The sequence below is a fragment of the Bifidobacterium commune genome (assembly GCF_900094885.1).
In the GTDB taxonomy this organism is placed as follows: domain Bacteria; phylum Actinomycetota; class Actinomycetes; order Actinomycetales; family Bifidobacteriaceae; genus Bifidobacterium; species Bifidobacterium commune.
Window position 1 is genome coordinate 325,880 of the sequence record NZ_FMBL01000001.1, and the last position, 57,671, is coordinate 383,550.

General features: G+C 52.8%; 39 protein-coding genes and 2 tRNA genes (2 of these 41 running past the window's edge). 28 read left to right on the plus strand and 13 right to left on the minus strand.

From position 1 onward, the window contains the following. Positions 1–1,068: the 3' portion of an MFS transporter gene (locus GA0061077_RS01265; RefSeq protein ID WP_091847135.1), read on the plus strand. It extends 156 nt beyond the left edge of the window; the window shows 1,068 of its 1,224 coding nt (coding positions 157–1,224); its start codon lies off the left edge, out of view; the stop codon is at positions 1,066–1,068. A 43-nt stretch (positions 1,069–1,111) separates the two neighbouring features. After that, complete coding sequence (locus GA0061077_RS01270) at positions 1,112–6,010, plus strand: DEAD/DEAH box helicase (protein ID WP_091847136.1); 4,899 nt, start codon at positions 1,112–1,114, stop codon at positions 6,008–6,010. A 291-nt stretch (positions 6,011–6,301) separates the two neighbouring features. Here the strand turns inward: GA0061077_RS01270 and GA0061077_RS01275 are convergent, their stop codons facing one another. After that, entirely contained in the window at positions 6,302–9,043 is a 2,742-nt protein-coding gene (locus GA0061077_RS01275) for a DNA gyrase/topoisomerase IV subunit A (RefSeq protein WP_091847574.1), read from the minus strand. A gap of 110 nt (positions 9,044–9,153) precedes the next feature. Between GA0061077_RS01275 and GA0061077_RS01280 the strand changes: the two genes are divergently transcribed. Beyond that, positions 9,154–10,350: an alkaline phosphatase family protein gene (locus GA0061077_RS01280; RefSeq protein WP_091847137.1), complete on the plus strand. Its 1,197-nt coding sequence runs from the start codon at positions 9,154–9,156 to the stop codon at positions 10,348–10,350. A 160-nt stretch (positions 10,351–10,510) separates the two neighbouring features. Here the strand turns inward: GA0061077_RS01280 and sepH are convergent, their stop codons facing one another. Beyond that, positions 10,511–11,719 (minus strand): septation protein SepH, encoded by a 1,209-nt coding sequence (gene sepH / locus GA0061077_RS01285; protein ID WP_091847138.1) that lies wholly within the window; start codon positions 11,717–11,719, stop codon positions 10,511–10,513. Between the two features lie 174 nt (positions 11,720–11,893). Here sepH and GA0061077_RS01290 point away from each other — a divergent pair, with 174 nt between their 5' ends. The 3 genes from GA0061077_RS01290 to GA0061077_RS01300 are packed head-to-tail and all read left to right on the plus strand — an operon-like array spanning position 11,894 to position 15,045. Next, positions 11,894–12,184, plus strand: coding sequence for a DUF4193 domain-containing protein (locus GA0061077_RS01290; RefSeq protein ID WP_091847139.1), 291 nt, complete (start codon positions 11,894–11,896; stop codon positions 12,182–12,184). Continuing rightward, positions 12,184–12,663, plus strand: a complete 480-nt coding sequence (gene dut / locus GA0061077_RS01295) for a dUTP diphosphatase (protein ID WP_091847140.1) — start codon at positions 12,184–12,186, stop codon at positions 12,661–12,663. Before GA0061077_RS01290 ends, dut begins: the two co-directional genes overlap by 1 nt. 57 nt (positions 12,664–12,720) lie before the next feature. Next, complete coding sequence (locus GA0061077_RS01300) at positions 12,721–15,045, plus strand: RelA/SpoT family protein (RefSeq protein WP_091847575.1); 2,325 nt, start codon at positions 12,721–12,723, stop codon at positions 15,043–15,045. 222 nt (positions 15,046–15,267) lie between these two features. Here the strand turns inward: GA0061077_RS01300 and GA0061077_RS01305 are convergent, their stop codons facing one another. Next, positions 15,268–15,807 carry a peptidylprolyl isomerase gene (locus tag GA0061077_RS01305; protein WP_091847141.1) on the minus strand — a complete coding sequence of 180 codons (540 nt, stop codon included), beginning with the start codon at positions 15,805–15,807 and terminating at the stop codon, positions 15,268–15,270. Between the two features lie 145 nt (positions 15,808–15,952). Between GA0061077_RS01305 and GA0061077_RS01310 the strand changes: the two genes are divergently transcribed. The 5 genes from GA0061077_RS01310 to pflA all read left to right on the plus strand — a co-directional run bounded on the left by GA0061077_RS01310 (position 15,953) and on the right by pflA (position 22,528). Beyond that, positions 15,953–17,659: an NAD+ synthase gene (locus tag GA0061077_RS01310; RefSeq protein WP_091847142.1), complete on the plus strand. Its 1,707-nt coding sequence runs from the start codon at positions 15,953–15,955 to the stop codon at positions 17,657–17,659. A 179-nt stretch (positions 17,660–17,838) separates the two neighbouring features. Next, positions 17,839–18,357: a DUF4234 domain-containing protein gene (locus tag GA0061077_RS01315; protein WP_234696457.1), complete on the plus strand. Its 519-nt coding sequence runs from the start codon at positions 17,839–17,841 to the stop codon at positions 18,355–18,357. A gap of 110 nt (positions 18,358–18,467) precedes the next feature. Further along, on the plus strand, positions 18,468–18,710 hold the full coding sequence (locus tag GA0061077_RS01320; RefSeq protein WP_091847143.1) for a hypothetical protein: 243 nt from the start codon (positions 18,468–18,470) through the stop codon (positions 18,708–18,710). 346 nt (positions 18,711–19,056) lie between these two features. Further along, entirely contained in the window at positions 19,057–21,432 is a 2,376-nt protein-coding gene (gene pflB / locus GA0061077_RS01325; RefSeq protein WP_091847577.1) for a formate C-acetyltransferase, read from the plus strand. Between the two features lie 214 nt (positions 21,433–21,646). Next, positions 21,647–22,528: a pyruvate formate-lyase-activating protein gene (pflA, locus tag GA0061077_RS01330; RefSeq protein WP_091847144.1), complete on the plus strand. Its 882-nt coding sequence runs from the start codon at positions 21,647–21,649 to the stop codon at positions 22,526–22,528. Positions 22,529–22,705: 177 nt separating this feature from the next. Here pflA and GA0061077_RS06825 read toward each other — a convergent pair whose 3' ends face one another. Beyond that, positions 22,706–22,861 (minus strand): hypothetical protein, encoded by a 156-nt coding sequence (locus tag GA0061077_RS06825; RefSeq protein ID WP_159426894.1) that lies wholly within the window; start codon positions 22,859–22,861, stop codon positions 22,706–22,708. On the opposite strand from GA0061077_RS06825, the gene ileS reads away from it, so the two are divergent. Further along, on the plus strand, positions 22,845–26,225 hold the full coding sequence (gene ileS / locus GA0061077_RS01335) for an isoleucine--tRNA ligase (RefSeq protein ID WP_091847145.1): 3,381 nt from the start codon (positions 22,845–22,847) through the stop codon (positions 26,223–26,225). The genes GA0061077_RS06825 and ileS overlap by 17 nt on opposite strands. Before the next feature lie 271 nt (positions 26,226–26,496). On the opposite strand, the gene GA0061077_RS01340 is transcribed toward ileS, so the two are convergent. Next, positions 26,497–27,435 carry a DsbA family protein gene (locus GA0061077_RS01340; RefSeq protein WP_159426895.1) on the minus strand — a complete coding sequence of 313 codons (939 nt, stop codon included), beginning with the start codon at positions 27,433–27,435 and terminating at the stop codon, positions 26,497–26,499. Between the two features lie 280 nt (positions 27,436–27,715). Between GA0061077_RS01340 and GA0061077_RS01345 the strand changes: the two genes are divergently transcribed. The 6 genes from GA0061077_RS01345 to GA0061077_RS01370 all read left to right on the plus strand — a co-directional run bounded on the left by GA0061077_RS01345 (position 27,716) and on the right by GA0061077_RS01370 (position 35,474). Next, positions 27,716–28,204, plus strand: a complete 489-nt coding sequence (locus GA0061077_RS01345) for an S-ribosylhomocysteine lyase (protein WP_091847147.1) — start codon at positions 27,716–27,718, stop codon at positions 28,202–28,204. 64 nt (positions 28,205–28,268) lie between these two features. Then, entirely contained in the window at positions 28,269–28,805 is a 537-nt protein-coding gene (locus tag GA0061077_RS01350) for an N-acetyltransferase (RefSeq protein ID WP_091847148.1), read from the plus strand. 89 nt (positions 28,806–28,894) lie between these two features. Continuing rightward, the gene (gene alr, locus GA0061077_RS01355) at positions 28,895–30,253 is read left to right on the plus strand and encodes an alanine racemase (protein WP_091847578.1); all 1,359 of its coding nucleotides are present in this window, start codon (positions 28,895–28,897) and stop codon (positions 30,251–30,253) included. Positions 30,254–30,381: 128 nt separating this feature from the next. Next, entirely contained in the window at positions 30,382–31,665 is a 1,284-nt protein-coding gene (locus GA0061077_RS01360) for a deoxyguanosinetriphosphate triphosphohydrolase (RefSeq protein ID WP_091847149.1), read from the plus strand. 85 nt (positions 31,666–31,750) lie between these two features. After that, positions 31,751–33,883, plus strand: a complete 2,133-nt coding sequence (gene dnaG, locus GA0061077_RS01365) for a DNA primase (protein WP_091847150.1) — start codon at positions 31,751–31,753, stop codon at positions 33,881–33,883. A gap of 397 nt (positions 33,884–34,280) precedes the next feature. Further along, positions 34,281–35,474, plus strand: coding sequence for an SLC13 family permease (locus GA0061077_RS01370; RefSeq protein ID WP_091847151.1), 1,194 nt, complete (start codon positions 34,281–34,283; stop codon positions 35,472–35,474). A gap of 83 nt (positions 35,475–35,557) precedes the next feature. On the opposite strand, the gene GA0061077_RS01375 is transcribed toward GA0061077_RS01370, so the two are convergent. After that, entirely contained in the window at positions 35,558–36,799 is a 1,242-nt protein-coding gene (locus GA0061077_RS01375) for an ATP-binding protein (RefSeq protein WP_091847152.1), read from the minus strand. Positions 36,800–37,214: 415 nt separating this feature from the next. Next, a tRNA-Arg gene (locus GA0061077_RS01380) sits at positions 37,215–37,288 on the minus strand. A gap of 272 nt (positions 37,289–37,560) precedes the next feature. Here GA0061077_RS01380 and GA0061077_RS01385 point away from each other — a divergent pair. Both GA0061077_RS01385 and GA0061077_RS01390 read left to right on the plus strand, forming a co-directional pair. Further along, positions 37,561–37,869, plus strand: a complete 309-nt coding sequence (locus tag GA0061077_RS01385) for a YhbY family RNA-binding protein (RefSeq protein ID WP_091847579.1) — start codon at positions 37,561–37,563, stop codon at positions 37,867–37,869. A 261-nt stretch (positions 37,870–38,130) separates the two neighbouring features. Next, entirely contained in the window at positions 38,131–38,538 is a 408-nt protein-coding gene (locus GA0061077_RS01390) for a Fur family transcriptional regulator (protein ID WP_091847580.1), read from the plus strand. Positions 38,539–38,723: 185 nt separating this feature from the next. Here the strand turns inward: GA0061077_RS01390 and GA0061077_RS01395 are convergent, their stop codons facing one another. Together GA0061077_RS01395 and GA0061077_RS01400 are read right to left on the minus strand one after the other, a co-directional pair. Further along, positions 38,724–41,780, minus strand: a complete 3,057-nt coding sequence (locus GA0061077_RS01395) for a bifunctional lysylphosphatidylglycerol flippase/synthetase MprF (RefSeq protein WP_091847153.1) — start codon at positions 41,778–41,780, stop codon at positions 38,724–38,726. A gap of 86 nt (positions 41,781–41,866) precedes the next feature. Further along, positions 41,867–43,258, minus strand: a complete 1,392-nt coding sequence (locus tag GA0061077_RS01400; RefSeq protein WP_091847154.1) for an alpha/beta hydrolase — start codon at positions 43,256–43,258, stop codon at positions 41,867–41,869. Positions 43,259–43,553: 295 nt separating this feature from the next. On the opposite strand from GA0061077_RS01400, the gene GA0061077_RS01405 reads away from it, so the two are divergent. Continuing rightward, positions 43,554–45,659 carry an LTA synthase family protein gene (locus GA0061077_RS01405; protein WP_091847155.1) on the plus strand — a complete coding sequence of 702 codons (2,106 nt, stop codon included), beginning with the start codon at positions 43,554–43,556 and terminating at the stop codon, positions 45,657–45,659. A 341-nt stretch (positions 45,660–46,000) separates the two neighbouring features. Here the strand turns inward: GA0061077_RS01405 and GA0061077_RS01410 are convergent, their stop codons facing one another. Both GA0061077_RS01410 and GA0061077_RS01415 read right to left on the minus strand, forming a co-directional pair. Further along, the gene (locus GA0061077_RS01410; protein ID WP_091847156.1) at positions 46,001–47,026 is read right to left on the minus strand and encodes a threonine aldolase family protein; all 1,026 of its coding nucleotides are present in this window, start codon (positions 47,024–47,026) and stop codon (positions 46,001–46,003) included. A gap of 156 nt (positions 47,027–47,182) precedes the next feature. Then, positions 47,183–48,073 carry a formate/nitrite transporter family protein gene (locus GA0061077_RS01415; RefSeq protein ID WP_234696458.1) on the minus strand — a complete coding sequence of 297 codons (891 nt, stop codon included), beginning with the start codon at positions 48,071–48,073 and terminating at the stop codon, positions 47,183–47,185. A gap of 394 nt (positions 48,074–48,467) precedes the next feature. Here GA0061077_RS01415 and GA0061077_RS01420 point away from each other — a divergent pair. Further along, a tRNA-His gene (locus tag GA0061077_RS01420) sits at positions 48,468–48,543 on the plus strand. A gap of 176 nt (positions 48,544–48,719) precedes the next feature. Here GA0061077_RS01420 and GA0061077_RS01425 read toward each other — a convergent pair. Further along, the gene (locus GA0061077_RS01425; RefSeq protein ID WP_091847157.1) at positions 48,720–50,525 is read right to left on the minus strand and encodes an adenine deaminase C-terminal domain-containing protein; all 1,806 of its coding nucleotides are present in this window, start codon (positions 50,523–50,525) and stop codon (positions 48,720–48,722) included. A gap of 163 nt (positions 50,526–50,688) precedes the next feature. Then, positions 50,689–51,297 carry an NCS2 family permease gene (locus GA0061077_RS01430; RefSeq protein WP_200754433.1) on the minus strand — a complete coding sequence of 203 codons (609 nt, stop codon included), beginning with the start codon at positions 51,295–51,297 and terminating at the stop codon, positions 50,689–50,691. A gap of 377 nt (positions 51,298–51,674) precedes the next feature. Between GA0061077_RS01430 and GA0061077_RS01435 the strand changes: the two genes are divergently transcribed. The 6 genes from GA0061077_RS01435 to efp all read left to right on the plus strand — a co-directional run. Beyond that, positions 51,675–52,691 (plus strand): adenosine deaminase, encoded by a 1,017-nt coding sequence (locus GA0061077_RS01435; protein ID WP_091847158.1) that lies wholly within the window; start codon positions 51,675–51,677, stop codon positions 52,689–52,691. Between the two features lie 338 nt (positions 52,692–53,029). Next, on the plus strand, positions 53,030–53,401 hold the full coding sequence (gene rpsL, locus GA0061077_RS01440) for a 30S ribosomal protein S12 (RefSeq protein WP_033521141.1): 372 nt from the start codon (positions 53,030–53,032) through the stop codon (positions 53,399–53,401). Positions 53,402–53,406: 5 nt separating this feature from the next. Next, entirely contained in the window at positions 53,407–53,877 is a 471-nt protein-coding gene (gene rpsG / locus GA0061077_RS01445; protein ID WP_091847159.1) for a 30S ribosomal protein S7, read from the plus strand. 33 nt (positions 53,878–53,910) lie between these two features. Continuing rightward, the gene (gene fusA / locus GA0061077_RS01450) at positions 53,911–56,040 is read left to right on the plus strand and encodes an elongation factor G (protein WP_091847160.1); all 2,130 of its coding nucleotides are present in this window, start codon (positions 53,911–53,913) and stop codon (positions 56,038–56,040) included. 168 nt (positions 56,041–56,208) lie between these two features. Continuing rightward, the gene (gene tuf, locus GA0061077_RS01455) at positions 56,209–57,411 is read left to right on the plus strand and encodes an elongation factor Tu (protein ID WP_091847161.1); all 1,203 of its coding nucleotides are present in this window, start codon (positions 56,209–56,211) and stop codon (positions 57,409–57,411) included. 201 nt (positions 57,412–57,612) lie between these two features. Continuing rightward, positions 57,613–57,671: the start of an elongation factor P gene (gene efp / locus GA0061077_RS01460; RefSeq protein ID WP_091847162.1), read on the plus strand. 508 nt of this gene lie beyond the right edge of the window; the window shows 59 of its 567 coding nt (coding positions 1–59); its start codon is at positions 57,613–57,615; its stop codon lies off the right edge, out of view.

Consider the following 57,671-nt stretch of genomic DNA (forward strand, 5'->3'; position numbering starts at 1 on the left):
ATCGTTTCCGCATTGTTGTCCGATCGGATGACGCTGCGTTTCGGCACTGGCAAACTTACTGCCGCTTCGGTCGGTTTGACGGCCGTTGCGCTGTTCGGCTTCTCTGTGGCCCCCAATTACTGGGTGCTTGCTCTGATTGCGATTCCTTATGGCCTTGGAGCCGGTGGAGTCGATGCGGCTTTGAACAACTATGTGGCGATTCACTACGCAAGTCGACATATGAGCTGGCTACATTGCATGTGGGGTATTGGAGCCTCGGTGGGTCCCTATATCATGGGTTTTGCGCTTTCCAATGGACAAGGCTGGTCCTGGGGATACCGCTACATTTCCATCATTCAGATCGTGCTTACTGTGCTCATCGTCTTTTCCCTGCCCTTGTGGAAGGGTCGTCAAAGGGGTTCGGCGGCAGTTGGCACCGCTAAGGACGGGAGCGGGGATGACACAGCGAGCGGCGAAGAGAATGAGACCGCGGCCGTCAAGCCGTTGGGTGTCCGCGGAGTGTTGTCCATTCCAGGAGCCAAAGAGATTCTCGTGATGTTCTTCTGCTACTGTGCCATCGAAACCACATCCGGTTTGTGGGCATCGAGCTATATGGTCGACTATGATGGAATTAGTAAAGTTACCGCTGCCTCGCTGGCAAGTCTTTTCTACCTCGGTATTACTGCGGGTCGTGCGCTTAGTGGCTTCATGACCATAAAGTTCGACGATCCCACGATGATTCGCATCGGACAGGTTGTTCTTGGCTTAGGTGTGCTCATCATGCTTTTGCCGCTGTCCGGTCACATCGCCACTGTTGTGGGTCTGGTGCTCATTGGTCTAGGATGTGCGCCGATTTATCCGTGTGTTATCCACTCCACTCCCATTTACTTCGGTGCGGAACGTTCCCAAGCGATTGTCGGGGTGCAGATGGCTTGTGCATACGCCGGTTCACTGGCGATGCCCCCCTTGTTCGGACTGCTTGCCGAGCATATTTCGATTGCTTTGTATCCATGGTATTTGCTGGTGTTGTTGGCTCTGATGGTGGTGATGCACAAGATGCTTCGACATAAGGTCGGGAACAAGGTCTGATGTCCGATCGTCGACGTCCTTAGAGGGGGCAATAATCGAACATATGTACGAATGCCTGGACCTGTTTTCATTGCCTACAAAGACGTGGTTCAGGCATGCGTTTTCTGCACCGACAAACGCTCAGCAGCAGGCTTGGCCACATATCAAGGCTGCTCAGAACGTCCTCGTTGTCGCACCCACTGGTTCGGGTAAGACCTTGACTGCTTTCCTTGCGGCAATAGATGGGTTGATGGTTAACGATTCTGACAGGCATAATGTCGGTGGAGCTGAACCCTCCGTGGGCAAACGCGGCGTTACCGTTCTATATGTTTCGCCATTGAAGGCGCTTGGATCTGACGTGGAACGCAATCTTCGTGTTCCTCTGGAAGGCATCGCCGCTGAATGCGACTCAATGGGGATTGCTCGTCCTGACATCGATGTGGCCATTCGTTCAGGCGACACTACGCCCAAGGAACGTCGACGCATTGCTGCGCATCCGCCAGACATCCTCATCACCACTCCCGAATCGCTGTATTTGCTGCTGACTTCACAGGCGAGACATATTCTCAAGAAAGTACAGACGGTTATCATCGATGAAGTGCACGCGCTCGCGGACACCAAACGCGGAGCGCATTTGGCTCTGAGTCTGGAACGGATCGATGCATTAACTGAGCGGAAGGTGCAGCGTATAGGACTTTCTGCCACAGTCAACCCAGCGAAAGAAGCCGCGTTCTTTTTGGGTGGTGACCAGCAGGTCAGCATTGTTGATGCTTCCGACTCTGCGCGTATGGACTTGAAAATCGTTGAACCCGTCGCTGATATGGCAGCATTGGCCAATTCCGTGGTTGATGAGGGTGGATTTCGCTCGGGCATTTCTCCTTCTGGTTCTTGCGCTGAGGACTCTGACACCAATAGTGCAGCGGGTGTCTCAACATTTGAACGTGGTGATGATGCTGCGGCTGCCTCACACTCGATCTGGCCGGCGGTTGAGCGCAGCATACTCGACGAAATTCTGAGTCATCATAGTACGCTGGTATTCGTCAACTCCCGTGGCTTGGCCGAACGGTTGACTGCACGTCTCAATGATCTTTATGTCCAAACAGAATGTGGCGCACCGGTCGGTAACCGGTCTTATGGAAAAGGTAGGCATTATGATTCCGTCATCGGCTCCTCCTCATCGCTGGTAGGCTCGCATCCGCGCAGCGAGACCATTGCCATGGCCCACCATGGTTCTGTTTCTAAGGAACGACGCAAGGTTATCGAGAATGATTTGAAGCATGGACGTTTGCGTTGTGTGGTTGCCACGAGCAGTCTGGAACTTGGTATCGATATGGGTGCAGTAGACATGGTCATTCAGATTGCGCCGCCGCTGTCTGTTTCGTCTGGTCTTCAGCGCGTCGGCAGAGCGGATCATCGGGTTGGTGGCACTTCTCACGCATTGTTCTATCCTTTGACCCGTCAGGAACTGATGACCTCCGCTGCCACAGTGGAGTGCATGAGAGACGGTCGTATTGAGCCTTTATCGATACGGCACAATCCTTTGGATATTTTGGCGCAGCAGACGGTTGCGGCTGTAGCCATGGACGATTGGCGTGTCGACGATTGGTATGCTTCGGTTCGTCGCACTGCGCCTTTTGCTGATCTTTCGCGTTCCATGTTCGACAATGTCATCGGCATGTTGACCGGAGGTTACGATTCCGAAGAGTTTTCGGCATTCCGGCCTCCGCTGCAGCTTAATGGCGATCAAGGACTGCTGTCTGCACGTCCCGGAGCTCAACGGCTCGCTGTCACCAGCGGTGGAACGATTCCCGACCGAGGTACCTATAGTGTCGTCTTGCCGGAAGCGGATGTCGGTTCGGGGCGCAAGAAGGTTGGGGAGCTTGACGAGGAGATGGTCTATGAGTCCCGTGTCGGAGATGTCATTACACTAGGTACTTCGACTTGGCAGATCAATGAGATTACCGATGACCGCGTAGTTGTTACCCCTGCCCCAGGTCGTACCGCGCGCTTGCCATTCTGGCATGGGGAGGGATCCGGAAGGGATGCTGGTTTCGGTGCGCTGCTCGGGGCTTTCACGCGGGATATGGGCAATGGCTTGATATCGGCATTGTCCCAGGTCTCCAAGCAATGTACATCTGGTGTCATTGATGTATCTGCAGCCGATGAGTCATTCACCGGTTCTGGCATTGACGAGGACGTAGATTCGTTTGAACATATTGATTCACGCAAGACTATAGGTTCGAAGATTGTTGACGGTGAGGAGTGGGGAAAGGGTGACGTCCCTTGTTTCAATGCCGCTGTGGAACGTCGCCTGAGAAGCAATGGCTTAGACGACAATGGTCTGAGCAATCTTGCTGGTCTACTTGCCGAGCAGATGGGGGCCACGGGGGTACTGCCCACTGATAAAACCATTGTCATCGAGCGTTGTCGGGATGAAGAAGGCGACTGGCGTATCATCATGCACTCGCCGTATGGCAGACGTGTGCATGAGCCTTGGGCGTTGGCCGTTGCCAATCGCCTCAAGCGAAGGTTTGGCTTCGACGGTCAAACCTTCGCCGCTGACGATGGCATCGTGGTTCGCTTGCCTGAGCAGGATAGTCGGCTTTCTGCTGCCGATCTGTTCCTGTTTGATGCAGAAGAACTGTTGCGAGATGTGGAGGAGGGGATCGGCGATTCGGTGCTCTTCGCCACCAGATTCCGAGAATGTGCCGCACGCTCGCTTTATATGCCCAGGATGAATCCCGGCAAACGAGTTCCGCTGTGGCAGCAGCGCCTGCGCGCCTCCGAACTGTTGGCTGCGGCAAAGACGCAACATAATTTCCCGTTGGTTTTGGAAACTGCTCGGGAATGCCTTCAGGATGTTTACGATTTACCCGCATTGAAACGTTTGATGACCGATATCGATGGGCAGAAAATCGAGGTTCGTGATGTAACAACGCAGAGTCCGTCACCTTTCGCGCAAAACCTACTTTTTGGTTTCGTGGGGTCGGTCATGTACGATTACGATGCTCCGCAAGCGGAACGTCGTGCGTCGCTGCTCTCGATGGATCCTGAAGTGCTCGAAGAGCTTCTGGGAAGTGATCATGTTGTTGATGTGCTTGACCCGGAAGCTGTGGCTCAGGTTGAGGAGGAACTGCGTCAGCGGCGGTTCTGGAATGAATTGGATCCGGATGACGTATCTGGTCGAATAATGCGATTCTGTAAAACACATGGTCCTTTCAATGCTGATGAGGTCGTCAAAGAGCTGGGCTTGGACTCAGCCACAGTGGTTCATGAACTGGATGATCTCACGGCCCGTGGCTTACTGATGACTGGTTCGTTCGTTAAGGGACTCGGGGGGCTGCAATATCTGCATCGAGAAGTATTCCGGCGTATGCGTTCGCGCTCAAGGACGTTGACCAATAAATCCCTGAAACCGGTTAGTGCAGAAACATATCAATCTTGGCTTTTGGCACGGCAGGGCATCGGTTTGACAGCCAATGAAGAAGGATTCGAGCAGGTTGGTCTCATTGGAGGGCAATCGACGGGTACCGTGGACTCAATGCAAGGTCAAGCGATCGAAATTGTATCTTCATCTCCTCGGGCCAAAGGTCAACGCCTTGCCGGAGTGAATGGGTTGCTTAGGGTCATCGGACAACTGGAGGGGATGCCCTTGCCGGCGGCGATGTGGGAATCTTCAGTGTTTCCTGCTAGGGTGCCGGACTTTTCGCCACCCATGCTCGATGAGTTGCTTGCTGCCGGCGAAGTGGTCTGGGTGGGATCCAAGGATGAGGGTGCAACGACTGGTACTGAGTCGGCAATGAAACCAGGTAAGATCGCTTTTTATTGTTCAGATTCGCCGTTGCTTGGCGATACCGAGAAAGATGAGAACCGTAACGATAACGGAATAATGGCCGCGTTGTATTCCGGTGGGTCCTATCGTGCGGACCAATTGGAACATCAATGGCGACTTGCGGCTGGCAATCAGCCGCAGGAAGTCGTGAATCCGTTAACAGGTGAGGTAAAGGTGTCGTCTACTGACGATGAGGCTTTTGAGCGTGGCGTATGGTCATCGGTATGGCAGGGGAGTCTTACCAATTCCTCGTTTGCACCAGTCAGAGCCTTAATTCAGGACGGCAATCAAGTTCAGGGAGTCGGCCGTGTGCAGGGTCGCTCAACGACATTACGCCGGCGTTTCTATGCAAGGCCGCGTGTAGAGCGTCGACCTCAACTGCCGCAAACGCTTGCAGGGTTGTGGTCGGCTGTGGTTCCAAGAGACGTGGTAGGTGCGGAGCAAAGGGCTGTTTCACAAGTCGAAACACTTATCGAACGTTACGGTATCATCGCTCCGCCATTGATGGATATGGATTCCACGCCGTTGAGCTTTTCAAATATCTATCCCGTGCTCAAACAGATGGAAGCGTCCGGTGTGTTGGTGCGGGGTATGTTCGTTCGTGGTCTGTCGGCGGCTCAGTTTGCAGAACGTGACACTGTCGACCAATTACGGCAGTGGCGGACACAGGATGCTCCGCTTGCAGTGGCCTTGGACGCTGCAGATCCGGCAAGTCTTGCCGGTGCTGCTGTTGCGTGGCCTGAGGTGCGAATTGAACCGAACAGGGTAAGGGCGAGTGAAGATGTCGCCGGTTCGAATCGCGTGCGGACTCATGGCAAATCGCCGCGTCCAACGCGCAAAGTCGGTTCGATGACTGTATTCATCGAAGGCAAGCCCGGCGTGTATGCCGCTGTTTCCAGCCACCACCTCATTTGTTTTGATGTCACTGATTTCGAACTGCAGCGTGCGTTCACCCATCTGGCTAATACATTGCGTGCACAGTATGAATCGTTGTGGCGCAATGAAAATCGACGTGGAAATGTGACATTTCGGGACGTGAACGGTGAGGCTTTGTCACCTTCTAATCATTATGCACAGCTGTTGCGTGCCGCCGGTTTTACCCCTTCTCCGCAGGGCATGAGACTGTATTGATAGACTCGTCGATGAGATGATCGAAGAAAACGATCGGCAATGGTATCTCAGCATCGCAAATGTCGTATATCCTGCTTCTCCTATGAGAAAATCCAAAGAAACGACGTGAAATATGATCTAGCCAGCGCAAATGATGGTTCATACAGCCAGAAGTCAACAGAAATCACTAAAAGGAATCAGCCATATTTCTGTTGACCTCGGCTGTACGACATGAAGTCGGACAGTGCCATTAAACGCATGAATGAACGGAGTCCAACGTACTTGGTCCGTCCATTCATGCGTTCAGCGCTGTCAAGCCACGTATTCGATTGGTGCGGGTAGGTCGACTCCCGAGGCGTCGCGGCGCATATCGGGTTTCGGCAGTTCAACGGGCTGACCGCTGGAAGTGCTTGCATAGAGCGGGTATGTGCCGATAGCTGCGCAGGTCAGAACATTCTGACCTTTGAGGAATCGCTGTGAACGTACACCACCGGTGCCACGTCCCTTGGTTGGATACATCTCCAACGGAGTCACTTTGGCTGCTCCGGTTTCAGTGCCCGGCAGTGCCGCATCGTCGCCGGCAACTGTAAGAACTACGGCTCCGGAGGCGGAATACAAGCCGTTCTCGCCTTCATCGTAGGTCCAAGCAATCTTCCCCGCCGGTACCACATTGAAGGCGGCGACATGCTGTCCTTCGGACAGTCTGATGCCGTTCATGCCACCAGCGGTGCGACCTTGCGGGCGCACCGCTTTGGCTTCGAAGGTTAGGAGTGAGGAATCCGAGGAAATGAAAACGATACGATCATCGTCGCTAGCTGGCGCCGCAAAGACGACCGTATCGCCGTCTTTCAGATCGATAATGGGCCAGGAGTCCATCGTGCTCGGAGATTCGCGGTTCCAGCGCTTGATGACGCCATTACGGGTACCGATTGCCAATGGGATATCGGATACGGATGTGCTTTGCGTATCGGCATCGCCGGTGCCGTCCGATTCTGTCTTGGCATTGTCGCCCATAGCAATGGCAGCTATGACATGCTCACCAGAAATCGGTTCGGTGCTGGTGGTCATCCCAAGCAGTTCGTCGGCATTAACACCGCCGGAAACATTCAAGTTTGCGTCCGCCGCAAGTGAGGGAAGGTCCGCAACATGGGCCAGAACCAATCGTCCTGCAGAGGTGATGAGTCCGTACGTCGACAAGGTGGTGCTGGCGAAGATGGATGCGATCTGGTCGTCGTGACTGCGCGTTCCATTCGTTTCTCTTGTCTGCCACAGATCCAAAGCATTCGGTGAAGTACGGGCGATAAGACCTGAGGCGCTGAGCATCACGGCACATGGTTCGTCTTCCAGTCGCAGCGCGGCTGCTGCTTCTTCGGTGTTGCCCACTTTTTTGGCTTTGTTGGCGGCTTCGACATCCTGTACTGCCTGTGAAACCGTATTTTCCACACGAATCGCTGCCAACGCAGAGGAGTCCGGGTTGGCAGCGATTTCCTCTACAGGGTTTGGACTCGAGGCAAGCGAACGTACTGGCGTGAGGCTTCCGTCTTCATGTCGCTCCAAAAGCACGGTACGACGGGGATCGCCCCACTTTTCTGCAGCTTCGTCCATCTCTTCGATGATGGTCTTGTCAAGACGTTCGCTGGAAGAGAGGATCGCATTAAGGACATCGATCTGCTTCTTCAAATCATCTTGCTCCGCTTCGAGTTCGAGGCGGCTCATTTTGGTGAGTCTACGCAGGCGCAGGTCAAGAATGTACTGTGCTTGAATTTCATCGAGATCAAAAACGGCCATTAGCCTTGTTTTTGCGGTATCCGCATTGTCCGATGTGCGAATGACCTGAATGACCTCGTCGATATCCACCAGCGCCAGCAGCAGTCCTTCGACCAAATGTAGCCGTTCCTGCGCCTTGTTCAAACGGAATTGTGTGCGTCGATGGACAACCGTTCTCCGGTGGTCCACCCAGACTTCCAGCATTTCCTTCAAGCCCATGGTGTGCGGTCGACCGTTGACAAGCGCGACGTTGTTCATGGTGAAGTTGTCTTCAAGAGGCGTGTTCTTGAACAGCTGGGCGAGGACGGCATTGGGGTCGAAGCCTGTTTTGATTTCGATGACGATGCGAGTGCCGTTGTGTCGGTCGGTCAAATCGATCGCACCCGAAACACCTTCAATCTTATGGTTCTTTACACCCTCCGAAATGCGCTCGAGCACATGTTCCGGTCCTACCATGAACGGCAGCTCGGTTACCACAATGGCTTTCTTGCGGGCAGTTACGTTTTCGATATGCGTGGCTGACCTGGTGGTTAGTGTCCCGCGTCCTGACTGGTAGGCGTTCTTGATACCGTCCCGACCTATGATGATGCCGCCGCTGGGCCAGTCCGGTCCTGGCACGTAGTCCATCAGTGCCTCGAGCGTGGCATCGGGATGCTTCATGAGGTATTTGGCCGCGGCCACCACTTCTCCGAGGTTGTGGGTGGCCATGTTGGTCGCCATGCCCACGGCTATGCCCGAAGCTCCGTTAACCAGAAGGTTCGGTATTGCGGCCGGCAGCACGTCCGGCTCGTGGAGCTTGTTGTCGTAGTTGGGAGAGAAGTCGACGGTGTCTTCGTCGATGTTCGCGTTCATTCCGAGCGCTGCTGGGGCCAGTCGTGCCTCGGTATAGCGGGAAGCGGCTGGTCCGTCGTCAAGGGAGCCGAAATTGCCATGTCCGTCGACCAGCGGTAACCGCATCGCAAAAGGCTGCGCAAGACGAACCATTGCTTCGTAAATCGATGAATCGCCGTGCGGGTGTAGCTTACCCATGACCTCGCCGACGGCACGGGCTGACTTCATGTAGGGCCTGTCGGGAGTCAGATTCATCTGGCCCATCTGATAGATGATGCGTCGCTGCACCGGCTTCATTCCGTCTCTTGCATCCGGCAGTGCTCTTGCGTAAATCACCGAATAGGCATATTCGAGGAACGATTTGCTCATCTCGTCGTCGAGAGGGGTTTCGACGATGTTTTCCTTGACCGTGCGTGGGTCGTAGGAAGGTTTGGCCTGTTTGCGACGTTGAGCCATACTGAACAGCACTCCTGATCTACGAAAAAAACAATCCTTTCCATCATACCGTTGGCCCTCGTCCCTGCCTTTTGATTCATATTTCGGTGTGCGGTGATTGAATAAGAAGCATGAGTGCAGAAGTTGAACCGATAAGTCAGTTGTTGGAATTCCGGCAGATTGATTCGTACGGCAGCGATCGTCATATCAGTGCGGTTCTCCCGGCGTTGAGCGCTGCTATCGGATATCCGATGGCGACCTCTGTTCACCCTGATCCGGAATCGACGAGAATCGCATTAGGTTTTCCTCGGGTCGATTCTGCCGTCGTCGTTTTGGTTGACGGCATGGGCTTCTGGAACTTGGCTATGCGTGCCGGACATGCGCCATACCTGCGCAGTCTGATAAATCAGGAAAGAAATGCCAGTCCGATTGCCACGTGTACCCCCAGCACCACGCCCATAGTCATGGGGGCTTTCGGCACCGGTACCTGTCCGGGCATGACAGGCATGACAGGCTTTACTCAGCGCAATGAGCAGACGGGACAGTTGGGACAGCTCATCAACTTCGCCGGTGCGCCGGAGCCTGAAGATTTGCAGAGACATCCCACCATTTTTGAGCGTTTGGAACGACAGGGCGCGAGGGTTACCAGTGTGGGATTGCCGAAATTCGCCCATTCTGGTTTAACTCGAGCCGCGTTGCGTGGTGGGGAATATGTCGGTTCTCGACACGAGGATCTACGAGTGAGGGCCGCAATCAAGGCCGCGGCAAAACCGGGGCTTACATATTACTACGTTGAGGACGTCGATAAGACGGGACATCATCATGGCCCGTTCGGTGAACGTTGGGCGGCCGCTCTGGAAAACACGGATAGACAGCTGCAGGCGTTGAAACGTGGATTGAAACCAGGAACCTTGATGGTTATCGTTGCCGATCATGGCATGGTGGAGGTTGAACCAAGCCGTCAAATCGACATTGCTAATGAACCTGAGCTTGCCAGTGATGTCGCGTTGGTTGCGGGAGAGCCGCGAATGGTGATGCTTTACGTTGAGCATGACGCCGATGTGCAAGAGGTGGCGGCCCGCTGGCGTGGAAGATTGACCGACAACGCTGAGGTTCTTACTTGTGACGAGGCGATTGATCGTGGTCTTTACGGTGATGTCGAAGCGAGGGTCAGACCGTTTATCGGTGATGTCATCGTCTGTGCCAAAGAAACAGTCACCATCGTGGATTCGCGGAGCCAAAGTGAGGCGTCAATGAGCCTGCAGGGCGTTCATGGCTCATTGACTCGATTGGAATGCGAGATCCCTTGCCTTATTGATGTGGCATAGTTACTTGATTAAATTGCTGCATTGCTGTCATCGGGTGTAGGTCCTGTGCTCAGTGTTCACCACAGGTTTACTGCCTGACAAACACGTAGCGGTATGTGACGGCCGAGTTCGAGCCCTCATGCTTGTGGCATGGCGAGGTGAAGAGGGCTGGTGTGTTCGATCATTCCCCGAACAGGATCTCGTCCCAACTGGGAATTGCGGAACGTCCGGATTTGCGTTTGCTTTGCTTCTGATCGGACTTTTCGTTATTTGAAAAGGAATCGGTCCGTTTTTCCGCATCGATGGATTCCTTCCGTGCATCGTGCGGAATCGATGGTTTTGATACCCCATTTGATTCTGCAGGCTCTCGTTGGGGCAACGGCAGTGGGAATGCATCCGAGGGAGTTGCAGGCTCCGACGTTGTGGTGGTGCCAGAAACCGGTTGTGTAAACTGAGTCTTGGGCACCTCATACGGCAGCGATACAGACTCGTTTGCTTCGGACTTTTCCTGAGACAACACGCTGGTGTTGTTCCGATTTTTCTTACTGTCAGTGGGTTGATTGTCTTGAGGTTGTTCCTGTAGCGAAGCTACCGTGTTGGCGATGCGTGCTGAGCGCAGCGAATCTCCGGGCAATCGGTTGTTGGCCCCGAGCTCAGTGCCGGTTGTATCATTCGAGGATGTGGATTTCGGCTGAGCCGCAGCCTCAATGTTGTCTTCAGGATGTCTCTTGACTTGGTTAGATGAAGCATGTTCGGTTCCGTCCGACAAATCCGAGGTGACGTTTCCTTGGGACGCTTGGACCGTTTTCACTTCACCCAGAAGAATCTGTGCTACTGAGTTCTGGCATTCAACGGTGTTGTCGTGCATGTTCCACGCCCACTCGGCTTGAACTCGATTGCGCTGGGTGCTGAATGTCGCTGTGATTTGCCAAGGTTCGCGCCCTCGGCGTGTCGCGCTCCACGTGACCGACTCCATCCCGATTCGTGCAGCCGCCAGCGTGCGAGCGATAAGTTCCTCAACCGAACGCACCTTGCTTCCCTTGGGGGCGGAAACCGACAAGAATTGCTTGATGGCATATTGCCTTTCGGTTTCAACAGGCGTGGCAAAACGCCTAACGAGAGCCTGGCTCAGTCCGTATTTTTCTGCAACCTTATCGGGTTGTGCTCCTGCCCGAATAAGTGCCTGGATGCTTGAAATCGGAAGGGTCTTGGCTGTCCCCGGATTTTCCGTTTCGCTGGTTTCGCTCAAAATCTGACGCGCTTCAAGTATGGCATGCTCGAGCTCGTCGTTCACGACAACACGGAATTTAAGACCCCGCGCACGGAACACCAATTCGCCGTCCTCGTCGACATGGTCGAACTGCGCTTCCTGAAGTGAACCCACCGGCATACAAGCACCACTTTCCTCAACGATTAATCTTCGAGAACTTCATTTTATTCCATTATGTCCCTCGTGTCGTACTTTACGAATTGAGTAAATCGTGTATCCTTTTGCCCGAGAAACACAAATCGGTGACTTGACCGCCGTTGATAGTGACCGTGACTCAGGAGGAAAGGACGACAGATGGCCCAAGATTATGATTCTCCACGTAACAAAGACGAAGACGAGGAATCGTTGCAGGCGTTGAGCAAAAGTAGCAGGGATACAGCTGAGGACATCGACGACGATGAGAACGCTATCGCTGAGGATTACGAGTTGCCGGGTGCGGATCTGAGCAACGAGGACTCTTCGGTGACCGTTATTCCGATGCAGGGCGATGAGTTCATCTGCTCGGAGTGTTTCCTGGTCAAGCACCGTAGTCAGCTCGATCACATGGGTGCCGACGGCCCAGTGTGCAAGGAGTGCGCCGTCTGATGGCCTACTCCGAAGACTACAACGAGCCCGAAAACGTCGAAGTGCTTTTGAAGGTCGGTGCCGACGGTCAGGCGCCGGTGTTGCGCTACGCTCACGCGGGTGACGCCGGCGCAGACCTGACCTCCGCGGTCGATGTCCAGCTCAAGCCCTTCGAACGTGCACTGGTTCCTACAGGCGTATCCATCGCACTGCCGAACGGCTATGTGGGGTTGGTGCACCCCCGTTCGGGATTGGCGGTCAAGATGGGTCTTACCGTTCTCAACGCGCCGGGCACGATTGATGCGGGATATCGTGGTGAAATTAAGGTTCCGTTAATTAATCTCGATCCCGAACATACTGCGGTCATCCAAGTTGGCGACCGCATCGCACAGCTAGTGATTCAGCGCTATGTAGAAGCTCGATTCGTTCCGGCGCAGGCCTTGCCTGGTAGCGATCGGGCAGAGCGTGGTTTCGGTTCCACGGGAATGGCGAGTCGGTAGAGTCTGGCAGTCTCCCAGTCGGGTAGAATAAACCCAAACACGGTGATGGGAGAGGAAATGGTCGATACGGTTTCGGACAACAATTCGGCGAGCATGCTGGGCTGCGAAGTGAGCTTTGACCCGTTCGATCCGTTGCAGCCCATTGTTGCCGTATGTCGTGCTTACCATCCCGATGCCGATATGGAAATCCTTGAACGTGCCTATCGCCGGGCCGTATGGCAGCATCGTGACCAGCGTCGTCGCTCAGGCGAACCGTATATCATCCACCCTCTTGCCGTGGCTCAGATTCTTGCCGACCTTGGTATGGGGTCGTTGGTGGTCGCCGCAGGGCTGTTGCACGACACCGTCGAAGATACGGATTACACGCTTGACAAGTGCCGTGAAGAATTCGGCGACACCGTTACCGGACTCGTCGATGGGGTTACCAAGCTCACCAATATGGAGGTCGGTGACTCAGCTCAGGCCGAGACCATCCGAAAGATGGTAGTGGCCATGAGCCGCGACGTACGTGTCCTCGTTGTCAAGTTGGCCGACCGACTGCACAATGCGCGAACCTGGCGCTATGTCAAGCCGGCCAATGCCCAGCGCAAGGCGCGCGAGACGCTTGATGTGTATGCTCCTTTGGCCAACCGGCTCGGTATGAACGCCATTAAAACTGAATTGGAAGAGCTGAGCTTCAAAGTTCTTTATCCCAAGATTTATAACGAGATCGTCGTTCTGGTCAACCGCCGTGCCGGTCAGCGCGATGTGTATCTCAAACAGATTCTCAGCGAGATTAACGCCGACCTTGCTGCACAACACACAAAAGCCACCGTCACCGGACGGCCTAAGGACTACTTCTCGATCTACCAGAAGATGATTGTGCGTGGTCATGATTTTTCAAACATCTATGACTTGGTGGGTGTGCGCATCATCGTGGACACCATTCAGGATTGCTATGCCGCTCTGGGAGCGGTCCATGCACGCTGGAGCCCTATCCCCGGACGGTTCAAGGATTATATTGCCGTCCCGAAAATGAATATGTACCAGAGCCTGCACACCACGGTCGTCGGGCCTGGCGGCAAGCCCGTCGAAATTCAGATTCGTACATGGGAAATGCATCGGCGAAGCGAATTTGGTATTGCGGCTCACTGGAAATACAAGGAAAATGGGCAGTCTGGTCGAAAACTGAGCGAACCGGATAAAAATGATATCAAGCGCGAAAACGATGAAAACCAAGATCTGAGCGAAGTCGACAATCTCAATTGGATTCAACAGCTTGCCGATTGGAGTAGCGAAACCCCCGACTCGGATGAGTTCCTGGGGTCGTTGAAAGAAGACTTGGGCAGTTCCGAAGTTTACGTGTTTACCCCAAAGGGCAAGATTATCTCCCTGCCTGCCCATGCCACGTCGGTCGATTTCGCATATGCTGTACACACCGAGGTCGGTCATCGCACGATGGGTGCGCGTGTCAACGGTCGTCTTGTGCCGCTCGATACTGTTCTGGAAAATGGTGACACAGTCGAGATTCTTACTTCGAAATCGGAGACGGCTGGTCCCTCGCGTGATTGGCTGAGCTTTGTCAAGAGCCCCAAGGCGCGTAACAAAATTCGCCAATGGTTCAGCAAGGAACGTCGTAGCGAGGCCATCGAGGAAGGGCATGACGAGCTCACCCGAGCCATGCGCAAGCGCAACTTGCCGATTGCTTCATTGCTTACTCCGCAGGCGCTTGTCGGTGTTGCAGACGAGTTGAACTTCGACAATGCCGATGCCGTGTACGCCGCGATCGGTGATGGTCAGATCTCCACCGAAAACGTCATTTCTCGGCTCATCAAGGATGCCGGCAGGGAAGAGGTCGAGGAGGATTTCGAGCAGGAAGCATTGCCGCTGAGAGGTTCCGAACGTCGTCGTGATTCCAACAAATTGGGGATTTCGGTAAAGGGCGTGCAGGGCGTGTGGGTCAAGCTGGCCCGTTGTTGTACACCGGTTCCAGGGGATAAGATCGTAGGATTCATCACCAAAAACGAGGGAGTTTCGGTTCATCGCGTCGACTGCCAGAACATGCAGAACCTTGAAAAGCAGCAGTCTGAGCGTGTGGTCGAGGTCGCATGGACGAGCGCCAAGGGGCTGTTCATGGTCAAGATCCAGGTTGAGGCACTCGACCGGCCTCATCTCTTGACGGATGTCACCCAGGTGCTTTCCGACCACGGTGTCAATATTATCAATGCCAGTGTGTCCACCGGATCAGATCGTGTGGCGACAAGCCAGTTCTCCTTCGAAATGGCTGATCCGCAGCATATGAACACCCTGTTGAGTGCGGTGCGCAAGATTGATGGAGTGTTTGATGTTTATCGACTGACCGGAGCCAGAGACTCGGCAGTGCCGCATCTTCGCAAAATGTGACGATGCTCCCGAAGGTTCTTCGACTCGTCTGACGTTGCAAGGTGACACGCAGGGGTAATCATGTGCTTGGTTGCTTCGTGCTTATATCTGTGAGATGTCCCTTAGGTAAGACTGTCATAGGGATCTGACGCTTGCGGGAATGCGAACGAGAGTAGAAGAAGGTCCTGCGCCACTTTTCGCAGCGATGCAGGACCTTCTTTTGAAGAGTACTTTGAAAGAAGGCTACTTCACAATTTCAATCGAGACGATGCCGGCCGGTTCAAGAGGCATATCGCTGCGATCGGTGGGAACGGCCTCAAGCTTCTTGACGACTGCCTTGCTTTCCTCATCCGATACTTCGCCGAAAATGGTGTGGTGGCCGTTGAGCCACGGCGTCGGTACTGTGGTGATGAAGAACTGCGATCCGTTGGTACCGTGAATCTTGCCATCGCGTCCACGACGCACACCTGCGTTGGCCATGGCCAGTTTGAAAGGTTCGTCGAATTTCAAATCATCGACGATTTCATCATCGAAGTTGTAACCTGGGCCGCCCCTGCCGTTGCCTAGCGGGCAACCGCCTTGAATCATGAAGTCCTTGATGATGCGGTGGAAAGTGAGTCCATCGTAGAACGGATCATTTGATGATTTGCCGGTCTCCGGGTTGGTCCACTCTTTCTTGCCTGTAACCAGGCCCAAGAAATTCTGTACGGTTTCGGGAGTCTTGTCATCGAAAAGGCTCAGGGCAATGTCGCCCTCGGTTGTATGCATGATTACATTAGTCATACGTCCTATTTTTCCACCTGTCGCCGACCGCGTTCTAATAAAGCCTGTAGGCATCCGTAGTGGCGCCGGTTTTGTCTTGGCTGGAAGACGTAGTTGCCGTCGAGCACGAACAGGATTTAACCCGGTAGCCGAGTATGATGGGAGCATGACTCAACTTCGTTTTGCTTTGGCCCAGATTGATACCTGCGTAGGAGACCTTGAAGGCAATGCCTCCACTGTTTTGCGATATGCTCGCATGGCCGCGCTCAAGGGCGCTCGAGTCGTTGTCTTTCCGGAGATGACCTTGACCGGCTATCCGATTGAGGATCTCGCCCTGCGCGCCACATTCCGTAAAGCTGCGGCGGACAAGGCGAATGAACTGGCTCAGGCGCTTAAAAAAGAAGGTCTGGGCGAGCTCTATGTAGTGGTCGGCACAGTGGGTACTTCCTCGGCAACTGATGTCGATGGCAAGCCAACGAACAGGCTGGTGGTACTTCACTCGGGATCGGTGTCGTCCACATACGACAAGCATTTTCTGCCCAATTACGGCGTTTTTGACGAATTCCGTATTTTCGAGGCGGGGGAGCGTTCCGTTGTTCTTGACATTGACGGAGTGAAGATCGGTGTCGCCATCTGCGAAGATATCTGGCAGGATGGTGGTCCTGTCGCACAATTGGCCGGCCAAGGCATCGACGTATTGCTCACCATCAATGGTTCGCCTTATGAGGAAGGTAAAACGCATACTAGGTTCGACTTGGCAAAACGCCGTGCCCTGGAAGTGAATGCTCCCGTAATTTATCTCAACCAGGTAGGCGGGCAGGATGATTTGGTTTTCGACGGAGGTAGTTTTGTCGTGGACAGCGACGGTACTCTTATCGAGCGTTCGCCTATGTTTGTTGAAGACCTAAGTTATTTCGATTTTGATCCCGATATGGAGCATCAAACAGTCGGTAGTGTTGCCGATCGGCGTGATCCGGACGAGGAAATATACACGGCCTGTGTCTTGGGGCTTAAGGATTACATGACCAAGAACCATTTCGGTGGCGTGGTACTTGGGCTTTCCGGTGGCATCGACTCGGCGCTTGTAGCTGCGATGGCTGCCGACGCGGTAGGTGGCGAGAACGTCCAAGGTGTGTCCATGCCGAGCATGTATTCTTCCGACGGCTCGAAGGATGATGCAGCCGAACTGGCTGAAAACATCGGTGCTCATTATGATATCCAGCCCATCGAACCCTTGTTCCAGGCATTCCAATCCCAGCTGGGTCTGGATGGAATCGCGGCTGAAAATCTGCAGGCCCGCATTCGCGGAGTGATTGTCATGGCCTATTCCAATTCCAAGAAGCTTTTGGCGCTCGCTACCGGCAACAAGTCGGAGTTGGCCTGTGGCTACTCCACCATTTACGGTGATGCGGTGGGTGGATACGCTCCCATCAAAGACCTGCTGAAAACGCGTGTCTGGGAGCTGTCGCGCTGGCGTAATAAGGCCGCGGCTGAAGGCATCGGTGTAGGTGGACTGTGCATTGTTGGCAATGAGGGTGGAAAAGCCGGTACGCCGCTTACAAATGGTGTGATGATTCCTATTTCCAGTATCGAGAAATCGCCGAGTGCCGAATTGCGACCAGGTCAGAAAGACTCTGACTCCCTGCCTGAATATGAGTTGCTTGATAAAGTTTTGGCTGCCTATATCGAAAAAGCCCATGGTCGTGCGAGTCTATTGAGAGACGGATTCGACGAAGAGACCGTAAATACAGTGATACGTTTGGTCGACGGTGCTGAATGGAAGCGTCGTCAATATCCGCTCGGCCCTAAGGTGACTTCGTTGGCTTTTGGACGTGACCGTCGCCTGCCCATTACCAGCGCGTTCACTGACTGATCGCATGCTCTGAAATCGGTCGGCGCTGTATGCTCAGAGTATGAGGAGAACTAACAACTGCATAATTTAAAATTAATAATAATCAGCTATCTGTCTATTTATCTGTAGGGTTAATTACCATTCTGCTTTGGTCGGAAAATCTGTAACTATTCGGCCAGTGAAGAAGAAAGGTATCAATCATGACAGATTCAATCTCTGAGTTCGACATTTCGACTCCTGTTGATTTGCAGACAGCTTCGCAAGGGGCTTTGTCCAATCCAGGGATGCAGCAGTATCAGCAAGAAGTCAGCGCGGCACCAGTTGCCCAGCTGAATACAAATCGCAGCCTGTTGAAATGGATATTCCTGAATATCATTACTTTGGGCTTCTATGGTCTCTTTGTCATGACAAGTTCGACGGATGCGCTTAATGTCATCGCCAGTCGATATGACGGCAAGAAAACTGTGAACTATCCCGCCATGTATTTCGTAATTGGCGGTCTTACGCTCGGTATCGGATGGCTGGTGTGGTATCACAACATGAGCGACCGGATTGGAGGCGAGCTCCAACGTCGTGGTCATGCCCGCAACCTGTCTGCTTCTGATTTCTGGCTTTGGAAAGTTCTTGGACTGCTCATCATCGTTGGCCCCTTTGTGTACAGGTATAAGTATCTCCGCGCGATGAACGAGCTCTGCGCCGACTACAACCAGCGAGGCTGAGCAGGTTCTTGTCTGACGGTTTTGCTTTTTTGGGCGCTCTCGCGCGTAAAATAGTCATTCGATAATGTCCACCCACTTGGGTTGAGATGAATCCAACTGGGTGGAGTCCGATGGATGTGAATGAGGCGAGTGTGCAAGATAAGACCGAAGGCGAATGGTATTTCAACACCGTTACGAAAAGTCCTGAATTGGGCAAAATTTCACCCATGGACCAGCGTCTTGGTCCCTATCGGTCGTATGAAGAGGCCGAACGGGCTTGGGAAAAAGCGGGCCAGCGCAACGTGATTTGGGATGAGGAAAATCGTAAATGGGATGCGTGGGGCGGTGGCGATGACCGCGACCGTGGTGTCTGAGTGCCGGTTTGTCAGAGAGCGGACCAGCCTGTGGCAATAATTGAGAATGCATGGGGGATAGCGACAATCGTCGTCCCCCATGTTGTTTTCGTTGGAAAATGAAAATGTGGTGCGCGTAGCATGGACTTGAAACGCGCACCTGCTTTCGGGTGTGAGGCTTATCGAAGTGGGGTCGCTCCCACAGATGCTTTTGGTGAATCTTGGCGCGCTGCCCAGTTTTCTTGTGCCAATAGTCACAAAAGTGATTCAGCTCACATATATTCGTGCGTATTGTGACGTAGATCTCTCTACAATTGATAAGGAGCGCAACGTGAAGATGCGTTGCTTCACGATCAAGGAGTGTTGCATGACTGCAGTAGGTCAGATTGCCCTTTCCCAAGAGGAACTTCAGACGAAGGCCTGGAACGGCTTCGTTGATGGAAACTGGCAGAAAGAAATCGATGTTCGCGATTTCATTCAGAAGAACTATACCCCGTACGATGGTGACGAGTCTTTCCTTGCAAAGGCCACTGCCAAGACCAAGGAAATGTGGGAGTATCTCGATCGCAACCAGCTCGCAATTGAACGCAAGCAGCGTGTCTATGACGTTGACACCCACGTTCCTGCCGGTATCGCCAACTTCGGCCCCGGTTACATCATGGATAAGGAACATGACAACGTCATCGTCGGTCTTCAGACCGATGAACCCTGCAAGCGCGCAATGATGCCGAACGGTGGTTGGCGCATGGTCGAGCAGGCTCTTATCGAGGCCGGCAAAGAACCCGATCCTGAAATCAAGACCATTTTCACCAAGTATCGCAAGACGCACAACGATGGTGTTTTCGGCGTCTACACCAAGCGCATCAAGCTTGCACGTCACAACAAGATTCTTACCGGCCTGCCTGATTCATACGGCCGCGGCCGTATCATCGGCGATTACCGTCGCGTTGCCCTTTACGGTGTCAATTATCTAATCGCTCGTAAGAAGGAAGACAAGGATTCGATTCCTTATCGCAACGATTTCACCGAAACCGAGATCGAGCACTGGATTCGTTTCCGTGAAGAACATTCGGACCAAATCAAGGCTCTGCAGGAGCTTATCCAGCTGGGCAACGAGTATGGTCTTGATCTTTCCCGCCCGGCACAGAACGCTCAGGAAGCCGTCCAGTGGACCTACATGGGCTACCTCGCCTCCATTAAGAGCCAGGATGGTGCGGCCATGAGCTTCGGCCGCAACTCCGCGTTCTTCGACTGCTACTTCGAGCGTGACCTGAAGAACGGAACGATCACCGAGATCGACGCTCAGGAGCTCATCGATCAGATTGTCATGAAGCTGCGTATTGTTCGTTTCCTGCGTACCAAGGACTACGACAACATCTTCTCCGGTGATCCCTACTGGGCCACTTGGTCTGATGCAGGTTTCGCTGATGATGGTCGACATATGGTCACCAAGACCTCATTCCGCCTTCTGGCGACCCTGACCCTTGACCACCTCGGACCTGGGCCTGAGCCGAACATCACCATTTTCTGGGATGCAAAGCTTCCTGAAGGCTACAAGCGTTTCTGTGCTCGCATCTCTATCGAGACCTCGGCCATCCAGTATGAGTCCGATCGCGACATTCGTAACCACTGGGGCGACGACGCAGCCATCGCGTGCTGCGTTTCCCCGATGCGCGTTGGCAAGCAGATGCAGTTCTTCGGTGCTCGTGTGAACTCCGCGAAGGCCCTCCTCTACGCCATCAACGGCGGCCGTGATGAGATGACCGGCATGCAGGTTATCGACAAGGGCGTTATCAGTCCGATTGCTCCCGAATCCGATGGAACCTTGGATTACCAGAAGGTCAAGGATAATTACGAGAAGGCCCTTCAATGGCTTTCGGAGACCTATGTTGAAGCGCTGAACATCATCCATTACATGCATGATAAGTATGCGTATGAGTCCATCGAAATGGCTCTGCACGACAAGGAAGTATACCGTACGCTCGGCTGCGGTATGTCCGGTCTGTCGATTGCTGCCGATTCGCTTTCGGCGCTTAAGTACGCCAAGGTTTACCCCATCTACAACAAGGATGCGAAGAACCTCGAAGGCCATGAGGCAGAGTACGTTGAGGGTGCCGATGACGATTTGGTGGTCGGCTACCGCACCGTCGGTGAGTTCCCGATGTACGGCAACGATGACGATCGCGCCGATGATCTTGCCAAGTGGACCGTCTCCACGGTGATGGGTCAGATCAAGGTTCTTCCCGTCTACCGTAATGCGGTTCCGACGCAGTCGGTTCTTACTATCACTTCGAACGTCGAGTATGGCAAGAACACCGGTGCCTTCCCGAGTGGACACAAGAAGGGCGAGCCTTACGCTCCCGGCGCCAACCCGGAGAATGGTATGGATGCACACGGCATGCTGCCGTCCATGTTCTCGGTCGGCAAGATCGACTACAACGACGCACTCGACGGCATCTCCTTGACCAACACCATCACCCCTGATGGCCTTGGTCGTGATGAGGACGAGCGTATCAACAACCTCGTCGGTATCCTAGATTCAGGTAACGGCCACGGTCTCTACCACGCGAACATCAACGTGCTGCGTAAGGAGCAGCTTGAGGACGCCGTCGCGCATCCGGAAAAGTACCCGCACCTCACCGTGCGTGTCTCTGGTTACGCCGTCAACTTCGTCAAGCTCACTCGAGAGCAGCAGCTTGACGTTATTTCCCGTACGTTCCACCAAGGATCCGTCACTGAGTGACACCCTGATGAAAATCCGTGAATAAGTAGTCTTGAAGGGACGGGGCGTCAGTTCCGTCCCTTCAAGCGATATTTGGCTTGCATGTTTGCCTGTCAAAGAAGAATTTGGCGCAGAAAAGAACGCTCTTTCACCGAGTATGGTGGAAAGAACCGAATACTAGGGTTCTCTCGATGGAATCCGAAGCCCTGCAATCACAGGCTTGTAAGGAGGTATGATGTCCGACGCCGTTCAATTCAGGACTACGACGCAGCACATGCTCAAGGAATCGAAGGTATATGCGAAACATATCTTGATGGGTGGTCTTTCCGGCTTTGAATCACCCATCGGCCTTGATCGGCATGATCGTATCGACGCCTTGCGAACCGGTGATATAGGATTCGTTCATTCCTGGGATATCAATACGTCTGTGGATGGTCCGGGAACCAGAATGACCGTCTTCCTCAGCGGTTGCCCTCTGCGTTGCCAGTTCTGCCAAAATCCGGACACGTGGAAAATGCGCGATGGGAAGCCTGTTTATCTTCAAGACATGATTAAGCGTGTAACCCGCTACAAGGATGTCTTTCAGAATACGGGCGGCGGCGTCACCTTCTCCGGAGGTGAATCACTGATGCAATCGGCTTTCGTGTCTCGGGTCTTCCATGCGGTGCACGAGAACGGTATCCATACCTGTCTTGACACCTCTGGTTTCCTGAGCAAGAACTTCACCGATGAGATGATCGAAGATGTAGACCTGTGCTTGTTGGACGTCAAATCCGGTGATGAGAAGACATACTATGAGGTGACCGGAAGCCAGTTGGCGCCGACCATTGAATTCGGTCAGCGACTCAACAAGGCAGGCAAAAAAATATGGGTACGATTCGTGCTTGTTCCTGGTCTTACCGACAGTGTGGAGAACGTCGAGAACGTGGCCAACATCTGTGAGACGTTTCGGGGTGCGGTGGAGCATATCGATGTGCTCCCGTTCCATCAGCTCGGCCGCCCGAAATGGCATGAGATGAATATCCCGTACCCGTTGGAGCATACGGAAAGTCCGTCCAAGGGGCTGAAGCAGCGGGTTCGTTCGCAGTTCGAGACACACGGTTTTAAGGTCTACTAATTGACCGGACGTGATCATGTTCATCCATCGGACACAGCGTCCGCGGCAATCGTTGCACGGTGCTATGGTAGTTCCATAAGTGCTGATCCGTTATCGGCGGGGAGCTTTCGGAAGAACGGCGGTTCATTGTTGGACGGCCTATTAGAACCGACGGGTGGGCCCGAGACAGCCCGTACTTCAAGCGGTTGCGTCCTGTGCGCTTAGACGATGGGAAGCGGCAAGCGAGGTGGTACCGCGGTAACGTCGTGCAATCAGTGCACGTTCGTCATCGTCCTCGTGGTAGTTGAACGTGTTCTGCCATAGTGAGGAGAAAGCGGTGAGTGAATCCACCAATTCCCATGTGTATCCCAAGGTTTCGGCGGGGGAAAGCGATACTCGTATCGCGTCGAATCCAAGCTTCCCGGCGATGGAGAGCTCGGTGCTCGACTACTGGGACAAGGACGACACTTTCAATAAATCCGTTGGTCGCAATCCGAGCGGCGACCACAGCGACAACGAATTCGTCTTCTTCGATGGTCCTCCGTTTGCCAATGGCCTGCCGCATTACGGACACCTGCTGACCGGCTATGCCAAAGATGTTATTCCTCGTTACCAGACCATGAAGGGTCGCAGGGTCAACCGTGTCTTTGGCTGGGATACACATGGTCTGCCGGCCGAGCTCGAGGCCCAAAAGGAACTGGGCATTGAATCAGTCGATCAGATCGAGCAGTTGGGCATTGAGAAGTTCAATGACGCATGCCGCAAATCCGTGCTGAAATATACCAACGAGTGGAAAGACTACGTCCACCGTCAGGCGCGTTGGGTGGACTTCGAGCACGGCTACAAGACGCTTGACACCACATACATGGAGTCTGTGATGTGGGCGTTCAAGCAGCTTTATGAAAAGAACCTGGCCTATAAGGGGTATCGGGTGCTGCCCTACTGCCCCAAGGACCGCACGCCGCTTTCTGCGCATGAGTTGCGTATGGATGCCGATGTCTATCAGGATCGTCAGGATATCAGCGTTTCCGTGGCTGTCAAAATGCGTGACGAAGAGGATGCCTACGCCGTTTTCTGGACGACGACGCCATGGACCACACCCACCAACTTCCTCATCGTCGTCGGAGATGACATCGATTACGTCGAAGTCAAGCCGACCGAAGGAGCATTTGCCGGCAAGAAGTTCTATATAGGCAAGGCACTTCTTGGTTCTTACTCCAAGGAACTTGGCGAAAACTATGAGGTTATTCGCGAACTGAAGGGCCGTGAGATGGTTGGTCGCCGCTACTGGCCGGTCTTCCCTTATTTTGCTGGGGACGAGGCTGGGAGCCAAGGCCATGTGCCAGGACCCAACGCATATCAGATTCTTGCAGCCGACTATGTCGACACTACCGAAGGTACCGGTTTGGTTCATCAGGCACCTTACGGCGAAGACGATATGAACACGCTGAACGCCAATGACGTCAATTCCATTGATGTGTTGGACGACGGATGCAAGTTCACAGCTGTCTGTCCTGATTATGAGGGCAAGTACGTCTTCGATGCCAACACACCGATTCTGCGCGATTTGCGTAATGGAACTGGTCCGCTGGCGCGGATTTCCGAGGATCATCGCGCGCTGCTGTTCCAAGAGAAAAGCTATGTGCACTCCTATCCGCACTGCTGGCGTTGCGGTACGCCGTTGATCTACAAGCCGGTCTCATCGTGGTTCGTCTCTGTGACGAAGATCAAGGATCGCCTGCTCGAAAACAATCAGAAGATTAACTGGATTCCCGAAAATGTCAAGGATGGTCAGTTCGGCAAGTGGCTGCAGAATGCCCGCGATTGGTCGATTTCGCGCAACCGTTTCTGGGGCTCCCCGATTCCGGTCTGGGTTTCCGATGATCCGAAGTATCCGCGTGTCGATGTTTATGGTTCGTTGGACGAGTTGAAGTCTGATTTCGGTGATTATCCACGTGACGGTGAAGGCAAGATCAACATGCATCGGCCTTATATCGATGAACTGACACGCGTCAATCCCGATGATCCGACCGGTTCATCACACATGCACCGTATTTCGGACGTGCTCGACTGTTGGTTTGAATCCGGTTCCATGCCGTTCGCGCAGTTCCATTATCCCTTCGAAAACAAGGAATACTTCGAGCAGCATTTCCCCGCGGATTACGTTGTCGAATACATCGGCCAGACCCGTGGATGGTTCTATGTGCTGCACGTGATGGCTACGGCTCTGTTCGACAGGCCCGCATTCAAGAACGTTATCTGCCACGGCATCGTGCTTGGCGACGACGGTCAGAAGATGAGCAAGCATTTGCGCAACTATCCGGACGTCAACGGCGTGTTCGATGACTACGGTTCCGATGCGATGCGTTGGTTCCTCATGTCTTCGCCGATTCTGCGTGGAGGCAACCTCATTGTTACCGCCGACGGCATTCGTGATACGGTGCGCCAGGTGCTGCTGCCGGTGTGGAGTTCGTACTACTTCTTCACGCTGTATGCAAACGCAGCCAATGGAGGCAAGGGCTTCGATGCGCGTGCATTGCGTCCGGAAGAGGTTTCCGGCCTGCCGCAGATGGACCGTTACCTGTTGGCTCGTACACGCCGTCTCGTGGTCGGAGTCGAGCATGCGCTTGATACTTTTGTGATTTCCGATGCATGCTCTCAGGTGCAGGACTTCATTGACATGCTCACCAACTGGTACATCCGCAACAACCGTGAACGGTTTTGGAGCGAGGATGCCAATGCGTTCAACACACTTTACACGGTGCTTGAAGTGTTGATGCGTGTGATGGCACCGCTTGCGCCGATGGAGGCCGAGACGATCTGGCGCGGACTGACTGGTGGGGAATCGGTGCATCTTGCTCAATGGCCGTTTGTCACCGCACAGGACGAGCAGTCGCATGATGTCGGTGCCGGCGCCAAGTCTGCTGAGGAACTCAACCAGGGCAATCAAACCGAGCTTGGACGAGTGCTGGTTGATGATCCAGCTTTGGTGTCCGCAATGGAGCAGGTGCGAGAAGTCGTATCCTGTACGCTTTCATTGCGTAAATCCTGCCAGATTCGTGTTCGCCAGCCGTTGTCCGGTCTCACCGTGTTGGTTGAAAATCCTGATGCCGTGGCTCCCTACGACAGCATTCTTAAGACGGAACTCAACGTCAAGAACGTTGAATTCTCAACTCTTGCTGATGCGAGCAAGTTGGGTCTCAAGATTGTTCATGATCTGAAGGTCAATGCGCGGGCGGCGGGGCCGAGACTAGGCAAACAGGTGCAGTTCGCCATCAAGAGCGCCAAGTCCAGCGATTGGCATATCGACGAATCCGGTGCTCCCGTGGTTGAGATCCCCAACGGCGAAGTAAGGCTCGAAGAGGGCGAATACACGCTCATCAATCAGGTTGAGGAAGTCGGTGCCGAAGGACAGGCAAATCATGTTTCGTCCGCGTTGCCCAGTGGTGGCTTCGTTATTCTTAACACCGGGCTGACCGATGACCTTGTTGCAGAAGGTTACGCCCGCGACGTCATCCGTGCCGTGCAGGATGCTCGCAAGGAAGCCGATCTTGACATCGCCGACCGCATCAGCCTCACCCTCGATGTACCTGCTGGCGATGCTCACAAGGCGGAGCAGTTCCGTGACCTGATTGCTCATGAGACGCTTGCCACGACGCTGAACATTAACGCCGACGCATCTATCACGGAACTTGGTGTCACAGTAGTCAATGCCTGATATGCATCGCCGGTCATTCCACAATGAAAGACCGAGTCGGTGGCTAGCGACTTGGGGGAGGCTTGCGTGACCGATGATGATGAGGGGCGCCGCTCGAATCTTTGGGTGGCGCTCCTCATTGCATCTACGAGTGTCGAAACTGCTGTGCCGTCTGCTTCTTGCCGATGCGAACGATTGTCTTGTGTGTTTGCAGTTCTCAATAAGAAAACGCCCACCAAGATGGTCTCAGTGGGCGGTTTTGGAATGCTTTAGCAGGGGCTGGCAGCTGTGTTTACAGGTACTGCATGGGTATCGGCAGCGCCTTGCTGTGCGAACCTATGGAAGGAATCGCTTTTGGATTGCCGACGTCCTGTGGCTCCAGACCTAGAACGTGAATCAGCGCCGGATCGGTATTCTCCAGCTTTTCCATATCACGGTAAGTCCACATGGCACCGTTGATGACGATGGTCGGTGAAGAGAAACGATGTTCATTGCCAACGTCGACGAAAAGAGCCTTATGCAGAAGCGTATATTTCGTAGCCCTTGTAACGTAGTCGCTATAGGTGCCGTTTGTTGCAGCCTCAGCCGTTGATTTGCTCACACCGACTTGTATGGCTAGGTCCGACAGCTGCTTATCGGTGATGTCCTTACCGTTCTTTGAGCTGGGCATAAAATCGTCGGCAAACATTGCCTTCGTGAAATCGAGAAGTGTATCCGGCTCATGTGAGGAAATATAGGCTGCTACGGTCGCCGAACGGGTGGAGTAATGATTTTTGGTTTTGGCATCCAGGAAATTGACCGGATGCAAATACACGTTGATCTGGCGTGCGTCGGCGAGCTTCTTCAGCGTAGGATAGATGACATGATCCAGATCGGCGCAATCCGGGCAGAAGTAGTCGACATATATATCGACGCTGGGAGCTTCTGGATTGTAATTGCTTGCCTTGAATGCCGGTAAGCCGCCCTGGTCGTTCATACCTACGGGCTTCTGCGAAAGTTTCTGTAGCCGCTGGTAGGCACGTTCCTCACCATGCTGCCTTTCCCAGTAGCCATACCCGGCAACGGTCACGATCGCCACTGCGAGCACCGCTGCAATGATTGCGAGAACCGTCATCGTCCGCCGTTTTTCCGGCTTTCTCAAATTGCCTTCAATGTTGTATTCCGCTGACCTATTTTCATTGACTGCTGTGCTCGCTTCTCCAGTGTTTCCCTGTTGGTTCGCATTTACCATGTTGGCAATCTCCCTGTGTTCGGCGGTGAAATTGTCTATGTAATGTACATAGGGCATGAATATTCGTCCAATCTTATCGAGACTGGAGTATATTCGGCTCTCTTCGGTTATGGGAATATTGCATTTTCGTGTTAATAGTGATCGTTCATAAGTCGTCATGTACGAAAAGTGGTTAGGGCCGTGCCGGTCAGGCCATTTCGTCCACTGGTGTTTTCGGTTGCAATATATCTACCACGAACTAGCATACGAGTAGTGTTCATTCTCGATTGAAAGGAAAAACATGTCTGAGGAAATCAAGCTGGAACCGGAAAGCTTCAAGCTCGATCACACCAAGGTGAAGGCACCGTATGTGCGCTTCATCGACACCGAAAAGGGGCCTAACGGCGACATTATCTCCAACTACGACCTGCGTTTGGTGCAGCCTAACGAGGACGCCATTCCTACCGGTGGTCTGCACACCATCGAGCACACCATCGCGGTGTTGCTGCGCGAGCGTATTCCGGGTTACATTGATTGCTCCCCGTTTGGTTGCCGCACCGGCTTCCATCTGCTGACCTGGGGCGAGCACAGCACCGAGAATGTGGCGAAGGCCCTTAAGGAAGCGCTTGAGTTCATCGCCTATAAGGCAACGTGGGATGACGTGCCGGCCACTGATATCAAGAGTTGTGGCAATTACCGTGATCACAGCCTGTTCAGCGCCAGAGAATGGTGCAAGAAAATCCTTGAAGAAGGCATCAGCTCTGATCCGTACGTCCGTAAAGCGGTCTGATTCGTGGTTTTGGGTATCAATTCTACGAGACGTCGATGTTTTTAGGGTAAGGTAAGGCGATTCCATGGGTGAGCGTGAGCTGAACGAACGTATTCGTAAGGCGGTGCAAGCTGATTTCGGTGCGATGGAACGTAATTTCGAGCGTGCGCGTGCACTGATGGCGGCCAACGGCAACCCCACGCAATGGGGGAGTGCATGGCCGCCGGAACAGCTTATTCGTGAGGATATCGACAAGGGGCGGTCGATGCTCTTGGTGGACAGTATGGGGGACGGCGGTTCCGAACGGATCTTGGCTCAGTTTGCGATGTGCGAAGGTGAGGAACCTACGTACGCCGAAATCGAAGGCGAATGGCTGGATGATGACGAATACGTCACCATGCATCGCCTCGCCGCTTCCGGTCTCGCTCGTCACAGTGCCAAGGCTTGTTTGCAGTGGGCACTCGGGCGATATGGTAATGTTCGCTGTGATACGCATCCGAACAATCTTGCTATGCAGCACATATTCGAAACCGAAGGGTTTAAGCGTTGCGGGCTTATTCATGTCATGAATGTCACCGACGAGCCTGATGTGCGCGTTGCCTATCAGCGGCATGATCGATAAGCTTACATGATCCTTGGAAGACGTGTCATTCTAAGCCTATTTTCTAGATGTGGTTTGCTTTCGTCACCTATGCGCGAGAAAATAGAGGCATGACATTGAACGCATTGGATCCGTGGCCGTTTTCCTCCACGCTTGGCAAAGCAAACTATAGTGCTGCGTTGCGCCGTTATCCCGGACAGGCCATTGTTGACCTCAAGGCAATGCGAGACAACATGCGTCACCTCGTCGATGTTGTCGGAGGTTCCAAATCCGGAACGGAAGTGATGGGGGTGGTCAAGGCCGGCGGTTACGGTCACGGGCTCATTGCTTCGGCACTGGCGGCTCTGGCTGGTGGCGCGACTTGGCTTGGCGCCGCGCAGCCCCGTGAGGCTTTGCTGTTGCGTATGGCCGGTATCAATTCAAGTAGATGCCATATTCTTACGTGGATGTACAACGGCCGTTATGCGCCGCTTTCCGAACTGATCGCCAGTGACATTGACGTTTCCGTGGGGTCGCTTGAAGGTATCGACGATTTAGCCAATGCTGCAAGAAAAATAGGCATTCCTGCAAGAGTGCATGTCAAGGTCGATACTGGTTTTGGACGTAACGGCTTTACGAAGGATGAGTTTCAGGCGGCGCTTGATAAGCTTGTGCTTCTAGCCAAGGAAGGTGTGCTTGACATTGTAGGCTTGTGGAGCCATTTTTCTGTTGCTGATGCCCCTGACGTTTCGGAATTCGTCAAGGTTACCGATGATCAGCTTGAACGTTTCAAACAGTTAACCGCACGTATGGAGAAAGCCGGCATTCCGCCACGTATTCGCCACATTGCCAACACTGCAGCCACGCTTTCTCGTCCGGAGACTCATTTTGAACTGGTTCGTCCGGGTATCGGATTGTACGGTTATGAAGCCGATCCATCGATGGGGACGCCTTCGCAGTTCGGATTGAAACCTGCGATGACTTTGCAGGCGCAGTTGGGTACAGTCAAAGATCTTGAAGCAGGGGAAGGGATCTCCTACGGGAGGACCTATATCACCGATCAAAAAACCAGTGCGGCTATTGTTCCGCTAGGTTACGCAGACGGCATCCATCGTGCAGCGTCCGGGTTTGATGAAGCCGGTTCCCAGCATATTGAAAAGCTGGGAGGGCCTGTGCGCGTCATGACGAATAATGGCCCTAGGCTGATGCGTGCCTCAGGCAGGGTTTGTATGGATCAGTTCATCATTGATTTGCATGGGGATGCAATGAAGCTCGGTGTGCAGGAAGGTGATACCGTCGAGTTGTTCGGTCCGGGGCGAGGCGAGGAGTTTGTAGAGCCGACGGCCGATGACTGGGCCAAGACCGCAGGTACCATCAGCTATGAAATTTTCGCCTGCCTATGTGCCCGCATCCCGCGGCTCTACCTGCACGCCAATGAAATTCTTGATGCACGTGATGTGCGAAAGCTTAATATTAAAACAATACTGTGACCGTCGATTGCCGAAATGAAGTGGCGGATGCGGTGTCATGGCAAACAGTACGTCGTCGAATAGCTGGTTGATTTCATGCTACGGTGAGAGGAAATAAGGCGATAGGTGTAAGGATAGATATGACGGGGATGGGTGCAGCGGATGCCGACGAGAGGCTGGTCGAAGAAGGATATAGCGCTTTCGATGAGGAGCGTTGGGCCGACGAGCCGCCAAAGTCGCAGTCCCGTACAGCTTTCGAACGTGATCGCGCCCGCCTCATCCATTCTTCGGCATTGCGTCGACTCGGGGCAAAAAGCCAAGTGTTGGTGGCCGGTACTGACGATTTCGCCCGGACAAGGTTGACCCATACGCTTGAAGTCGCTCAAATTGGTCGGCAGATTGGATCCATGCTGGGTTGTGACCCGGACGTGGTCGATTGTGCTTGTCTTGCTCACGACCTCGGTCACCCTCCGTTTGGTCACAACGGTGAACGGGTCTTGTCCGATATCGCTTCCGGTATCGGCGGTTTTGAAGGGAATGCTCAGACCCTTCGTCTATTGACGCGACTTGAACCGAAAGTGTTTCGTGCCGACGGTCATTCGGCGGGAGTCAACCTTACACGGGCTTCACTCGATGCTGCTGTAAAATATCCATGGACGCTTGCCGAGGCTGCCGAACATCCGAAAGGGGAACGCAGCGCGAAATTCTGCGTGTATCCCGACGATGTCGAGGTGTTCGACTGGCTGAAAAAAGATGCGCCAAAAGATGCAAAACCCATGGAATGCCAAGTTATGGATCTTTCCGACGACATCGCGTACAGCGTTCATGACGTGGAGGATGCCATCGCCACAGGAGCGTTCAACCCGCTTGCTTTGACCGATTCTCGTGTGCTTGACGGTGTGGTGGAAAGTACTCGCGAATGGTACGGTCCCCAATGGGATGCCGATGAACTGCTTAATGCCTTGCAACGGTTAAAAGAGTTGGATATGTTCCCTTCCCATTTCAACGGTTCGCGGCAAGCTTTGGCGAATCTCAAAAACATAACCAGTTCACTCATCGGTCGTTTCGCTGGTTCTGTCGAACGCGCCACACGAGAACGATACGGTCAGGGCAGACTCATACGCTACCTCGGCAATGTCGTCATTCCCGCACAGACAAATTATGAGATAGTTGCACTCAAGGGCATCGCTGTCTATTTTGTCATGGCTCCTCGCGAACGCGAGCCACTGCATGAGCGTGAGCAGCAGATTGTGGCAGACCTGGTCGATGTGCTTATGGCTGATTCCCCACATCCATCCAACGCGTTGGAACCGGTGTTTCTAGATGACTGGAATGAAGCTACCAGCGACGATGAGCGATTGCGTGTGGCTGTAGATCAAGTGGCAAGCCTTACGGATGGTTCGGCCATGGCACTTCACTCACTTATCTGCTAGAACGTGGTTTGGGATTCGTACACCTCAAACGGCCTGTAGACTTTAAGGATACAAAAAACCACGGTGCGCTGTACAGTGGACAGTTATGGTCGGAATGATTGCGAAAGAAGATATCGAGAAGGTGCGCGCTGCCGCCGATTTGTATGATATCGTCTCATCGACGGTGGCGCTCAAAGTCGCCGGTACCGGTGCATTCGTAGGGCTATGCCCGTTCCATGATGAAAAGACGCCCAGCTTCAGCGTCCGCCCATCCCTTGGTGTATGGCATTGTTTCGGCTGCGGACTCGGCGGTGATGTTTTCGGCTATGTCGAACATAAGGAAAACATCGATTTTCGAGAGGCTGTGGAGCTGCTTGCCGACAAATACCATATTGAGCTTCATCGGGTTAATGATTCCGGTGGTAAAAATGAACACCATGGATCGAAACGTGCACGTTTGCTAGAGGCCAATGAGGAGGCCCAGCGCTTCTTTGTCTCTCAGATTGTTACGCCTGAGGCACTTGCAGCTCGAAAACTTTTGGGTGGACGCAACTTCAGCCAGGCTGAATCCGAACGGTTTGGCTGTGGTTATGCCCCTCAGGGCTGGGATAATCTCGTTCGCTATCTCGCGGGCAAAGGCTTTACTCAGCAAGAGATGATCGATGCCGGTCTGGCACGACGCGGAGCACGTGGCATCTATGACTATTTCCGAGGACGTGTCACCTGGCCCATTCGAGATTCAACGGGACGCACGCTTGGTTTTGGTGCGCGAAAGCTGTATGAGGACGACACCGTCAATGCCAAATACATTAATACTCCCGATACCCAGCTGTATCATAAGACACAGGTGCTTTACGGCATCGATTTAGCCAAAGCCAATATTGTTAAGAAACGACAGGTTGTCATCGTCGAGGGATACACCGATGTGATGGCTTGCCATCTGGCAGGCATCGATACTGCGGTTGCCACTTGCGGCACGGCTTTTGGTGAGGAACACGCCAAAATCATTCGTCGTCTGATTTCTGACGATTCCTTGGGAGCGATTCAGCTCGTCGGTCCATTGAAGGTCGATGGCCAGTCGCTGAGCTCTCGCATTGTGTTCACTTTTGATGGTGATGCGGCGGGTCAGAAGGCCGCCATTCATGCGTTTGGGCTTGATTCGGCCTTCCTTTCGCAGACGTTCGTGGCTGTTGCCGATAATAACTTAGACCCTTGCGATTTACGCATTCAGCAGGGCAATGAGGCTGTCCACTCGCTAGTCAAGAAGGCGAAGCCATTGTATGATTTTGTTATCGATACGGCAATAAATCGATTCGATACGTCATACACCACAGGGCAGATGGGTGCAGTAAAAGCGGCTGCACCGCTCATCGCCCAGATTCGAGACCGGTCATTGCTGGATATCTATACCCGCAAAGCAACTCGACGTATTGGCGTGGATCTTGACATCATGCGGCGCGAAGTGGATCAGGCCAGGCGCCAGCTTCATGTGTCCGACGATGATGCGTATGTGTCCAAGCGATACAATGTCAACGGTTATGATCCGAACGGGAAAAACCGTGAAAATGATTATGCCAACCCCGCCGCCAAGAAGGCTTTGCAACATCGTGATGCCGCTGACCAATCCTATTTCCGCGTCGATGATGCGGTATTCGTTTGCGAGCAACAGTTCATGGCCGTGCTGATTCAGGTGCCGTTGGCTATTGACCCGAACGCTTTTGCCCAGTTGACTTTGGGTGATTTCATGACCCCGGTTTTCCGTACCCTGTTCCAAGCGATTATGGCGGCTGACGGTCTGCCTCATGAAGACACTCCACAGGGTCTTTGGTTGCACAAACTGACCAAAGCCGGGGGGCCGATGCTTGAACAGGTCATCAATGAGCTTGCCGTTATGCCACTGCCTCTGCCGGGAGAGGATAGCCAGAACGGTAATGCTGGCAGTGCGAGCGGGTCTCTTGGCTCCGATGGTGGTCGCAATACAGACGCATCGAAGACGGGTGTCAACAACTCGGAGGAGGTTCGATTGAAGACGCCGAGTGATGAAGAACGCCGCTATGCTTCAGAGTTGACCGTTCGTCTGCTCGATGTCGGTTATATGCGTCGTATCGGTTCCGCCAAGCGTGAGATGGCGAAGCTTGCTGATGGTGAGGAAAAAATCAAGCTCCTTGGCAAAATTACCGATATGGAAACCGCTCGTAAGGATTTGAAGACGCAGGTTTACGGAAACAACGTGGCATAGTGTATTCGGCCAGTGCAGACGTAAAAAGTTGCGCTGATGCAGTCTGTTTCAAATTTTTTATGATTGGTAAGTCGCAGAGGGACGCAGGAGAGGTTTCTTCTGTGAATTACCTCGGCGTATTGGTGATATAGGCAGAAATGGTCATTGTGAATAGTTATTGTCATATTTGGGTGCCAGTCGCCAGGCAATAGCAAGTAAAATGAGTACGGATTTTGCTATCATCTCAGTTGAGATGCAGTGTGTTTTACCGGTCTGGGTGGCCGGTTGATGGATGAGAAAGAAATGACTGACAGCATGGGGAAGTGCTCGTCGCGAACTTCTGCGTGGGATTGGGCGGTATCGATGCGAGATGGTCGTCCAGTCGTGTGTCTTTTGTCGATGATTGGTTGGTGAACGGGTGCGACACTGGATAGTCAAGGAACTGAAGAATAACACCGTTCTCGTGATGGCAATGATACTTGCCATCATTTCATGCTTCATCGTTCCGCCCGATAGGCAGTATCTCGGGTACATCCATCTGAACACCATTTCCCAGCTGGTTTGTCTGATGCTGGTTGTGTGCGGGTTTCAGCGCATCGGTGTTTTCCATATTGTCGGAACCAAGCTGTTGAAACATGTACGCAACAAGAGTGCTCTCGTGATGCTGCTGGTGGCGCTCACGTTTTTCTCGGCAATGTTTGTAACCAACGATGTCGCATTGGTCACCTTCGTTCCTTTCGCCATTTCGGTTCTTGTGATGGCAAAAATGGAGGATAAAACCGTTCTTGTGGTCACTTTGATGACCATTGGGGCCAATACAGGCAGCATGCTCACTCCGGTAGGCAACGCCCACAACCTCTATTTCAAGTCGATTTCGAAGCTGTCAACCATCGAGTTTCTTAAAATCATGGGCCCTTTCTCACTCGCTTCGGTCATATTGCTGTCCGTTGTTATTTTTGTTATGTTCCATGGGCGGGCGAGTGGCGCGGATTTCGAAGACATCGGGACTGAAGGTATCGAACAGTCATTGTTTGCTCCAGAAAGCGGACAGAGCCCCGATGAAGTGCGTGTGCTTGACTACGGTGCTGGTTACGGTGGATGGCGCATCTTGGTGTATTTGGTGCTGTTCGTTGTGTGCACGCTTACGGTCGTTGGCACGATTCCGTTGTCGTTGATGTGTGCGGTTGTGTTTGTTGGTTTCCTGTTTTGTGACCGTCGTGCGTTTCGTAAGGTTGATTGGAATTTGCCGCTTACGTTCGTCATGTTTTTCGTTTTCATCGGAAATATGCGCAGGGTGCCGGAATTTTCGAATTATGTGGCGTCCATTGTTTGTCAGCATCCTTTGGAGGTGGCCGTTGCTTCAAGCCAGGTCATCAGCAACGTACCGGCATCGATTCTGCTTTCTGGTTTCTGTAGTCAATGGCGTGAGCTCATCATCGGGACTAACCTTGGTGGGTTGGGAACGCTGATCGCTTCGATGGCTTCACTGATTTCCTATCAGCAGGTTGCTCGCAAATACCCCAATAAAAAGGGCAGGTATCTGCTGATTTACACAATGGTCAATGTGCTGTTTTTGGCTGTGCTGTTGAGTCTCGCGTTTATTATCGATTAATGGTACGGACTTGGTGAGTGTTTATGGGATTGTTTGTGGTTCCATCAATGCCTCGTGGCTGGTTGACGAGCCGCGGAGCGTCTTCAGGACAATGAATATTTGGCGGTTTTCGAATGTCCGATTTGTCGCAGTCTGCCCTGCTTGACGAGTTTTTTCAATACGTACGATGTTTGTCCCGCATCGGTTCCTAAATTCGACTGAATCTGCTTACGGCTCAGCGGCTTTCCCTGCTCTGCGATAAGTGCCATCGTCATTTCGTCTATGGATTCAATCTGCAAATGCGCTGATTGAGAATCGTCCGAAGATGATGGATCCTGGTTTGGGGGAATGCTCGCAGAACGGTCGTGCGACAATGGCATGGGTCGACTTTCTGCGGTCTGATATGCCTTAGCGCCTGCGAAAATCAATGATGGCAATGAAGCTGCACTTAGTACTCGGCTGCCCGTCAGTGCCTCTGAAGGAACTGTGGTGAAAAGATGACCTCCGGATGGGAAAGCGTACCGTTTGGCTTTTCCTGAATCGGTGGGAAAATCGTTGCTGCTGGACTCATCGAACGTGTCTTGCGTAGTTTCATCGTCAATTCGAGGGTCGGGCCAGAACGACTCTGACACCGGTCGGGGCAAAATCATCGCCACCGATCCTGGGCCCACGCGAAGCTGCGGGCTGGCGAGGCTCTGGGAGTACGAATCGAGGATTCGTTGTACTCCGGTGCCATAGTTTTCACATAGGTTCAAAGCTTCGAAGACGTCGGCAAGCCATGCGTTGCGTGGTTCACTCACCCCATTAAGCAGATCGTTCACTTCAAAGTCGTCAACCAGTCCACCGGGGGAGATGATTTCGATATTTGAGGCAAAAACGCTGACAAGTATAGGACCGTTTTTGTCGTAATCTCGGTGTAGCACGGCATTGATAACGGATTCGCGCAGTGCGGTTTCCGGCCAGATTGCCTCGGGGATGCATGCATTGAGGAACGTCATTATTGCATTGATTTGAGCAAGCAGCGATCCGGACAGGTTCTGTCGCCGAGTCAGTTTCGATTTAGTGTCACCTTTGAACACTGCGCATTTAATGAGGTAGGGACATTGATCGGATAGCAGAAGTGCGGTATTGGTTGCTTGCTGTTGCGTATCGAAAAGATGAAGGCGATCAAGATTCTGATCTGTCCACTTGATTCCTGCTGATCTAAATGCAGACTTTGCGAAATCAAAGGTCAGATCTCGGCTCGTGCAGGAACGGTGGTCGAAGGGGAGCTCGTTTTGGGGAGGCATTGTCTTTTGCCAAGCCTTATCGCCGTTTGTTTGCGGCGTTTCCGAGTCCATATTCATGGGCTAGAGTTTATCGTTACTTTGCGACAGCTCCGGTGTTTTTCATAGTGATTCCGCCATAATTGGGCTCTTGTGCAATTAATGTATGACCATTCGATGATGGCACTGATTTTTTGAATATATTACGTATTGTGCTGTGAAGCAGTTCTTGTCGTTCGATTGATGTTGGCAATGCTACAGTGCGGAGATGGTTGCCGGCCTTGAGAAAGTACTTCAAAACTGAGGGGACGGTAAACACAATGTGCCATGTATATGATGGCGATCGGTGAGACGGCTTAGCAATAATCTCCCAAAGTGATCGTGTGTTGTTGCGCGTCAAACCTAAAATCGGAAATATGGCACACGGTTTTTTTAACTGCAAAAACAGAAATGAAAAAATCCCTCGTAACCGTTGCGGCTAAAGGGATTTCGCAGGTGACCCCGGCCGGATTCGAACCGGCGACCTACAGATTAGAAGTCAGTTGCTCTATCCAACTGAGCTACGGGGCCAAACAAATGCTTATTGTATCAGTATGCTTGACGTGCCACGCGTTCGACACTACAGCGAGCCAGTACGAGTCTTCGAGTATCTCGGATCTGCTGATCCGTATGGTGTTTTGCTTGTTTCGCATTGGTGCAGGACGCTGGGTAAATCGCTTTCGAAGAACATTGGACGAGCCGTTGGGATATGGTATCAAGCAAGAGGCTGAACGCCACCGACTTGGATGAGATGGTGGCAGATCGCGTATGGCGATTGACAATAATGGGGGATGGAATCCGGTATGGCAACAAGGCTGAACAAGCGACAGATTAAGCAGTTGAAGGCTCTGGCAAGCAAGATTTCCCCGATGCTGTGGATCGGCAAGAACGGAGTTACGGATGCCGCTGTGAAGCAGGCGTCCGAAACTCTTGAATCCCATGAGTTGCTTAAAGGTGTGGTGCAGGATGGTTGCCCAGTAGATGAGAAGGAGGTCGGGGAGACATTGGCCGGACAGGTGGGTGCTGCTCTTGTGCAGGTGATTGGTCACCGTTTCGTCCTTTACAGACCTTCGAAAAAAGAGAGCGCCAACAAAATAGAGTTGGCGCGCTAGTTGAACGAGCGGCTACTAGCAAGAGCGCTATTTAGTGGCTTTTTGATGGTTTCTTCACGGTTTTGTGGACGGAAACATGGAATTGTAAGGTCTTAGGATTCGCAACCCGATGGAACCGGATGCTATGGTTGGTTTGTAGTGCCTGACGTTCGTTTGACGCCTTGTGGCAGAGCTTATGTTTCGATGGATGGCAGTGATGAAAGAGGTTGTGCGACTGTGTTGACCGATGGACATGACAGGAAGGCCGGAGTGGGCAGTGCAATGTCATCTCGTCGTGGTCGACGGGGAACCCAGCATACAAGGCAAAAGGATGCGGTGCTCAAAGCCCTGTCAGGATGTGATGACTTCGTTTCTGCCCAGGGTCTTCACCGTATCCTCAACGAGGAAGGACAAGGAATCGGACTTTCCACGGTTTATCGTCAGCTTAATGCGCTCGCTGACGACGGTAAAGCGGATATCATTCACCTCAATGACCAGCAAATGTTTCGCATCTGCCAGGATGGTGAACATCATCATCACCTCGTTTGCGAGCATTGTGGCAGGACTATAGAGATAGAGCCTCCAGAGCAGTGGGTACATAGCGTCGCTGAGGAACATGGATTCAGTGTTAATTCCCATACCCTGGAGGTATTCGGCATCTGCCCGGATTGCCAGCGTTGGGAAGCTTAATATCGTCAGAGAGGACTTCTGCGGTATTTTCTTGGGTGTTTGAAGGTCGCGGGAACAAAGGTCGTTGATGCTTCACTGTGATATGACGGCTTAAACAACGTGGAGGGCGCCCCTTGCTTATCGGGACGGCCCTCCATTGAATCAGAAGCCGTTACTTTTTCTCGAAGATCGCTGAGACGGCTGATTCATTGTTTGTCCGTAGAGGTCATGGTTTTTATGATTTCAACGACCTGTTTCGTTTTGAGCTCCGGAACATATGCATTTACTACGGCAAAGCCTATTTGCGCCAATTTTGCTGAGTCAGGATAGCAAATGTATATCGGCGCCGGACTTGGCTGGAACTTCTTCTTGAAGAAGAACAAGGACTTGAATCCATACGCGGGTTCAAGAACGTCAGCAGCAATCTGCAAGGTATGTTCGATGATTTCCGTGCCTGTCGGTGAGGTCGGTTTTGACTTCTGGACATTCTTGGAAGTGGATACTTCAGAGCCTGGCCCATTTTTGGAAACCTTAATGCCCATGTCTTTGGAAGCATCGTCGGACTGTGCGGACTGCTTTACTTTACCGTCCGCCGTGTTCTTGGCGCTGTCGTTTTTATCGGTGGATATTTCGGCCTTGCTGGATTGCTTCTTCTTGCCCTGTTCTCCGGTGTTGTTTGAAGTTGCGACTTTCTCGTTCATACCCGCAAGCGGGGCGGCCGAAAGGCTCATGAATTCGACAGCGTTGGTAGGGTTGACCTGTCCTTCGTCGCGCAACCGCTCAGCCATTCGCGCAATCAAGAACTCCATAATGCCATTGGGGCTATCAGTTCTGTGGCGCATGAAATCAAGTGTCCAACCGATGACTCGTCCGTCTCGATAAGTTGGCAACCAACTGGTGACGCCCAGAACCTCGCCCGCAGAGTCTATGGCATACAGCAGTGCCACGCGGTCGTCGCGAAGCTCCTCGATGCCTCCCAGTGTGAATTTCATTTCAGGCAATGCCTTAAGTTGGGCCCACTGTTCGGAAATCTCGACGATTTGCTGATCGATGGTAAAGCCTGCAGCATCATAGGTTGTAAGTACATCCGTAATGCCGTCGCGCTTGGCTTTGTTGATTGCAGTACGAATGTCCTGCCACTTCTTGCCTCGAGTTTCCCACTTGTTCGGATCAATCACCATTTCCGTGCCGACCTGAATTGATGACCAACCCAACGATTCGAGTTCCCTACGCTGATCCTCATGGACAGCATAGAACGCGGGCGACCAGCCGTTGGTATCGCAGAACGCGGTGAAAGCATGAAGGTCATCCATATATTCACTGGGGTCTCCGAATGGGCCGGTTACTGTCAAAGCGATGCCATGGGTAACACGGTAGGCGATGCCTGAACGTTTTGTGGGGGAGAACCAATAGTGGTTGCCTTCCCAAGTAACCATGAAGCTCATGGATTCACCGCCCGACGTCACCAGTGCTTCCGCTTTGTCTCGGTCGCGCTCATCAGAGGTGACATGGTCGCGGAACCAAAGAATGAAAACGATGAGTACGGTAAGCCAGAAGACCACTGTAAGGGCTTCGCTGACCAGTGTCGCCAAACGTGTTTGGGCAACGATAAGAGTTGGTGATTTACGACCGCCAAATCCTGTGGGCAAAAGCCTGCGCAACATGTCGAACAGCATCAGCTTGACGGTGGGCCGTGGTTTGAAATCTTGCGGGGCTGCCAGCGCAAAACCTGCATATGCGAAAATGGTGACCAGCAACATGCCGACTATTGCGGCGATACCGCGCCAGATTCGCGACAATCCGGTAGGTACGCTGAAATGGGACAGCTCACGGATGGTAAGAATGATGAGTACGAGTGGAGGCAAGGCCGTAGTGACGAATGCCGGCATAACATTATATCGAGCCGCCAGGTTCTGGTTTGTAGGGGTAACGGTGAATGGGAAAACGACGTAGTAAAGCACAGCGAAGACCACGGCCGCACCGTTGACTGCGATGCTCACCCAGGCAGCCAGACGACGACCATGGTAAAGTCCCCAAGCCACTAAGGCGAGTGCTGCAATCGGCAACAGCATGTGCAGCCACAAACCGGCAATTGCCAAATGCTGTTTGCTGGTGACCAGTCCCAGGCAGCTGGTCACGGAAGGATTGGCGCTGCATTTGGTCAGCAGTGAGGAATCGCCCCAGATCGATGAAGTAAAGAGGCCGAACGTGGTAAGAGGTCCCCAGTGTGAAGTCGATGTCAAAGCAAGCAATGGTCCCACGGCTAGTACCAATTGAGCGGAGGCGAAGAGACGCCGAATCTCATAATCGGTGCTATTGGACCAATGGATATGGTCTGAGACTGGTCCGTGCATTAAGAGGCCGGTTATTTGCCCGACCACCGCAGCTCCGAGTGTGCAGTAGTCACCCGGATTGCCGCTGAAAAGAAGCAGCGTGCCGATTGTCATATAGCCAATGAGCAAAATACGCCGTCGCCAAAGTGCTGATTCGTAGGCGCTTTCCGCCATTAAAGCACCCACTATGAGGGTCAGCGGCGAAAGCAATACGGGCAGATGCTCCACGTGCTGCGAGTTGTGCATGGCCATGTCCACCGCCAAGCAGATGGCAAGGCCCAAGGCCGAGCCGACGAAAGCACTGAATAACGAGGCAAAGGCTGTTCTCAACGCACCCATTCGTGATTGTGCAACGGAAAGAATGACAGCGATTAGCAGTGTGTACAGCACAATCATCAGTGGGCTGCGTACAAGCAATGCGGAATAGAGAATGCCCTTAATCCACAGGATGATATCCTGTCCTTGGAAGTGATGACTGGGAGCGATATTTGGTACTCCGCCGATCAGCATGCTTTTGAAGCTGGGTCGTCCGTTTTGATGCAGGTGGTGTACCGTGGAGAAAACCATAAAAGTGACGTTGCCGATCATGAATACTGCGGCGACGACGATTGAGAACAGGTGGGCTTTGATCCAACTGGCCAGATCGTTCCCCAGAACTTGCCAACTTGACCAACTGCCCCGTGTGGGTTTCTTTCCGAGGTTTTTGTGGTTTTTGTTTTTTGCGTCTTTGGATTGGGAAGTCGTATTTGCGGCTGGTGAACCGGTTGAGTTCAGTTCATTCGGATTGTTTCCGGCCACAGCGTTACTTGCCTTGCTTTGCCTTGGTGTTGTGGAGCCTTGAGTTGGTGGCATAGCTGTATCTGTGTTTCCTGCCGAAGATTTGGGTGCGGCTTCCGTTCGACCGGTGCCCTGTTTTTCCTGATTCTGCATGATTGCTATCTTTGCCCTTCAGTCCTCTCTATCCATCATATCCGAAGCGATGAATACGGCTTTGCGTCATGTGCCTGCTGCGTTGTTTAATCATTAAATGTGTTAGTGTTGGAGGCCACCACTTCCAGCAAGGGGTAGGAATCGATTTCCTTGTTTGCTTTCCCAAGGCCTGTTTCGTCACCGAAAAGATCAATCTGTGCCATCATGCCAGCGTTGACGGTATGCCAGTCATGACCGGTTCCCTTGACAATCACGGTGGTTACCGACATACCGGCGTCCATGGCCGCCTTGCTGATGGTTTTCTGGTTCTTCTGCGATTTCCAATCCACCTGCCCCGCAGCAGAGAACCAAGTTTGCTTCGATGGTGAGTTGTGCTTGATGATCGTGATGGGAACATGTTTGTCGAAGGCCTTCTCGTTGCCACCAAAATAACGTTTGACTGTAGCGTTGTGGGAACCGCTGGCAGGTTCGATTTCGCCGCCTGCTGAGTAGATGTGCCCGTACAGGTCGGGGTGCGCAGGCCCGAGCTGGGTGGCGCACGTTCCACCTTGGGAGAATCCGCCGATCAACCATTTCTCCGGTGTGGTGTCGACAGGAAGGGTTGACGTGATCCAATTGGTCACGTCTTTGGTGATGTACGTTTCGGCGTTTCCGGAAGAGGTATCGGCGCATAGGGAGTTATGGGTTAGTGAACCGTTCTGGTCAGGTGAGACGGCGATCGGAGCCAGGCCATAATGCTTTGAAGCGTAGTCGTCAAGCTTCTTGCCAAGTGTTCCTGCACTGAAGAAACGGTCCGGTGTGCCTGGCTGGCCTGCCATAACGACCATGACGGGCAGTTTGGGCGGATTCTTAGTAAGCGCGGCCGGCGGAAGATAGATGTTTGCCGTGCGTGCCTTGAAATGGGACAGCGTGGCCGGAATGTCCACCGAATGGACTTCGCCGTGTTCCGGCATTTTCGGCAGCTTGTTCGCTTTGCCCAGATTTTCCCAGTTCTCAAGGGTGTTGTCCGTACTTGATGATGCTTTGCCGATGATTGACGGGTCGAGCTTTGAGAATTGGTTATGGCCGAACAAGGAGCCCATCGTCGTGTATTCGCCATAGATGGCATCAACTTTTAGCCCACAGCTGATTAATGTCAGGATGATGGTGATTATGGACACGATGCGTCTGATTTTTCCTGAGTCGATGCACATGGCGATGAGTATGGAAAGAACCGCGATGCCGTATACGATGGTGGTTTCCACCAAGCTTCCGAGGCTTACTCCAAAGACCACGAAAACATCAGAGAGCAGCCAGACAATAAAATAGCCCAAAAGACCGCCGATAACGCCCCATCCCAACTGTTTAAGCAAGGGGTCGAGCCATCCGTCTTTCGATTTGAGAACCACCAGAAGAATGATTCCAACGGCGGTAGCCGCGAAGATTGAAGTCGGAAGCCATCCTTTGAGCAAGTGAATGCTAAAAAACCAGTCCATCATTTCCCTTGTTGTGCCGGAACGTGTACGTGTCAATTCTAGACTCATGCCATCCGCCCCGCCAATCCACCTCAAGAATGATTCCAAATTCAGGTAAAGTTTTTCGGTGCGAGTTATAGAATCGTTGCGCTAAGATTACGCAAAGCTTGGAGAGAAGCAAGTAAAGGGGTTCTGCCTGATATACATATGAGGGCTGGAATATGAGGCTGCAAGGTTGCCGACAGTCTTGCGGGCGAGCGAGATGATGATGTGTTGAGCGGTGCTGTGTCTGCCCTCGGCTTGGAGGAAAGAACGATATATGGCTGATGTCGAAAACAAGAAATTCGCTAAGAACAAACAATCGCATGTTTTATCGCGAAATGCTGTGGGTTCTAAGGAATGCCACGATGACAAATCTAAAGCGGGTTTGAAGGGCGTCCATGTTCCTGCGTGGGTTTATGTGCTGTTGTTCGTAGTATTTGACGTTGTGATGGCGATGCTTTTGCAGAAAGGTGTCTCCCAGAACAATACCCGTGTGAAGCTGTCCAGCCCGGTCACCGGCGTGTGGGACATGGTCTCCAAGATGTGGGTAAGCGGTAATTTTATATTTCTGCTGAATTTGCTGTTGCTGGGACTCGTTTACCTGGCGGTGCTCATGATGTTCAATCGTTTTTGGATTGCGACGCCCGTAATGATCATCGTGACGATGATCATCGCTTTGGTGGAACATTTCAAAGTGAGTGTGCGGTACGAGACGATTCTGCCTTCAGATTTGAGTTTCGTTTCGAACGGTGATGCCGGTTCTTTGATGAGTTTTATTCCGACTGGGTCAGGCACGCTGATTGCAGGGGTTCTTATTGCGGCGCTCGCTGTTGTCGTTATATTCGCAGTGTTAAACCATTTCGACGTGCGGCATGGGAAAGTCTTTGCCGCACGCAATAGTGCCGGAAACAGGATTATCGCCGGTTTACGTATAGTCCTGGTTCTGTTGCCGTTGCTGTTGCTGACAGGATTCAGCTATCAAGTCGGACAAATTAACACGTTGACCAAATCCTTTGCCAATGCCATGGGCTACGTTCCCTCGATGTGGGACTCCGTCTACGATGCGCAGCGCAACGGCCCGTTGGTGTCGTTCCTCGGGCAGGCGCATCCTAAGGTAATGGATCAGCCTGACGATTACAACGAGGCAACTATGAACGCGATCGCCAAGCGTTATCATGCCGAGGCTGCCGCGATCAACAAGACTCGTACGAAGAAAATCAATGACAGCAGTGTTGTGTTCGTGCTTTCTGAATCGTATTCGGATCCTTCGCGCGTGCCCGGGCTTACGCTCAACCAAGATCCGATGCCCAATATCCGCGACATCAAAAGGCATACGACCAGTGGGTATATGTTGTCCTCCGGCTATGGCGGTGGAACCGCGAACCTTGAATATATGAGCCTGACTGGGATGTCGATGGCCAATTTTGACCCGTCGCTAACAAGCCCTTACCAACAGCTCATTCCCAACGAGAAATGGACTCCGACGGTTAATCAGCTATGGGGTAGCAAGGAATATTCTCAAGCGTTCCATCCGTATGAGCCGTCGATGTATCTGCGCGCGAACAACTACAAGAAGTTTGGCTTTTCTCACTTCTACTCACTGCAGCCTCCTGAGATGATTGCGCACCGCCAGAAAATTGATTCTTCACCCTATGTTTCTGATGAGTCGGCTTATCAGAGTGTTTACGAGTCGATGAAGAAGAACCCGTCGAATGAGTTCGTGCAATTGGCCACGATGCAGAATCATATGCCTTATCACAACTGGTACAAAAACAATGATTTCAGGGCACGGTCCACGAATTCCGCACAGCCGCTCGATGGCGACGAAACAAAATCGATCAATACCTATGCAAAGGGTGTGAACATCACCGATAAAGCCACTGCCAAGTTCCTTTCCCAAATAGACTCGCTTGACAAACCGGTCACCGTTGTTTTCTACGGGGATCACCTGCCCGGCATCTACAAGACGGCATCGGCCGATCAGAGCAATTCGTTGGCGCTGCATACCACTGATTACTTCATCTGGTCAAACAAGGCAAGTGGCAGGCAAGGTTATCAAAGCCCGGATGCAGAGCATACTTCGCCTAATTTCTTCATGGCGCAGGTCGCGCAGCAGGACGATGCCAAAGTTACTGCATTCTTGGCATTCCTCACCAAGCTTCATAGCAAGGTTTCGGCTATTGAGCCTCCGGTGGTCAACCAGATTCAGGGCTGGTCCCGTATTCCCGAAGGACAGCCTATTTATCTGGACCCGCAGGGCAACCCGATGGCTGAAAGTGATTTCGATAAGGAAACCAAGCAGCTTATCAATGACTACAAGCTGATTCAGTACGACGTGACCGCCGGCAAGGGTTACCTTAAAGACGCCGGTTTTATGGAGTAGAGGATCTCGTTCGATGAATCACTGCCAGCCGGTCGACATCAGCTGAGAATGACGATTGTCATCCCCGGTCTGATATCGGTAGGATGGCAATGATTCTGTTGGATCTATTCCTGGTTTTTGATGTCGTCGAGAGCGGGAATGCGCACAGCCTTTACGGTGTTCGATGATGTATCAGCCTATGGTAACCTTCTTGCCCGCAATCGCTGTTTCAAAAAGACGTGGAGCTGTTTTAACGTATAGCGTTGCCGTCATAGTCCAGCTTCAACTAAGGGTGCGTATCGCGTTTGCCGTATTTGAAAGTCCCCGAGATGCGGCAATCGTGTCTCGGGGACTTACCTCGCCTATAGCAGTGCGATAAGTTGGTCGGTGTGCTCTTGGGTGGTGGCCCAGCTCGTGCAGATGCGCATCACGGAATGTGCTTTGTCATACTTTTCCAAGAACCCCATGCGTACATTCTCAGAAAGCCGTTCGATGGTCGGTTGGTCCATGATGACAAAAATCTGGTTTGTGGTGTTTTCGTAGGCAATGCTATAACCCTTAGCTCTGAGCGCCGCTCGGATTTGATCAGCCTTGTCGTTCGCGTTTCTTGCGATTCGTGTGTACAACTGATCGGTGAACAGTGTGTCGAATTGCAGCCCCAACAGCCAGCCTTTGGCGAGCAATGCGCCGTGTCTCTTGATTTGGGTGGTGAAATGTGCGGGTGAGTTGTGTTTGGTGAAAACGACCGCTTCTCCGAACAAAGCCCCTACTTTGGTGCCGCCGATATAGAAGACGTCAACAATGCGGGCGATGTCCTCAAGCGTCAGGTCGTTCCCCTCCGCAGTCAATCCATAACACAACCTTGCTCCGTCAAGAAACAGCTGCATGTTGTATTTGTGAGCGGTTTCAGCGATGGCCGTCAGTTCTGCTTTGGAGTACAAAGTTCCGTATTCGCTGGGCTGAGAGACATAAACCGTGCTTGGGTAGACCATGTGTTCATGGTTCCCGTCGGCGTAGAAGTCGGCACAGTATTGCTCAAGATCGGCGGCATTTATTTTGCCATTCGGGCTTGGCAGAGTGAGGACTTTATGGCCTGTCGCCTCGATGGCTCCGGCTTCATGGACACTGACGTGTCCGCTGGCGGCGGATACCACACCTGCGTAAGACGGAGTGATCGCATCGATGACGGTTTGATTGGTCTGTGTGCCACCTACCAGAAACCATACGTCCGCGTCCGGGCAAGCGCAGGCCTGGCGAATCTTTTCCTTTGCGGAATCGCTGTACCTGTCGTATCCATAACCGGGAAGCTGTTCCATGTTGGTTTCGGTTATGCGTTCGAGGATGCGAGGGTGCGCGCCCTCGTTGTAATCGTTGGTGAAGTCCAGCATCTTGATCCTTATAGAGTGTATGGTCAATTCGCCAATACTAATTGAGTCGACGTCTATGGTGAAGTGGATGTCTGATTGGTGCTGCCACAGATAGAGGTCGTATATCGCCAAGCCGCTTTTGAATCGCTATGAGATGTAAGCAGCCTGAGCGTGGGTTCATTGGTGTTCCAAATCCTTGGTGATGCCGCGTTCATCGTTCATGGTTGCAAAGTTCAGACCGATGAGAATGCCGCCTCCCACGAGGTTTCCGAATATCGCAACAAGTATCACAAGAACTGCCTTCCATGCGTTGATGGTACCGTGCAGGCCGAGGATGAGGAACATCGCTGAGTCGGCTATCGAATGCTCGAACCCGCAGAATGAGAAGACGAGGACGGCCACCACCATGATCGTGCATTTGGTGAAGTCGTTGGAGAGTTTGCCGTTGTATACCATCAGCATGGCGATGTTGATGCAGAAGTTGCAGAAAATAGCGCGTACGAAGAGATCTCCAATTCCACTGAACGAATTCAGATAGGCGAGTTTTGTGTTGGCCGCAGCAAGCATTACTTGGTAGCTAGTGCCCGAGATAACGGTTGAAAAGCGCAGGATTGCGGCGACAATCAGGGCGCCTAGGAGGTTGCCAAACAGACACAGGCCGAGTAGTTTCAACGATTGCAACAATCCGATACGTTTGTGATAGGCTCCGACGCTGACCACCATCATATTAGTGGTAAGCAGTTCCGAATTGGTGTAGTAGATCAGCACCAGGGCCCAGCCGAAAATAATTCCCGCCAGGACCTTGCCTGTAACTATAAGGGCATGGTCGCCTTGGGAGCAGGCGCCCGTCATCACCCAGAAGGCGGTGAAAAAAACACCGACTAGAATACCGGCCATCGTGGCACGCTGGATGTAACGGCCGGTCATCTTGCCAGTCATGGTCTCTTTGTTGTCAAGCGCATCAAGAACGGTTGAAATGAAAGCGCGCCCGGGAAACAGTGGTTTGGTCTCTTCCATGGTTCCTTCGGCTTCAGTGTTGGTTGTTTTGATTTCCGATACCTTGGTCATGCGTTTCCGTGTTCCCTTTACGATACTGATTGATTGAGACGGCGTCTCCCAAGTTCCATTATGGATTCAAGGGTGCCGTTATTGCTTAATAATGCAGCATTTTGTTATAAAGAACACACTAATAAGAATAATGTTGTCAGGAATGCGTCTTCTTTGGGGTGGGCTATCTAAAGAAGGGGGCGGATCCAGTGTATGCACTTTTTGACGCACTGTCTTGGGCTTTTTGCAAATACGTTAGGTTAGCGGTGCCAAGGGTCTGCACGGTCTGTGAATGGCGAAAGCCACTTCTATGAAGTGCACGACGCGCCGATTGACTAAGGTCTTGAGAATCATGTATAGTTCTTATCTGTTGCGCAGATATTGATTCTTGATCGAGTTAATTCTGACTTCGATGGTGGCCATAGCTCAGTAGGTAGAGCATCTGATTGTGGTTCAGAAGGTCGCGCGTTCGAACCGCGTTGGCCACCCCATCGCAAAAGCCCTACTTCCGACAAGGGAGCGGGGCTTTCATTTTACATGACCGGCGCCGTGATGCGTGCATTGATGCACAACATGAGGCACGATGCACTTCCGGCCTGTTCATGACATATGGCATTCATATAGCCTTGCCCCGCTATTCTGGGAAGAAAACGGAACAAGGCCGACATCAGGCCAGGCGTTGAGGATCTTCGTTTTCTTTGCATATGGAGACGATGGGGTCAAAATACCGCAGTTTCGTATAGTCCACGTTGCCCCCGTCTGTGATTGCCAAATCGGGTATCGATGTGATCGGCAGGAACGAAAGGTAGAACATTGGATCGGGAAGCCGGCTTCCCAGCTGCTCGGCGGCCTGTTTGAGTTCGTTTTCCTTGCTTGCCAATTCCTCAGGGGTGACATCAGTGGTGATGCTTCCGATGGGAAGCCTGAGCAGGGCCTTCACTTTTCCGTCTTCGACAACGACCTGCCCGCCGCCGCATTCGATAAGCGTGTTGGCGGCCAATGCCATGTCGGCGGTGTTCATGCCTGCAACCACAAGATTGTTGTCGTCCGGAGCGACGGAGGTGGCTATGGCGCCGTGCTTGATTCCCCAGCCGGAGATAAATCCTCTGGCGTGATTGCCATTGACTCCGTAGCGCTCAACTACGGACACCATTGCCGTGTCCTGTTCTGCACTAGGTTGCACGACGTTGTCTTTGATGCGAAGTTTGACGTCAAGGCGTTTGCGGACGAATGGTCCCACGCTGTGAATGGTGGTCACAGTGGCTTCGCCGTTCTCGGTATCCATGTGGTAGTTGAAATCGTCGGCGTTCATCGGTTCATGATGCAGTCTTCCCTGTAGTTTCGAGCTTCGTTGAGGCGGAAGGAATTCAGCTACGACTTGTCCGCCGAGCTTGACGATTTTGCCTTTGCTGATGACGCTTTCGATGTTGAACGTCCCCGGTTGGTCAACGATAAGGATGTCTGCATCCTTGCCGGGGGCGATCGAACCGACTTTGTCGTTGATGTGGTATGCCTCCGCCCCGTTGATAGAACCCATCTGGATTGCGGTCATGGGGGAGACTCCTGCGGCGATGGATAGACGTACCATGTGGTCTAGGTGTCCATGTTCAAGAACGTCATGCACGTTGACATCATCCGTGCAGAAACTGGTGTGACGGGCGATACCGGGGGCATGTTCAGTGATAGCTCGGATGTTCTCAGCAAGGAACTTGGTCACGGACGACTCGCGGATGACGACGTGCATTCCTTTACGTGCTTTTTCCAAGAACTCCTGATGGTCGTAGCTCTCATGGTCGATGTGCGCGCCGCTCATCAGGAACTGGTTTAATCCGACACCACGGGCCATCGGAGAGCAGCCGAAGATTGGCTTGTGGTACTGCTGTGCGGCGCTGATAGCATGGAGTGTGTCGGGATCTTTAAGTGCTACGGATTCACGCACCGTCTCCCAGACCCCATAGCAATCTTCGCGCGGTTGCCAGCGATCGTGGTCTGATGCGGAGACATTGTAAGCGATAGTGGATTCAGGTATTGTATAGGGTGTTTTGTGGGGCAATCCCCAGAATACTTTCAGTGGAAGAGCACTTATTTCCTTAAATATTTCATCAAGTCCGTCGAATCCGATTGCAGAAATGTACTCATCCAAGCCGGAGACGATGCTTGTGGTGCCGCAGGGGACCACGGCCTGAGCAAAGCGGGTCATGCTCAACTTGCTGCACTCGACATGTATGTGCCCATCAATCAGACCGGGGGAGAGATATCGTCCGGTTGCGTCGATATGGGTGGTGTTCGGGCCGACGTAGGCGGAGATATCACTGTCGACCGCGACGATTCGTTCGTTCCATATCGCTACATTGGCCGGGTAATATTCCCCGGTGTCCACATTAATGAGTGTGCCGTTTTCTATCACCGTGTCGGCTGGTGTTTTTGCCGCTCCGGCATCGATATACTCTTTTAATTGCGCAACTGTTGTCATTCTTCGAACTTTCTTTCTTATGGTGTTGGGGTTTGGATAATCAAACAAAACCGTGGTATCCGTCAGGCTCACGGTCTTTTCAAACGGATGATGTAGATTTGTGCCTTCCGGAGAGGTTTGTCTGTATTTACCGAGTTGTGATTTTATGGATGGGTGTTGGAGGTTATGCGATGTTGCCTCTAGGGACAATCGCAAGAATGTAAAGCAGCAAAATGAACACTAGAAGCATTGCCCACATCAGAGGGTTGACTTCCTTTCGCTTGCCGGCCGCGGTCATCAGAATGGGGTAGGTCACGAACCCGAAAGCGATGCCATAGGAAATGTTGTAGGTCAAAGGCATGCCGACGATAACCAAAAACGCAGGCAAGGCGACTTCAAAGCTGTCCCAGTTGATGTGCTTGAGGGCTGAGGCCATAAGCACTCCCACTATGATCAGTGCTGGCGCGGTGACCTGATCGGTTACGACTGTCAGCAGTGGTGAGAAGAACAGGCTGAGAACAAATAGTGCTCCCGTGGTCAGAGCTGTCAGCCCGGTGCGGCCTCCTATGGCAATGCCTGCCGACGATTCGACGTATGCGGATGTGGCCGTTGTACCCATAACCGATCCGGCAAGCATCGAGATTGAATCGGCCATGAGCACGCAACCAAGAACCGCGGAGAATGCGGTGGCTGTGAACACGGCCCCCTTGTCCATGCCGGCTTCGCCCAAAATGCTTGGATTGACAAAAAGAATGTATGCCATGGAGACGAAAATGGTCAAACCTGCCAACATCTCCCGTCTGACTGTTGTATGATGCTCCGTTAGGTGAAACGTTCGTTCCAGGAAATTGCTGAGTTGTGGGAGGTTTGTCGGGTTGTGATTGGTGGTGTTCGTCTTGTTCATCAGAATGATGTTCCTATCCAGTGAGGCGAGATAAGAGATACTGACGGATACGTGACCCATTGTTCCGCTAAAGGCATACATATGACTTAAATCGTTCTTGCGTCGAGCGTTTTCGGCGTGTCGTCTAGCTGAGAATTATCGGTTTTGCAAATCGAATTACATTGCGATTGCTCTTTTGGGTCTGTCGTCTTTCCGGAGAGACTGAATGGTATGGTGGTCTCGCAAGGTGATTCATTCGCAAGCCGACTCAACCCGGAGGCATTCCAATGACGACCGAGATAACACCAGAATTTATACAGGGACTCCCCAAAGCTGAACTTCATCTTCATATTGAAGGCACACTGGAACCCGAGCTTAAGTTGGAGTTGGCGAAACGCAACAAGGTCGACATTGGTCAGAGCACGATTGAAGAGGTTCGCCAGGCCTACCAGTACGATGATTTGGCTTCCTTCTTGGCTGTTTACTATCCGGCGATGCAGGTGTTGCAACAAGAGCAGGATTTTTATGACCTTGCCTTTTCGTATCTGCGTCGAGCGGCGGAGAACAACGTGCGACATGTCGAGATTTTCTTCGATCCACAGGCACACACTTCCCGCGACATTTCCTTTGAAACAGTGATTAGCGGCCTGCACAGGGCTATTGTTGACGCTCGTGCTCTCAATGTGGATGCTGAACTGATTATGTGCTTCTTGCGTGACTTTTCTAAAGAGTCGGCCCGCAAGACGTTACTTGAAGCTATGCCGTACAAAGATTGGATTATCGGCGTTGGTCTGGATTCGGACGAGCACAACAACCCTCCTCTGAAATTTGCGCGCCAATATGAGGATGCTGCTGCGGCAGGCATGCATCTCACCGCACACTGCGATATTGATCAGAAAGACTCGATTGATCATATCCGTCAAGCACTGGAAATCATGGGAGTTGAACGAATCGACCACGGTACGAACATTGTCGAAGATCCGGACCTTGTCGATTTTGTTGTCAATCATCAAGTCGGCCTGACTTCTTGCCCTCTGTCGAACTCTTTCGTCCGTCCGCAGATGAAGGGCGAAGAGATTCTTCAATTGCTGTCGAAGGGCGCCAAGATTTGCATCAATTCCGACGATCCGGCGTATTTCGGCGGTTATATCAACGACAACTACTACGCGTTGGCCGATCAATTCAATCTCACTCAGCAGCAAGTCATTCAATTGGCTCGCAACTCTTTTGAGGCCTCATGGATCAGTGACGAAAAGAAGGCGCTGTATCTGGCTGAGATAGACGAGTATGTTGCAAAACACTGACTGACACTCAATATACGCTAACCGAGAAGCGAAGTTCGTTTTGCTCCCGGCTTTAACATTGGCTCTATTCAATATGCGGTTGCCGAAGTACAAAGTATTTTGTCTGGCCCGCCATGTTATTATCATATCCGTATGTGCCAATGGCATGCCTTATGTGACAGGCGTGGACGATTGGGATATCCCGAAGCTTGTTAGATTGCGCGCAGCAATGCGGCGGCAGGAGAGCAAAGGGCCATCGGGCCGGTGGACTGTGGCTGTCTCAATTTCGATTCGTCGACTTGGGGCTGCAGCGAGGCGGCTCCGCAAGAAACAATGATTAACGAATCGGAGAACTGAAGTTGCCTACTATAGAACAACTCGTCCGTAAAGGACGTAAGGCAAAGTCAAAGAAATCCAAGACTTTGGCCTTGAAGGGTAGCCCGCTGCGTCGCGGCGTGTGCACCCGCGTGTATACCACCACCCCGAAGAAGCCGAACTCGGCGTTGCGTAAGGTCGCTCGTGTGCGTCTGAGCTCTGGCGTCGAAGTCACCGCTTATATCCCGGGTGAGGGTCACAACCTGCAGGAACACTCCATCGTGCTCGTGCGTGGTGGCCGTGTGAAGGATCTCCCTGGTGTGCGTTACCACATCGTGCGTGGCGCGCTCGATACCCAGGGTGTCAAGGATCGTAAGCAGGGACGCTCCCTGTACGGCGCAAAGAAGGCGAAGTAAGAGATATGTCACGTAAAGGACCCTCCAAGAAGCATCAGCTGCTCCCTGATCCGATTTACGGCTCAACCGTGGTCGCTCAGCTCATCAACAAGATTTTGCTCGACGGCAAGAAGTCAATCGCCGAAGACATCGTTTACTCCGCACTTGACATGGTCAAGGCGAAGACCGATCAGGAACCCGTTTCCGTTCTGAAGCGCGCACTTGACAACATTCGTCCGTCCCTTGAGGTCCGTTCCCGCCGTGTCGGCGGCGCGACCTACCAGGTTCCGGTCGAAGTCAAGCCTAACCGTGCAAATGCCTTAAGCCTGCGCTGGTTGACCGACTTCTCCCGCAAGCGTCGCGAAAAGACCATGGCAGAGCGTCTGGCCAACGAGATTCTCGATGCCTCTAACGGTCTTGGTGCTTCGGTGAAACGCCGTGAAGACACTCACAAGATGGCCGAGGCCAACAAGGCCTTTGCCCACTATCGTTGGTAATTTTCGCAGACGAGTTAGGGTAAGGAACAATTTATGGCACTCGACGTGCTCAATGACCTCAATGAGGTACGCAACATCGGCATCATGGCCCACATTGATGCCGGTAAGACAACGTGTACGGAACGTATTCTGTACTACACCGGTAAGAACTACAAGATTGGTGAGACGCATGAAGGCGCCTCGACCATGGATTTCATGGCTCAGGAGAAGGAACGCGGCATCACCATTCAGTCTGCTGCGACCACTTGCTTCTGGAATCGTCAGACACATGACACCGATCAGAAGTTCCAGATCAACATCATCGACACCCCCGGCCACGTGGATTTCACAGCCGAGGTGGAGCGTTCGCTCCGTGTTCTTGATGGCGCCGTTGCAGTCTTCGACGGCAAGGAGGGTGTGGAACCCCAGAGCGAGACCGTGTGGCGTCAGGCCGACAAGTACGGCGTGCCCCGCATCTGCTTCGTCAACAAGATGGACAAGCTCGGAGCCGATTTCTACTACTCCGTAGACACCATCAAGAAGAAGCTCGGAGCTACTCCGCTGGTCGTTCAGCTGCCGATAGGCTCTGAGAACGACTTCGTGGGTATGATCGACCTTGTTCGCATGAAGGCCTATGTGTGGAACGATGTTTCCACCGATATGGGTGCTCACTACGATGTCGTCGATATTCCGGAGGAGCTCAAGGACAGGGCTGAGGAGTACCACTCAGAACTGCTCGATCAGGTCGCTGAATCTGACGACGAGCTCATGGAGAAGTACCTTGAGTCCGGCGAAATGAGCGAGGAGGAGATCCGCACTGGTATCCGCAAGCTCACGATCGAGCGTCAGGCATATCCGGTGCTTTGCGGTTCAGCCTTCAAAGACAAGGGTATTCAGCCGCTGCTCGACGCAGTTGTTGATTATCTCCCCAGCCCTGAGGATGTTCCTGCCATCGAGGGCTTCAAGCCGGGTGACGAGTCTCAGCAGATCGATCGCAAGCCGACCATGGACGATCCGTTCGCCGCTCTGGTCTTCAAGATCTCGACCCATCCCTTCTACGGCAAGCTCGTGTTCGTGCGCGTTTACTCTGGTTCCATCAAGCCGGGCGATAGCGTGCTCGATTCCACGAAGGGCAAGAAGGAACGTGTTGGCAAGATCTTCCAGATGCACGCCGACAAGGAAAATCCCGTGGATGCAGCGGAGGCCGGTAACATCTATACGTTCGTCGGTTTGAAGAACGTATCTACCGGTGACACGCTGTGTGCTGACAGCGCCCCGATTTCCCTTGAGTCCATGACCTTCCCGGACCCGGTTATCGAGGTCGCTGTGGAGCCCAAGACCAAGGCCGATCAGGAGAAGATGAGCCTCGCTTTGGCGAAGCTCGCTGATGAGGATCCGACCTTCCAGGTCAAGACCGACGAAGAGAGCGGCCAGACCCTCATCTCCGGCATGGGCGAGCTCCAGCTTGATATCATCGTTGACCGTATGCGTCGCGAGTTCAAGGTGGAGTGCAACGTGGGCAACCCGCAGGTCGCCTACCGCGAGACCATTCGCAAGGCCGTAATGAACCAGGAATACACCCACAAGAAGCAGACGGGTGGTTCCGGTCAGTTCGCAAAGGTCCTGATGAACTTCGAGCCGATCGATCCTGCCGAAGGCAAGGATTACGAGTTCGAGAACGTCGTTACCGGTGGCCACATCACGAAGGAATTCATCCCCTCGATCGATGCCGGTGTGCGTGAAGCCATGGAATCTGGCGTACTTGCTGGTTTCCCGGTGGTGGGCGTCAAGGCGACCGTCACCGATGGTCAGGTCCACGATGTCGATTCCTCCGAGCTTGCCTTCAAGATCGCCGGTTCCATGGCGTTCAAGACCGCGGCTCCGAAGGCGAACCCCGTCATCCTTGAGCCGATCATGGCCGTCGAGGTCCGTACTCCTGAAGAGTACATGGGCGACGTTATGGGTGACATCAACTCTCGTCGTGGCAACATCCAGGAGATGAAGGATGCTACCGGCGTCAAGGTTATTGAGGCGAAGGTTCCGCTGAGCGAGATGTTCGGCTACATTGGCGATCTGCGTTCCAAGACGCAGGGCCGTGCGATGTTCACCATGCAAATGGATTCGTATGCAGAGGTGCCTAGGAACGTCTCCGAGGAGATCATCAAGGCCCAACGCGGCGAATAAATTACTGTGCCTAAGGCGTGTCTGTCTCCAGTCAGCGTTAAAATTTTCAAGCGCTGACTGGGTTCGGGCACTATGTGGCAAGTAACCCAGAAACCCAGTAAACTGTAGCGAGTATCTCGAAACAGCAAAGTTCGGGATGAACTACGAAACGTCCAGGAGGACAAAGTAATGGCAGAAAAGGAAAAGTACGAGCGGACTAAGCCGCACGTTAACATCGGCACCATTGGCCACGTTGATCACGGTAAGACGACTCTGACCGCGGCCATCTCGAAGGTACTGCACGACGAGTATCCGGATCTTAACCCGGAGTACGACTTCGATCAGATCGACGCCGCTCCTGAAGAGAAGCAGCGTGGTATCACCATCAACATTGCCCACATCGAGTATCAGACCGCCAAGCGTCACTATGCTCACGTGGACTGCCCTGGACACGCCGACTTCGTGAAGAACATGATCACGGGTGCTGCTCAGATGGATGGCGCTATTCTTGTAGTTGCCGCCACCGACGGCCCGATGGCTCAGACCCGCGAGCACGTGCTGCTCGCTCGTCAGGTGGGCGTGCCGAAGATTCTCGTTGCTCTCAACAAGTGCGATATGGTTGAGGACGAAGAGCTCATCGAGCTCGTCGAGGAAGAGGTTCGTGACCTGCTCGACGAAAACGGCTTTGATCGCGATTGCCCCGTCATCCGTACCTCCGCTTACGGTGCCCTGCACGATGACGCTCCAGATCACGACAAGTGGGTTCAGACCGTCAAGGATCTCATGGATGCCGTCGATGACTACATCCCGACTCCAGTTCACGATCTGGACAAGCCGTTCCTCATGCCTATCGAGGACGTCTTCACAATTTCCGGCCGTGGTACCGTCGTCACCGGTCGTGTTGAGCGTGGTGTCATCCCGATCAACGCTCCGGCTGAGATTGTCGGTATTCGTCCGACCACGACCACCACTGTCACGTCCATCGAGACCTTCCACAAGCAGATGGATGAGGCTGAGGCTGGTGATAATACGGGTCTGCTGCTCCGCGGCATCAACCGTGACGATGTCGAGCGCGGTCAGGTTGTGGCCAAGCCCGGCTCCGTTACCCCGCACAGCAAGTTCGAGGGCGAGGTCTACGTCTTGACCAAGGATGAAGGCGGCCGTCACTCGCCGTTCTTCTCCAACTACCGTCCGCAGTTCTACTTCCGTACCACTGACGTCACCGGCGTCATCACGCTGCCGGAAGGTGTCGAGATGGTTCAGCCTGGCGATCACGCCACCTTCACTGTTGAGCTGATTCAGCCTGTCGCAATGGAAGAGGGCTTGACCTTCGCAGTGCGCGAAGGCGGCCGCACCGTTGGTTCAGGTCGAGTCACCAAGGTTATTGAGTAAGTTCTAGAACGTAAGTTGTAGATTTTACTTACTGATTGTGCCCCACACCGTAATGGTGTGGGGCACAATGGTATGTGTGAGTAGCCAGGTGAGAGGTATCCACCATGGGTGTTCATCTGTACAGACGATGTGGCATAATTGCCAAGGCATTTTATGGAATGCAAATCGTTCGAACTGTAAATATGACTAAGGTGACGAGACGTGGCACAAACAAGCAATGACATTAAAAACGGGTCGGTTCTGAACCTCGACGGGCAGCT

Excerpts from the sequence above, each read along its gene's own strand:
- alr (WP_091847578.1), top strand. The coding sequence starts at position 28,895 with ATGACATTGAACGCATTGGATCCGTGGCCGTTTTCCTCCACGCTTGGC.
- dut (WP_091847140.1), top strand. The coding sequence starts at position 12,184 with ATGGCCTACTCCGAAGACTACAACGAGCCCGAAAACGTCGAAGTGCTT.
- GA0061077_RS01320 (WP_091847143.1), top strand. The coding sequence starts at position 18,468 with ATGGATGTGAATGAGGCGAGTGTGCAAGATAAGACCGAAGGCGAATGG.
- GA0061077_RS01350 (WP_091847148.1), top strand. The coding sequence starts at position 28,269 with ATGGGTGAGCGTGAGCTGAACGAACGTATTCGTAAGGCGGTGCAAGCT.
- GA0061077_RS01305 (WP_091847141.1), bottom strand. The coding sequence starts at position 15,807 with ATGACTAATGTAATCATGCATACAACCGAGGGCGACATTGCCCTGAGC.
- GA0061077_RS01345 (WP_091847147.1), top strand. The coding sequence starts at position 27,716 with ATGTCTGAGGAAATCAAGCTGGAACCGGAAAGCTTCAAGCTCGATCAC.
- dnaG (WP_091847150.1), top strand. The coding sequence starts at position 31,751 with ATGGTCGGAATGATTGCGAAAGAAGATATCGAGAAGGTGCGCGCTGCC.
- GA0061077_RS01270 (WP_091847136.1), top strand. The coding sequence starts at position 1,112 with ATGTACGAATGCCTGGACCTGTTTTCATTGCCTACAAAGACGTGGTTC.
- GA0061077_RS01400 (WP_091847154.1), bottom strand. The coding sequence starts at position 43,258 with ATGATGGACTGGTTTTTTAGCATTCACTTGCTCAAAGGATGGCTTCCG.
- GA0061077_RS01425 (WP_091847157.1), bottom strand. The coding sequence starts at position 50,525 with ATGACAACAGTTGCGCAATTAAAAGAGTATATCGATGCCGGAGCGGCA.
- pflA (WP_091847144.1), top strand. The coding sequence starts at position 21,647 with ATGTCCGACGCCGTTCAATTCAGGACTACGACGCAGCACATGCTCAAG.
- GA0061077_RS01280 (WP_091847137.1), top strand. The coding sequence starts at position 9,154 with ATGAGTGCAGAAGTTGAACCGATAAGTCAGTTGTTGGAATTCCGGCAG.
- GA0061077_RS01375 (WP_091847152.1), bottom strand. The coding sequence starts at position 36,799 with ATGAATATGGACTCGGAAACGCCGCAAACAAACGGCGATAAGGCTTGG.
- GA0061077_RS01395 (WP_091847153.1), bottom strand. The coding sequence starts at position 41,780 with ATGCAGAATCAGGAAAAACAGGGCACCGGTCGAACGGAAGCCGCACCC.
- GA0061077_RS01405 (WP_091847155.1), top strand. The coding sequence starts at position 43,554 with ATGGCTGATGTCGAAAACAAGAAATTCGCTAAGAACAAACAATCGCAT.
- GA0061077_RS01290 (WP_091847139.1), top strand. The coding sequence starts at position 11,894 with ATGGCCCAAGATTATGATTCTCCACGTAACAAAGACGAAGACGAGGAA.
- pflB (WP_091847577.1), top strand. The coding sequence starts at position 19,057 with ATGACTGCAGTAGGTCAGATTGCCCTTTCCCAAGAGGAACTTCAGACG.
- GA0061077_RS01415 (WP_234696458.1), bottom strand. The coding sequence starts at position 48,073 with ATGACCAAGGTATCGGAAATCAAAACAACCAACACTGAAGCCGAAGGA.
- GA0061077_RS01310 (WP_091847142.1), top strand. The coding sequence starts at position 15,953 with ATGACTCAACTTCGTTTTGCTTTGGCCCAGATTGATACCTGCGTAGGA.
- tuf (WP_091847161.1), top strand. The coding sequence starts at position 56,209 with ATGGCAGAAAAGGAAAAGTACGAGCGGACTAAGCCGCACGTTAACATC.
- GA0061077_RS01410 (WP_091847156.1), bottom strand. The coding sequence starts at position 47,026 with ATGCTGGACTTCACCAACGATTACAACGAGGGCGCGCACCCTCGCATC.
- rpsG (WP_091847159.1), top strand. The coding sequence starts at position 53,407 with ATGTCACGTAAAGGACCCTCCAAGAAGCATCAGCTGCTCCCTGATCCG.
- GA0061077_RS01340 (WP_159426895.1), bottom strand. The coding sequence starts at position 27,435 with ATGGTAAATGCGAACCAACAGGGAAACACTGGAGAAGCGAGCACAGCA.
- GA0061077_RS01435 (WP_091847158.1), top strand. The coding sequence starts at position 51,675 with ATGACGACCGAGATAACACCAGAATTTATACAGGGACTCCCCAAAGCT.
- GA0061077_RS01385 (WP_091847579.1), top strand. The coding sequence starts at position 37,561 with ATGGCAACAAGGCTGAACAAGCGACAGATTAAGCAGTTGAAGGCTCTG.
- sepH (WP_091847138.1), bottom strand. The coding sequence starts at position 11,719 with ATGCCGGTGGGTTCACTTCAGGAAGCGCAGTTCGACCATGTCGACGAG.
- GA0061077_RS01390 (WP_091847580.1), top strand. The coding sequence starts at position 38,131 with ATGTCATCTCGTCGTGGTCGACGGGGAACCCAGCATACAAGGCAAAAG.
- GA0061077_RS01315 (WP_234696457.1), top strand. The coding sequence starts at position 17,839 with ATGACAGATTCAATCTCTGAGTTCGACATTTCGACTCCTGTTGATTTG.
- GA0061077_RS01360 (WP_091847149.1), top strand. The coding sequence starts at position 30,382 with ATGGGTGCAGCGGATGCCGACGAGAGGCTGGTCGAAGAAGGATATAGC.
- GA0061077_RS01430 (WP_200754433.1), bottom strand. The coding sequence starts at position 51,297 with ATGTTGGCAGGTTTGACCATTTTCGTCTCCATGGCATACATTCTTTTT.
- GA0061077_RS01275 (WP_091847574.1), bottom strand. The coding sequence starts at position 9,043 with ATGGCTCAACGTCGCAAACAGGCCAAACCTTCCTACGACCCACGCACG.
- GA0061077_RS01300 (WP_091847575.1), top strand. The coding sequence starts at position 12,721 with ATGGTCGATACGGTTTCGGACAACAATTCGGCGAGCATGCTGGGCTGC.
- fusA (WP_091847160.1), top strand. The coding sequence starts at position 53,911 with ATGGCACTCGACGTGCTCAATGACCTCAATGAGGTACGCAACATCGGC.